Annotated in this window: 58 protein-coding genes and 2 pseudogenes (2 of these 60 running past the window's edge); 18 read left to right on the plus strand and 42 right to left on the minus strand. The window is 51.7% G+C overall.

The features are described from left to right. On the minus strand, nt 1-917 hold the 5' portion of the coding sequence (pntB, locus tag ABA45_RS14370; RefSeq protein ID WP_048387203.1) for a Re/Si-specific NAD(P)(+) transhydrogenase subunit beta. Its footprint begins 478 nt before the window's first position; only the first 917 of its 1395 coding nucleotides appear in the window; its start codon is at nt 915-917; the stop codon falls past the left edge of the window. 12 nt (nt 918-929) lie between these two features. Then, entirely contained in the window at nt 930-2507 is a 1578-nt protein-coding gene (locus ABA45_RS14375) for a Re/Si-specific NAD(P)(+) transhydrogenase subunit alpha (RefSeq protein WP_048387204.1), read from the minus strand. Nucleotides 2508-2823: 316 nt separating this feature from the next. On the opposite strand from ABA45_RS14375, the gene ABA45_RS14380 reads away from it, so the two are divergent. Then, the gene (locus ABA45_RS14380) at nt 2824-3600 is read left to right on the plus strand and encodes an SDR family NAD(P)-dependent oxidoreductase (RefSeq protein ID WP_048387206.1); all 777 of its coding nucleotides are present in this window, start codon (nt 2824-2826) and stop codon (nt 3598-3600) included. 118 nt (nt 3601-3718) lie between these two features. Here the strand turns inward: ABA45_RS14380 and ABA45_RS14385 are convergent, their stop codons facing one another. Then, nucleotides 3719-5599 carry a methyl-accepting chemotaxis protein gene (locus ABA45_RS14385; protein ID WP_048387208.1) on the minus strand — a complete coding sequence of 627 codons (1881 nt, stop codon included), beginning with the start codon at nt 5597-5599 and terminating at the stop codon, nt 3719-3721. 496 nt (nt 5600-6095) lie between these two features. Between ABA45_RS14385 and ABA45_RS14390 the strand changes: the two genes are divergently transcribed. Genes ABA45_RS14390 through ABA45_RS14400 form a run of 3 tightly spaced genes read left to right on the plus strand, consistent with a single transcriptional unit; the run spans nt 6096 to nt 8863 of the window. Next, complete coding sequence (locus ABA45_RS14390; protein WP_048387209.1) at nt 6096-7466, plus strand: NAD(P)-binding domain-containing protein; 1371 nt, start codon at nt 6096-6098, stop codon at nt 7464-7466. After that, a complete protein-coding gene (locus tag ABA45_RS14395) occupies nt 7463-8554 on the plus strand; it encodes a DMT family transporter (RefSeq protein ID WP_048387211.1) in 1092 nt (363 codons plus the stop codon). The genes ABA45_RS14390 and ABA45_RS14395 overlap by 4 nt, the downstream gene beginning before the upstream one ends. A 15-nt stretch (nt 8555-8569) precedes the next feature. After that, a complete protein-coding gene (locus tag ABA45_RS14400) occupies nt 8570-8863 on the plus strand; it encodes a hypothetical protein (protein WP_048387213.1) in 294 nt (97 codons plus the stop codon). Between the two features lie 195 nt (nt 8864-9058). Here ABA45_RS14400 and ABA45_RS14405 read toward each other — a convergent pair whose 3' ends face one another. From ABA45_RS14405 to ABA45_RS14415, 3 genes are all read right to left on the minus strand, one after another. Further along, entirely contained in the window at nt 9059-9298 is a 240-nt protein-coding gene (locus ABA45_RS14405; RefSeq protein ID WP_048387215.1) for a VF530 family protein, read from the minus strand. 55 nt (nt 9299-9353) lie between these two features. Continuing rightward, a complete protein-coding gene (locus tag ABA45_RS14410) occupies nt 9354-9860 on the minus strand; it encodes a C40 family peptidase (RefSeq protein WP_048387217.1) in 507 nt (168 codons plus the stop codon). 124 nt (nt 9861-9984) lie between these two features. Continuing rightward, on the minus strand, nt 9985-10878 hold the full coding sequence (locus ABA45_RS14415) for a DMT family transporter (RefSeq protein ID WP_048387219.1): 894 nt from the start codon (nt 10876-10878) through the stop codon (nt 9985-9987). Between the two features lie 203 nt (nt 10879-11081). On the opposite strand from ABA45_RS14415, the pseudogene ABA45_RS18675 reads away from it, so the two are divergent. Both ABA45_RS18675 and ABA45_RS14420 read left to right on the plus strand, forming a co-directional pair. Further along, nucleotides 11082-11264, plus strand: a pseudogene (locus ABA45_RS18675) (Glu/Leu/Phe/Val dehydrogenase dimerization domain-containing protein); the annotation flags it as partial. 118 nt (nt 11265-11382) lie between these two features. After that, entirely contained in the window at nt 11383-12792 is a 1410-nt protein-coding gene (locus ABA45_RS14420; RefSeq protein ID WP_048387221.1) for a sodium-dependent transporter, read from the plus strand. 64 nt (nt 12793-12856) lie between these two features. Here ABA45_RS14420 and ABA45_RS14425 read toward each other — a convergent pair whose 3' ends face one another. The 9 genes from ABA45_RS14425 to ABA45_RS14465 all read right to left on the minus strand — a co-directional run bounded on the left by ABA45_RS14425 (nt 12857) and on the right by ABA45_RS14465 (nt 21232). Then, a complete protein-coding gene (locus ABA45_RS14425) occupies nt 12857-13279 on the minus strand; it encodes a tetratricopeptide repeat protein (protein ID WP_048387223.1) in 423 nt (140 codons plus the stop codon). A 213-nt stretch (nt 13280-13492) separates the two neighbouring features. After that, nucleotides 13493-15178 (minus strand): choline dehydrogenase, encoded by a 1686-nt coding sequence (gene betA, locus ABA45_RS14430; protein ID WP_048387225.1) that lies wholly within the window; start codon nt 15176-15178, stop codon nt 13493-13495. A 26-nt stretch (nt 15179-15204) separates the two neighbouring features. After that, nucleotides 15205-16674, minus strand: a complete 1470-nt coding sequence (gene betB, locus ABA45_RS14435; protein WP_048387226.1) for a betaine-aldehyde dehydrogenase — start codon at nt 16672-16674, stop codon at nt 15205-15207. Nucleotides 16675-16688: 14 nt separating this feature from the next. Beyond that, nucleotides 16689-17342 (minus strand): transcriptional regulator BetI, encoded by a 654-nt coding sequence (gene betI, locus ABA45_RS14440; RefSeq protein WP_048387228.1) that lies wholly within the window; start codon nt 17340-17342, stop codon nt 16689-16691. A 207-nt stretch (nt 17343-17549) separates the two neighbouring features. Then, nucleotides 17550-17855 carry a hypothetical protein gene (locus tag ABA45_RS14445; RefSeq protein ID WP_048387230.1) on the minus strand — a complete coding sequence of 102 codons (306 nt, stop codon included), beginning with the start codon at nt 17853-17855 and terminating at the stop codon, nt 17550-17552. 112 nt (nt 17856-17967) lie between these two features. After that, nucleotides 17968-19005 carry a proline racemase family protein gene (locus tag ABA45_RS14450; protein ID WP_048387231.1) on the minus strand — a complete coding sequence of 346 codons (1038 nt, stop codon included), beginning with the start codon at nt 19003-19005 and terminating at the stop codon, nt 17968-17970. Further along, on the minus strand, nt 19005-20147 hold the full coding sequence (locus ABA45_RS14455) for a zinc-binding dehydrogenase (protein ID WP_048387233.1): 1143 nt from the start codon (nt 20145-20147) through the stop codon (nt 19005-19007). The genes ABA45_RS14450 and ABA45_RS14455 overlap by 1 nt, the downstream gene beginning before the upstream one ends. 67 nt (nt 20148-20214) lie before the next feature. Further along, on the minus strand, nt 20215-20658 hold the full coding sequence (locus ABA45_RS14460; protein ID WP_048387235.1) for a YHS domain-containing (seleno)protein: 444 nt from the start codon (nt 20656-20658) through the stop codon (nt 20215-20217). A gap of 184 nt (nt 20659-20842) precedes the next feature. Continuing rightward, nucleotides 20843-21232 (minus strand): PAS domain-containing protein, encoded by a 390-nt coding sequence (locus tag ABA45_RS14465; protein WP_048387237.1) that lies wholly within the window; start codon nt 21230-21232, stop codon nt 20843-20845. A gap of 599 nt (nt 21233-21831) precedes the next feature. Here ABA45_RS14465 and ABA45_RS14470 point away from each other — a divergent pair. The 4 genes from ABA45_RS14470 (at nt 21832) to ABA45_RS14485 (ending at nt 28019) form a co-directional block, all read left to right on the plus strand. After that, the gene (locus ABA45_RS14470; RefSeq protein ID WP_048387239.1) at nt 21832-22761 is read left to right on the plus strand and encodes an ABC transporter substrate-binding protein; all 930 of its coding nucleotides are present in this window, start codon (nt 21832-21834) and stop codon (nt 22759-22761) included. 204 nt (nt 22762-22965) lie between these two features. Further along, nucleotides 22966-24018 (plus strand): quaternary amine ABC transporter ATP-binding protein, encoded by a 1053-nt coding sequence (locus ABA45_RS14475; protein WP_048387240.1) that lies wholly within the window; start codon nt 22966-22968, stop codon nt 24016-24018. Nucleotides 24019-24035: 17 nt separating this feature from the next. Next, on the plus strand, nt 24036-26096 hold the full coding sequence (locus tag ABA45_RS14480) for an ABC transporter permease (RefSeq protein ID WP_048387243.1): 2061 nt from the start codon (nt 24036-24038) through the stop codon (nt 26094-26096). Between the two features lie 312 nt (nt 26097-26408). Continuing rightward, complete coding sequence (locus tag ABA45_RS14485) at nt 26409-28019, plus strand: putative bifunctional diguanylate cyclase/phosphodiesterase (protein WP_048387245.1); 1611 nt, start codon at nt 26409-26411, stop codon at nt 28017-28019. A 102-nt stretch (nt 28020-28121) separates the two neighbouring features. On the opposite strand, the gene ABA45_RS19105 is transcribed toward ABA45_RS14485, so the two are convergent. The 3 genes from ABA45_RS19105 to ABA45_RS14500 all read right to left on the minus strand — a co-directional run bounded on the left by ABA45_RS19105 (nt 28122) and on the right by ABA45_RS14500 (nt 30808). Further along, nucleotides 28122-28376 (minus strand): hypothetical protein, encoded by a 255-nt coding sequence (locus ABA45_RS19105; RefSeq protein ID WP_198146991.1) that lies wholly within the window; start codon nt 28374-28376, stop codon nt 28122-28124. A gap of 34 nt (nt 28377-28410) precedes the next feature. After that, nucleotides 28411-29625 carry a serine hydrolase domain-containing protein gene (locus tag ABA45_RS14495; RefSeq protein ID WP_048387249.1) on the minus strand — a complete coding sequence of 405 codons (1215 nt, stop codon included), beginning with the start codon at nt 29623-29625 and terminating at the stop codon, nt 28411-28413. 112 nt (nt 29626-29737) lie between these two features. Continuing rightward, the gene (locus tag ABA45_RS14500; protein ID WP_048387251.1) at nt 29738-30808 is read right to left on the minus strand and encodes a mechanosensitive ion channel family protein; all 1071 of its coding nucleotides are present in this window, start codon (nt 30806-30808) and stop codon (nt 29738-29740) included. A 149-nt stretch (nt 30809-30957) separates the two neighbouring features. Here ABA45_RS14500 and ABA45_RS14505 point away from each other — a divergent pair, with 149 nt between their 5' ends. Continuing rightward, nucleotides 30958-32391: an aldehyde dehydrogenase family protein gene (locus ABA45_RS14505; protein WP_048389123.1), complete on the plus strand. Its 1434-nt coding sequence runs from the start codon at nt 30958-30960 to the stop codon at nt 32389-32391. Here ABA45_RS14505 and ABA45_RS14510 read toward each other — a convergent pair whose 3' ends face one another. Together ABA45_RS14510 and ABA45_RS19490 are read right to left on the minus strand one after the other, a co-directional pair. Beyond that, nucleotides 32392-32703, minus strand: a complete 312-nt coding sequence (locus tag ABA45_RS14510; RefSeq protein WP_048387253.1) for an antibiotic biosynthesis monooxygenase family protein — start codon at nt 32701-32703, stop codon at nt 32392-32394. Nucleotides 32704-32993: 290 nt separating this feature from the next. Next, nucleotides 32994-33239, minus strand: coding sequence for a hypothetical protein (locus tag ABA45_RS19490; protein WP_048387256.1), 246 nt, complete (start codon nt 33237-33239; stop codon nt 32994-32996). Between the two features lie 132 nt (nt 33240-33371). Here ABA45_RS19490 and ABA45_RS19495 point away from each other — a divergent pair, with 132 nt between their 5' ends. Both ABA45_RS19495 and ABA45_RS14525 read left to right on the plus strand, forming a co-directional pair. Further along, nucleotides 33372-33890, plus strand: coding sequence for a molybdopterin dinucleotide binding domain-containing protein (locus tag ABA45_RS19495; protein ID WP_048387258.1), 519 nt, complete (start codon nt 33372-33374; stop codon nt 33888-33890). Nucleotides 33891-34011: 121 nt separating this feature from the next. Beyond that, nucleotides 34012-34680: a glutathione S-transferase family protein gene (locus ABA45_RS14525; RefSeq protein WP_048387260.1), complete on the plus strand. Its 669-nt coding sequence runs from the start codon at nt 34012-34014 to the stop codon at nt 34678-34680. A gap of 42 nt (nt 34681-34722) precedes the next feature. Here the strand turns inward: ABA45_RS14525 and ABA45_RS14530 are convergent, their stop codons facing one another. Then, nucleotides 34723-35103: a DUF2237 family protein gene (locus tag ABA45_RS14530; protein ID WP_048387262.1), complete on the minus strand. Its 381-nt coding sequence runs from the start codon at nt 35101-35103 to the stop codon at nt 34723-34725. 233 nt (nt 35104-35336) lie between these two features. On the opposite strand from ABA45_RS14530, the gene ABA45_RS14535 reads away from it, so the two are divergent. From ABA45_RS14535 to ABA45_RS14550, 4 genes are all read left to right on the plus strand, one after another. After that, on the plus strand, nt 35337-36557 hold the full coding sequence (locus tag ABA45_RS14535) for a dicarboxylate/amino acid:cation symporter (RefSeq protein WP_053076200.1): 1221 nt from the start codon (nt 35337-35339) through the stop codon (nt 36555-36557). A gap of 303 nt (nt 36558-36860) precedes the next feature. Beyond that, nucleotides 36861-37829 carry an ABC transporter substrate-binding protein gene (locus ABA45_RS14540; RefSeq protein WP_048387264.1) on the plus strand — a complete coding sequence of 323 codons (969 nt, stop codon included), beginning with the start codon at nt 36861-36863 and terminating at the stop codon, nt 37827-37829. A gap of 101 nt (nt 37830-37930) precedes the next feature. Beyond that, nucleotides 37931-38962, plus strand: a complete 1032-nt coding sequence (locus ABA45_RS14545) for an ABC transporter permease (protein WP_014872367.1) — start codon at nt 37931-37933, stop codon at nt 38960-38962. Between the two features lie 11 nt (nt 38963-38973). Next, complete coding sequence (locus tag ABA45_RS14550) at nt 38974-40032, plus strand: betaine/proline/choline family ABC transporter ATP-binding protein (protein WP_048387267.1); 1059 nt, start codon at nt 38974-38976, stop codon at nt 40030-40032. 95 nt (nt 40033-40127) lie between these two features. Here ABA45_RS14550 and ABA45_RS14555 read toward each other — a convergent pair whose 3' ends face one another. The 3 genes from ABA45_RS14555 to ABA45_RS14565 all read right to left on the minus strand — a co-directional run bounded on the left by ABA45_RS14555 (nt 40128) and on the right by ABA45_RS14565 (nt 42099). Then, entirely contained in the window at nt 40128-41204 is a 1077-nt protein-coding gene (locus ABA45_RS14555) for an alcohol dehydrogenase family protein (protein ID WP_048387270.1), read from the minus strand. A 100-nt stretch (nt 41205-41304) separates the two neighbouring features. After that, nucleotides 41305-41790 carry an acyl-CoA thioesterase gene (locus ABA45_RS14560; RefSeq protein WP_048387273.1) on the minus strand — a complete coding sequence of 162 codons (486 nt, stop codon included), beginning with the start codon at nt 41788-41790 and terminating at the stop codon, nt 41305-41307. A gap of 60 nt (nt 41791-41850) precedes the next feature. Next, complete coding sequence (locus ABA45_RS14565) at nt 41851-42099, minus strand: DUF3297 family protein (protein WP_048387276.1); 249 nt, start codon at nt 42097-42099, stop codon at nt 41851-41853. Between the two features lie 309 nt (nt 42100-42408). Between ABA45_RS14565 and ABA45_RS14570 the strand changes: the two genes are divergently transcribed. After that, complete coding sequence (locus tag ABA45_RS14570) at nt 42409-44286, plus strand: Gfo/Idh/MocA family oxidoreductase (RefSeq protein WP_048387278.1); 1878 nt, start codon at nt 42409-42411, stop codon at nt 44284-44286. Between the two features lie 93 nt (nt 44287-44379). Here the strand turns inward: ABA45_RS14570 and ABA45_RS14575 are convergent, their stop codons facing one another. The 18 genes and pseudogenes from ABA45_RS14575 to ABA45_RS14645 all read right to left on the minus strand — a co-directional run. Beyond that, nucleotides 44380-44568: a FeoB-associated Cys-rich membrane protein gene (locus tag ABA45_RS14575; protein WP_048387280.1), complete on the minus strand. Its 189-nt coding sequence runs from the start codon at nt 44566-44568 to the stop codon at nt 44380-44382. A gap of 21 nt (nt 44569-44589) precedes the next feature. Then, the gene (gene feoB, locus ABA45_RS14580; protein ID WP_198146993.1) at nt 44590-46464 is read right to left on the minus strand and encodes a ferrous iron transporter B; all 1875 of its coding nucleotides are present in this window, start codon (nt 46462-46464) and stop codon (nt 44590-44592) included. A gap of 4 nt (nt 46465-46468) precedes the next feature. After that, the gene (locus ABA45_RS14585) at nt 46469-46774 is read right to left on the minus strand and encodes a FeoA family protein (protein WP_048387281.1); all 306 of its coding nucleotides are present in this window, start codon (nt 46772-46774) and stop codon (nt 46469-46471) included. Between the two features lie 201 nt (nt 46775-46975). Then, nucleotides 46976-48076 (minus strand): mandelate racemase/muconate lactonizing enzyme family protein, encoded by a 1101-nt coding sequence (locus ABA45_RS14590; protein ID WP_048387283.1) that lies wholly within the window; start codon nt 48074-48076, stop codon nt 46976-46978. 308 nt (nt 48077-48384) lie between these two features. Then, nucleotides 48385-48666: a type II toxin-antitoxin system RelE/ParE family toxin gene (locus tag ABA45_RS14595; RefSeq protein ID WP_048387286.1), complete on the minus strand. Its 282-nt coding sequence runs from the start codon at nt 48664-48666 to the stop codon at nt 48385-48387. Then, nucleotides 48663-48935: a CopG family ribbon-helix-helix protein gene (locus tag ABA45_RS14600; protein ID WP_048387288.1), complete on the minus strand. Its 273-nt coding sequence runs from the start codon at nt 48933-48935 to the stop codon at nt 48663-48665. The genes ABA45_RS14595 and ABA45_RS14600 overlap by 4 nt, the downstream gene beginning before the upstream one ends. Nucleotides 48936-49178: 243 nt before the next feature. After that, nucleotides 49179-49712 (minus strand): hypothetical protein, encoded by a 534-nt coding sequence (locus ABA45_RS14605; protein WP_048387291.1) that lies wholly within the window; start codon nt 49710-49712, stop codon nt 49179-49181. 45 nt (nt 49713-49757) lie between these two features. Beyond that, entirely contained in the window at nt 49758-50078 is a 321-nt protein-coding gene (locus ABA45_RS14610; protein WP_157035558.1) for a DUF3703 domain-containing protein, read from the minus strand. A gap of 69 nt (nt 50079-50147) precedes the next feature. Then, entirely contained in the window at nt 50148-50561 is a 414-nt protein-coding gene (locus tag ABA45_RS19715) for an excalibur calcium-binding domain-containing protein (RefSeq protein ID WP_084708362.1), read from the minus strand. Between the two features lie 248 nt (nt 50562-50809). Next, on the minus strand, nt 50810-52375 hold the full coding sequence (locus ABA45_RS14615; RefSeq protein ID WP_048387294.1) for a methyl-accepting chemotaxis protein: 1566 nt from the start codon (nt 52373-52375) through the stop codon (nt 50810-50812). Nucleotides 52376-52399: 24 nt separating this feature from the next. Further along, complete coding sequence (locus ABA45_RS14620; protein ID WP_053076201.1) at nt 52400-53173, minus strand: phosphate ABC transporter substrate-binding protein; 774 nt, start codon at nt 53171-53173, stop codon at nt 52400-52402. Nucleotides 53174-53219: 46 nt separating this feature from the next. Then, complete coding sequence (locus ABA45_RS14625) at nt 53220-53597, minus strand: hypothetical protein (protein WP_053076202.1); 378 nt, start codon at nt 53595-53597, stop codon at nt 53220-53222. 426 nt (nt 53598-54023) lie between these two features. Further along, nucleotides 54024-54170: pseudogene (locus ABA45_RS19820) on the minus strand (DUF3703 domain-containing protein); the annotation flags it as partial. A 90-nt stretch (nt 54171-54260) separates the two neighbouring features. Next, nucleotides 54261-54674 carry an excalibur calcium-binding domain-containing protein gene (locus tag ABA45_RS19720; RefSeq protein ID WP_157035559.1) on the minus strand — a complete coding sequence of 138 codons (414 nt, stop codon included), beginning with the start codon at nt 54672-54674 and terminating at the stop codon, nt 54261-54263. A gap of 226 nt (nt 54675-54900) precedes the next feature. Next, nucleotides 54901-55161, minus strand: coding sequence for a hypothetical protein (locus tag ABA45_RS14630; RefSeq protein WP_048389130.1), 261 nt, complete (start codon nt 55159-55161; stop codon nt 54901-54903). Nucleotides 55162-55178: 17 nt separating this feature from the next. After that, nucleotides 55179-55868 carry a RusA family crossover junction endodeoxyribonuclease gene (locus ABA45_RS14635; RefSeq protein WP_048387296.1) on the minus strand — a complete coding sequence of 230 codons (690 nt, stop codon included), beginning with the start codon at nt 55866-55868 and terminating at the stop codon, nt 55179-55181. Between the two features lie 110 nt (nt 55869-55978). Next, a complete protein-coding gene (locus tag ABA45_RS14640) occupies nt 55979-56563 on the minus strand; it encodes a Swt1 family HEPN domain-containing protein (RefSeq protein ID WP_198146995.1) in 585 nt (194 codons plus the stop codon). Nucleotides 56564-56566: 3 nt separating this feature from the next. Next, a protein-coding gene (locus ABA45_RS14645; RefSeq protein WP_227506046.1) for a DUF5343 domain-containing protein crosses the window boundary here: on the minus strand, nt 56567-57181 show its 3' portion. Its footprint extends 24 nt past the window's final position; 615 of the gene's 639 nt are visible here — the last part of the coding sequence; its start codon lies beyond the right edge, outside the window — the gene reads right to left on this strand; it ends in the stop codon at nt 56567-56569.

A 57181-nucleotide genomic window follows, 5' to 3' on the forward strand; every position in this document is an offset into this window, starting at 1 on the left:
GCGTTACGCAGCTCCTCACACACCTCGTCAATGTTGGTTTCCAAAGCGGTTTGATCAGATCCGGCAGCGGCAGAACTGCTGCTGGTTTGACCGAAGCCACCCAAAATAACGCTGACAAACGACCGGTTCATGGCTTTGCACATAATATAACTTAGGATCGCGCCGCTGCTGCCAACCAGCGCACCGGTTACGATCAGCAAGTCATTGCCCAGCATGAAACCAATAGACGCGGCGGCCCAGCCGGAATAGCTGTTGAGCATCGATACCACTACTGGCATGTCAGCACCGCCAATGGCCATGATTAAATGCCCACCCAAAGCGGCGGCAATCAGCGTCATCAGTACCAGTGCAATCACGCCCACGGACATGCTGTCGGTGCCAAGGAACCAGGCGCCCAACAGTACCGTCGCCAATAGCGCTGCCAGGTTTATCAGGTGCCTACCTGGCAATGTAAGAGCTTTGCTGTCGATACGGCCATTCAGTTTGCCGCAGGCAATCAGTGAGCCGGTGAAGGTGACAGCACCAATGAATACTCCTAGAAGCACTTCCACCAGCTTAATGGTTTGCTCGGCACCGGTTGTTTGTTTCAGCGGCTCGATGTAACCAGAAAAGCCCACCAGCACCGCAGCCAAGCCGACAAAGCTGTGCAGCAGCGCCACCAACTGTGGCATTTGGGTCATTTCCACCTTATTGGCGATAACAATGCCAATGCTGGCCCCCGCCAGCACTGCAATCACAATAACAACCAACCCGCTGTCGCTAACGCTGGCCACCGTAGCCACTAGCGCAATGAGAATGCCGGCAACCCCGTAAAGGTTGCCGCGGCGCGATGATTCCTGGTGGCTTAAGCCTCCAAGGCTGAGGATAAACAATACGCTGGCGACCACATAGGCCACACTCACAAGTCCTGAACTCATAGCGGGTGCCTCCTAGCGGCGGAACATTTTAAGCATGCGATGGGTAACCCGAAAGCCACCCCCTACGTTGATGCTGGCAATCAGCACCGCCACAAACGCCATGATTCCGACCGCAAGACTCTCCGCCTGAGCCAGGTGCAATATAGCGCCAATCACGATAATGCCGCTGATGGCGTTGGTCACACTCATCAACGGTGTGTGCAAAGAAGGCGTTACATTCCAGACAACCTGATAGCCAATAAAACACGCCAGCACGAACACAGTAAAGTGCCTCAGAAAGCTATCCGGTGCATGGGCGCCAATGCCATAGAGCGCGGCAACGGTGACAATCAACAGTACGCCCTTACCGATTAAACTGCGGCGGTCAGACTTCTTGCGCGCCGCTGCCTTCTGTTCCGCTGAGGGCTCTTCCGTGCCGGGCGCAGCCTTGGGACTGACCGGCGTTTGCGGTTGCGGCGGTGGCCAGGTTATTTCTGATTCCAGCACCACGGTCAGACCACGGATAACATCGTCTTCCATGTTTACCTTTGGCTGGCCGTTTTTCTCTGGGGTCAGTTCGGTAACAAGGTGAAACAGGTTGGTGGAGTAAAGGTCACTGGCCACTTTGGCCATACGGCTTGGCAGATCTGTGTAGCCGATCAGCGTAACGTCGTGCTTCTCGACAATTTTGCCAGGCTCGGTGAGTTCGCAGTTACCACCACGCTCGGACGCCAAATCGACAATCACGCTGCCAGGTTTCATGGATTTCACCATGTCCGCGGTAATAAGCTTGGGTGCGGGCCTGCCTGGAATAAGAGCGGTGGTAATAATAATGTCGACTTCTTTAGCCTGTTCCGCGAACAGCGCCATCTCGGCCTTAATGAACTCGTCGCTCATCTGCTTGGCGTAACCGCCAGTGCCACTGCCTTCTTCATCACCAAAATCCAGTTGCAGGAATTCGGCGCCCATACTTTCAATCTGTTCTTTGACTTCCAGCCGGGTGTCGAACGCTCGCACAATCGCGCCCAAGCTGTTGGCAGCGCCTACAGCCGCAAGCCCGGCTACGCCGGCACCTATGACCATCACTTTGGCTGGCGGTACCTTTCCCGCGGCTGTCATCTGGCCAGTAAAGAAGCGCCCGAAATGACTCGCCGCCTCCACCACCGCGCGGTATCCGGCAATATTCGCCATGGCGCTTAGCGCATCCATTTTCTGGGCCCGGCTGATTCGCGGCAGGCTGTCGATAGCGAAAGTAGTCACCTTACGGGTGGAAAGCTTTTCCAGAAGCTCAGGGTTCTGCCCCGGCCAGATATAACTGACCAGAAATCCACCTTCCTTCATTAGATCGGCTTCGTGCTGTCCCAGCGCCGGATTTTCCATGGGTGCACGAACCTTCAGAATAAAGTCCGAGTCACTCCACAAAGCGCCGGCGTCCGCTGCAATGTTCGCGCCCACAGCCTCATAGGCCAAATCGTGATAGTGCGCTGCCTCACCTGCACCCGTCTCTACCGTAACCTGATAGCCCAGCCCAATCAGCTTATGCACCGAGGGTGGCGTTGCCGCAACCCGTCGCTCGTCTAGGTAAATTTCCTTTGGAATACCGATCTTCATGTGTAGATATCCTTCAGCTGAACCGATGAACCGGATGAATGCTATCTATATCCTAGTGCAACTTTAGGACAATGTCCGTCTTACGCTTTATTGCGAACAACAGATTATTGTGCACAACAGAAATCTCGATGAATCGAAAACAGATCGGTGCCAAATCACGCCCAACTTATCCCCGCGCGGTGGCGCGCAACGTCTTTGCCAGCTAGGTTGAAATAGTGCTGCCGCTTTGTGCGTTGATTTTTAGCGTCATATTTATGGCCGCGCATGTTCATCAACGGGCAAAACCAAGCGCCCCAGGCGAAATAAAGGAAAAGGTATGATTCTGGAAGGAAAAACAGCGTTAATCACCGGTGCCGGACGAGGTATTGGACAGGGTATCGCCATGTCACTGGCGGAGGCTGGGGCCAATATTGTAGCGGCAGATCTGGACATTAACATTGCCCGGCAAACCGCAGAAAAAGTCCAACAACTGGGGCGTAAAAGCTTAGCACTGGAAGTGGACGTTACAGACCCGGACTCCATTCATAAAATGATGCAACAGGCCGAGGAGCAGATGGGGCCTATCGACATTGCCGTAAACAACGCGGGCATTCTGAGCATACACCCTATCGCCGAACTGTCTGCGAACGCTTGGGACCAAGTGATGAACGTCAACGCTCGCGGCGTGTTTCTGTGTACCCAGGCCGAACTGGCGGTTATGCGGCCGCGCAAATTCGGGCGCATCATTAATATCGCGTCTATCGCGGGTAAAGTCGGCTTTCCGAATCTGTCCCATTATTCCGCCTCGAAATTCGCAGTTATTGGCTTTACCAACGCTGTCGCCAAGGAAGTCGCAGCGGAAGGCGTGACGGTCAACGCATTATGCCCTGGCATTGTCGGAACTGGCATGTGGCGCGGGCCAGATGGCTTGTCAGCGGCCTGGGCTCAAGACGGCGAATCGGAGGAAGAGTCGTGGGAGCGTCACCAAAAAACACTGCTTCCCCAGGGCGAAGCCCAAACGCCGGAAGACATGGGACAACTTGCGGTGTATTTGGCCAGCGCCGCCCACGTGACCGGGCAAGCTATTGCGGTGGATGGCGGATTTTCGCTTTGACGAAAAAACGCTTTCAGACTTACTCTCTCTGAACACTCGCAAAAAACTGGCTTTTTACCGAATCACAAAACATCAAAAATCAAACCAGTTGGGCCTCGCTGCACCAGACCCCAACTGGCTAGACGCTGAAGCGCCGTGTGCTTTCGGAAATCACGTTAGCCTGCTCGGACAAACGCTGATTCTGCCTGCCAAGCTCAGCGCCAATGGCTTGCGTTTCGACACTCTGCCCGCGGATTTCTTCCATTTTTTGCGCAATGTCCTCAGTGGTGACGGAAATTTCCTCCACGGCAACCACCACCTGATCCATTTCTGAGTTCAGGGTAACAATCGATTGAGCCACCCCACCCATAGCGCCTGCAATCTGCGACGCATGGTGTTCACCTTCTTTCGCGATTTTGAGCCCGTTGCTAGCGAGGGTGTCCATGCTGGCGGTCTGCAAGTTGAGCTCGTCAATAATGCCAACAATGTTGGTGGTGGCGGCAACGGTTTTTTGTGCCAGGGTGCGAACTTCATCAGCCACCACTGAAAAGCCGCGCCCTGCGTCACCCGCCCGAGCAGCTTCAATTGCAGCGTTGAGCGCCAGCAGATTGGTTTGGTCCGCCAAACTGTTGATAACGCCTATAATGCCGGTGACTTTGGCACTGGCCTGAGTGAGCAGTTTGACATGGCCATGGGTATCTTGAATCACGCCTGACAACAGGCGCACTGAGGCCACGCTGTCTTCAACCACGCGAGCCCCTGACTGCGCCGACTCGTTGGCGGCTTGAGTTGCAATACCCACCTGCGATGTGCGTTCGGCAACATCGTTCAGGGTGACGGATATTTGCTGACTGGCAGTGGCTGCCAGAATGGTTTGGGATTCAACTATTTCGTTGTTCTGCGTCAGTCGAACCATGGTTTTTTCAAGCTCATGATGAACCTCGATCAAATCCCGTGTGCCCGCAATAGACTCTCGCATCAGCACGCCGATTTTGTCGATCATCTGATTGGTAGCACTGCCCAGAACGTTGAATTCATCGTTATCATTGTCGCCAAGTGACAGTTTCTTGGTGAGGTCGCCCTCTGACACCCGCGACAAGAGCTCAACCACCAGGTTGAGCTGGCTAACCAGAGCTCGCGAGGTAAGGAACAGCACCAGAACTAACAAAGGTGCAAACAGTAAAATAGAGCCAATGCTGACCATTTTGGCCGACACTTTGGCGTTTTCGGCGCTCAAAAGAGTGCTCGCTATCAGACCGGATTGCAGAGTCTCAGCTTGCGCTATAACTTGTTGCTGAAGGTTACCGCCGGCTTGTTCCGCATTGTTGGAAGTGGTGGCAATTTGCTGCAGAACGGCATCAGCCCGGTCAAACACGGCACGGTACTGGCTCGTGTTCTTGCCAATATCGATGTCTCGCCAATCGTACTCTTCAACAATGTCTTCCATAACCTTAATGGCTCGGCTTGAAGCTTCCGCCAGCGCGGGATTGCGAGTGCTAATGTAATTACCGGATGTGCTCTCGATTTCATTAATAGCCTCATCAGTCAGGCTAAGGGACAGCGTCTGGAGCTCTGCCATAACGACAGCGAGCTCTTGGCGAATTCCGGCCGAATCAGAAAAACCGAGCACATTCATCTGCTGCAGCCATTCCCGACGCAGCGTCACATAACGTTTGGCTTCCGTATGAATGGATTCTGCAAAGCGGATACTTCCTGGATCGTTCAGCTGATTTGCTTGGCGTTGCAGTGCCTTGGCGTCTGATGTGAGCTCATCAAAATCTGCCAGCAACTCACTCTGGTCATCCCCGGAGAGCGTGGTGAGCTGTTTTTCAACAGCGTTCCATTTACTGGCAAGATTACTCGCACTGGTTTGGTAGCGTGATATCTGATAAACGGACTCATAGGAAGATGAAACGGTCTCTAATCCCCAGAGAATGGCCCCGGCAATAATAGTCATACCAGTCAGTGTTGCGATGATGAGCATCTGGAACTTCTGACGCCAGGACAAATTGAACTTCAAAATGTAGTCTCCATTGGTGTTGTCGGGCACTTACGTATAAAAGTAAGACATATAATCGAGTTGCTTGATTTGAGTCAATACAAAATTTCTTTTTCTGTTAGTGATATATCGGCATTGTAAGGAGTAACTTTAGCTTCTCGATCGTGAACTGGCACCCAGCAAAACGTCGCAGCCCCAGATGTGCTAAGGTGCGGCTCTGACGTGCGAGCTACAAAGCATTTTCAATATGCTTTAGCCATCCGAGCGCTTCCCTCCAGCGTTTTCTCGACATCTTGCATGCAGATCTGTGGTCTTCCCACGCCTGACGCCCTGTCTCTTCGGACAGTTGCCGTCTATGTCCTATTCCGCCATCGGTCAATCCGAATTTGGTGTGTCTCACTGCGAAACCTCGTGGCTTGATCGTTACCGTTCAAAGCTGAGCCCTTTTTCGCTTCCAAGTTGTCGCCCTGGCCGCTCTCGCCCGGTGCTCGATACAACGCCCTAAACAGGAAACATTATGAGTTTTAAAATTGCCATTTTAGGTGCAGGCCCAAGCGGCTTGGCCCAATTACGTGCTTTTGAAGCAGCCCGCGACGCCGGTGCAGATATCCCCGAAATCGTATGCTACGAAAAACAGAATGACTGGGGCGGTCTTTGGAACTACACCTGGCGCACGGGCCTGGACGCCTATGGCGAGCCCGTTCACAGCAGCATGTACCGCTATTTATGGTCAAACGGCCCCAAGGAATGTCTGGAGTTCGCGGACTACAGCTTCGAGGAACATTTTGGGCGCCCCATCCCGTCTTACCCGCCCCGCGCCGTGCTGCGCGACTACATTATGGGCCGTGTGGCCAAGAGCAATGTGCGACAGTACATTCGCTTTAATACCGCGGTGCACTGGGTTGACTACAACGAAACCAGCGGCAAGTTCGCGGTGACCGTGCGAGACCTAAAACAGGACAAACTGAACACCGAAGAGTTCGACCATGTCATCGTTGCTACCGGGCACTTTTCGACCCCCAACGTGCCCTATTTTGAAGGTCTGGAGCAGTTTCCCGGCCGTGTGCTGCACGCCCACGATTTCCGCGACGCTTGCGAGTTCAAAGGTAAGGATCTTTTGCTGATCGGCAGCAGCTATTCCGCAGAAGACATAGGCACACAGTGCCACAAGTACGGCGCCAAATCGGTCACCTTCAGCTATCGCTCACAGCCCATGGGCTTCGATTGGCCAGAATCCTTCACCGAACTGCCGTTGTTAACGGAAGTGATCGGCAAGACGGCCCATTTTAAGGATGGCACCAGCAAAAAAGTTGACGCGATCATTCTTTGTACCGGGTACCAGCATCACTTCCCGTTTCTGCCCAACGAACTGACGCTGACCACGCACAACCGGATGTACCCGGAAGGCCTGTACAAGGGCATCGTTTCCCTGGCCAATCCCAAGCTGATATTCCTTGGCATGCAGGATCAATACTACACTTTCAACATGTTCGATGCCCAGGCCTGGTATGCCCGTGATGTCATGCTCGGCCGCATCACACTGCCGGCAGACGACGCCATGGCGGCCGATAGCCGTGAATGGGTCGCCCGTGAACTGAAGCTCGTCGATCCCGTCGACGAGATAGATTTTCAGGCCGCGTACATACAGGATCTGCTTGAATCTACCGACTACCCAGCGTTCGATGTAACCGCCGTTGCCGGTATTTTCAAGCAATGGGAACACGATAAGGAAGCGGACATTCTTGGCTACCGCAACAAGAGCTACCGCTCCACGCTGACGGGCACCCTGGCGCCGGCACACCATACGCCCTGGATGGATGCGATGGACGATTCGCTGGAAGCCTTCCTCAAGGTGAAGCAAGAGCAGCCAGCAAAGGAGACTGTATGAATCAACCAAGCCTGAGCCAGGCTCGGTCGCGGTTCACCTCCAGCAGCATACGCTGGGGCTTTATGTGGGCTATGTGGGCCGCCGTGCTCTGGGGTGCCTGGTATGTGCCAGGCTCCGCGGTGTGGTTTGAAGCGCCCTATATTAACTTGAGTTTCGATACCAACGCCCAGTTTCTGCTGGCTGCGGCGGTGCTGACCACCTTCAACGCCATTGCCGTGTTGTTTTTTCTGTTTGTCTGGAACGGGGTATTGGGCAAACTGGGGGAATATGTTCGCACCATCAGACAGATGCGTTTTATATCCAAGTGGTTCTTTATCGGCGCCATATTCGGCGGCCCGATGGCCATCTTTGGCTCGTATCTGGCGATAGGCTACATTGGCGGGGCCTTCGCGGCCATTTCAGCGCTGATGTATCCCATCATCGGCGCCACCCTGGCCAGGCTCTGGTATCAGGAGAAGATCACCAAACGCGCAGCGGTCGGTATTTTTATCATCCTGGCAGGTGGCGTGACAGTCTATGCACCCGGCATTATTGCTGAAATCACAGGCACCGGCGACGCCGGCTGGCTTGGCTATCTGGGCGGCGCAATGGCTGCCATTGGCTGGGGTGTAGAGGGCGCAATCGCAGGCCGCGGTCTAGATGTGGCCGATCCGGATGTGGGTATTACGGTGAGGTTCACGGCCGAAGTCCTGTATTGGGTTGTGCTGATTTTACCAGCGATCTACCTCTTCACTGACCAACCGGTTGTTGAACTGGTCATCGCCACATTTAACTGGGCGGTCATCGGCTGGCTGATGCTGGCGGGCGTGAGCTTCGCGTTCTGCTATGTCTCCTGGTACAAATCTTTCCCACTGATAGGCGTTGGGCGAGGGCAAGCGATTGCGGCGTTGTACGGGCTTTTTGCCGTTATCTTCCTCGCCGCATTCACCCTCGAATTTCCGGATTGGAACTTCCTTGCAGGCTTGGCTCTGTTCGTAATAGGCGGGTTTGTCATGTTCACGGAAAGCGACGAAGTGCTTGAGGTAGTCCGTGCCGTGTCGAGCGACACCAAAACGTCCACCGCCACCGCGAGTGCGGCCAGCTCATGATCACTGGAGCAAACCATGAATAAATTACACATGAAAGGCCGCATTCTACAGCTGATACATGACCGGCAGCATGGCGGCATCTGGGACTGGCAAATCGCCGATGCGGTGATGAGTGAATACGGCCTCAGTGGTCCCTACTGGCGCGGCAATACCCGCGTCACACTGACTGACCTGTTCTCCAGCGGCATTATCGAAAGCGTTGAGGAAGAGCTCGATCATCAAGCCTATTTTGGCGCTGGCCGCGTGTTGTTCAAATTCAGGCTCAACGACTTCGGTCGTCAACGGATGCGCGACACCGCACTGGCCTGATAGCCGGTGCCACCTAAAATTTTGACCAAGGAGACACCATGTCTGATTTCTGGGGTTATCCGGGGGCTGACATGCTCGCCGTTGCCGTTATTATTGTGCTCAGTGGCCTGGCCCTGTACCAGGCACGCACCTTTGTAACCAAGCTTTAGACGCAAACGCTGGCCGCCCTTTCGGGCGCGCCAGCACCCATTGTAGTCACACCTTCCCCGTATGATTTCCTTCAAATGTTGATAGATACAGGTCTTCAACCTTATCTCTGGCCCACTGGGTTCTGCGTAAAAACTTCAACGACGATTTGATGGACGGATCGCTCTTAAAACAATTTATGTTGATTCTTTGAGCCAACCCCTCCCAGCCGTAATGCTGTTCCAGCCTGGTCACAATCTTCTCAAGCGTCACTCCGTGCAACGGGCTATTCGGTTGTTCTTCACTCATGCTTTAAATACACCATTATTTATTGAAGGGGAGCCGGTGGCATCCAGACCGAAGACTAATAAAATCTTCGAGCCTGACTGATCCGGCCGCGCCAGTAGAAGCCATTAAGGGATGAACGCATAACGCCAGACGATGTCGATGCGTGAATAAAACTGTCATCGCCCATGTAGATGCCTGCATGCTGATCCTTTCCCTTTATCGTAAAAAACACCAGATCGCCGGTGCGCAGGTCGTCCAGGGGAACTCTTTCTCCGGCAGCCAGCATCTGATGAGTGGTGCGGGGTAAACGGCGCCCTATGGCTTCGTGGTATGCAGTGGTGATGAAACCAGAGCAATCAAAACCACTGGCAGACGTACCTCCGTAGCGATAAGGCGTGCCTTCATAACGGTCGAACACCCGCCAAAGTTGCTGGGCTGTCGCCATTTCACTAACGGTAGCGGGCGATTCTGACGGCTGCCAGCGATTGTTGTCTGATGTACCAAGATTCTGAGTGCTGGCACAGCCGCCAAGGCCAAACAGTATCGCGATAGTCAACAGCGTTAACAGCGATCGCCATGTCATTGGAATTGCCCTCGAAACGTTCAGCATTAACCTACTGTAAAAGCCCGTGTGCTCCGTGTCAGGTTAAACATTGCATTTAAGTGTGTCTTGTCCGCCGACTGAAAAAAGCTGGCGCACGATAGGGTCACTGCGCCGGTTGTTTGCGCCCCGTAACCGCAAGTGCCACACCGGTGATAGACACCACACCACCGGCTATGGCCAAGGCGCCCAGGCGCTCATCGAACAACCAAAAGGCTTGCAGCGCGGTGACCGGCGGCACCAAATAAAACAGACTGGCCACCTGCGACGCCGCACCCCGACGAATCAGCAACATGAGCAATAGAATGGCACCGATCGATACCCCGAACACCAGCCACGCCATAGACAACTGTAATTGGATATTCCAGACTACCTCACGGGTTTCAAGCGCGAACGCACCGATCGCGAAAAACACTGCGGCGGCACTGTATTGAATAAAGGTTCCCGCTACCAGGTTAACGCTCTCACCATGGCGCTTCTGGTAAACCGTGCCTACCGAAATACCGAACAATGACAGCATCGCCCACCCCAGAGTCCACAGGGGAAAGCCCTCTATTCCGGGCCCGCCACCCAGCTTTTCCGTCAGCACCAGGCTTACGCCCAGCAATCCCAGCGACAAACCCACCCACTGCCGCAGCGTAACCGACTCACGCAATATCACCACCGCCGCCAACGCCGTGACCAGCGGCTGCAGCCCAACAATCAGTGAAATAATCCCGGACGGCATGCCACCCTGAATAGCGTAATAGACACCGCCCAGGTAACAGCCATGCACCAGCAAACCGGTAACCGCAGTGTGTCCCGCCCCGCGCCAAGACGGCCAGGTAACCTTTAGCACTAGAGCCAGCACGCCCAACAGCACCAGCGTGAACAGCATCCGGTAAAGCAACAACGTGAAAGGTTCGGCGTAGGGTAAGCCGTACTTGGCACCAATAAACCCGGTGCTCCAGAGCCATACAAACACGGCGGGCACAACATAAATCTGGAACGCAGAACGCATGCAAATAGCCTTATAAACGTGGAGTAGTGACTGACATCCGGAACGCGCCTATTTTCCAGCCATAGAGCGGGTAAAGCAAAAGGTTCCAAAATGAACTTGGGTTTGGAGGAGATTTTCCGGTTAACGATTGACCCCCGAGCTCACAGCGATTAGCTTACAGTCAACCCGACCCCACAAGGGCAATCCCCTTTGGGAGATCCAGGCTCAAAGCTATTGTAGCCGCACACAACACCTCTCGTGGTCCCGTTCTGGGCGGTTGCAGAATGTTCCCCTATCCCAGCGATGAAGAAGCCCTGCGCGATGTGCTGCGCCTTTCGAATGGCATGACTTACAAATTCGCGCTGGCCAATCTTGACCTCTGCGGCGGCAAATCGGTGATCATCGGCGGCGTCGCCCGAGCGGCTTGTTAACGTTGGATAATGAACGGCATTTGCTTTACAGGGCGGTGATCCATTCACGACGTCTGCTCTTTGAAACAAAAACAACGATCTAACAGGAAAAAATATGTCTGAATCACAAGCGCCCACGGTGGAAGCAAAAGAAGGCTCCAACGCCAAAAGGGGGCTATGGTCCTCACGCTTTGCTTTTATTCTTGCGGCCACGGGCTCTGCCGTGGGCTTGGGTAATATCTGGAAATTCCCCTACATCACCGGTGAAAATGGCGGTGGCGCCTTTGTACTGGTTTATCTTCTGTGCATCGCCGCGATTGGCCTACCGATCATGATGGCCGAAGTGTTGATTGGTCGCCGCGGCGGTCGCAGCCCGGTTAACAGCCTCAAAGCGATTGCCGGTCACGACAGGTTGAACCCGGCCTGGCGCATGGTCGGTGTCATCGGAGTGATCGCCGGCTTCCTGATTTTGTCGTTCTACTCGGTGATTGGTGGCTGGGCGGTATCCTATGTGGGCACAGCAGCCAGCGGGCAACTCACAGGCCAATCTGCGGATGCCATTGGCGCCATCTTCTCTGACCTACTGGCAGACCCCTTAACGCTGCTGATGTGGCACACCCTGTTTATGGCGCTGGTTATGTTTGTGGTCGCAAAGGGCGTTCGTGCAGGGCTTGAGCGTGCAGTCACCCTTCTGATGCCGGCCTTGTTCCTGCTGTTGCTCACGGTTGTAGGCTACGCCATGACCACCGGTGAGTTCGGCCGAGCTGTGACATTCCTGTTCCAACCGGATTTCTCCAAACTTACCACCTCGGGCATTCTGGTGGCGCTGGGCCACGCATTCTTCACTCTAAGCCTTGGCATGGCGGTGATGATGGCTTATGGCTCTTATCTGCCGAAAGGCATATCCATCGCCAAAACCTCCATTGCCGTCTGCGTCATCGATACCGGGGTGGCGCTGCTTGCCGGCCTGGCCATCTTCCCGATTGTGTTTGCGAACGGCCTTGAGCCCGGTGCCGGCCCTGGGCTGATCTTTCAGACCCTGCCGCTGGCATTCGGCCAGATGCCCATGGGCAGCTTGTTCGGAACCCTGTTCTTTGTATTGCTGATATTCGCCGCTTGGACGTCGGGCATTTCCCTGCTGGAGCCCATCGTTGAATGGCTGGAAGAACAAAAAGGCATGAACCGCACCCGCAGCACGCTGGCCGCAGGCTTCGTGTGCTGGCTACTTGGCATTGCGTCGATTCTTTCCCTGAACCTTTGGTCCGATTTTGCGCCACTGGGCTGGATCGGCATGCTTGAGGGCAAAACGATCTTTGATCTTCTCGACTTCTTCACCGCCAACATTCTGCTGCCCCTGGGCGGACTGCTGGTTGCCGTGTTCGCCGGCTGGGTGATGTCGCGGGAGGCGATGGAAAAGGAGCTGGCGCTGTCAAAGCCTATGTTCCGCCTGTGGTACATCACCGTGCGCTACATTACGCCAGTGGCTGTGGGCGCCGTATTTATCTACAACCTGTTCGGATCGTAAGCAGCGCCGGGTAATTAGATTTTCTATAACGGAATGGGGAGGCCTGCAAGGCCTTCCCATTGGTTTAGCTCCCCACCTCGGCGCGTTGTTCCCAATACCGGGCCCGCTCCGTATCCACTTGCACGCCCGTGCCTGTCCGGTAAGCCTTTGCTGTTTCCTCTATACCGAACCGGTCGCCTGACTCTGCCAGTTTGAGATACCATTGAAAGGCATTTGTATCACTTTGCTCTACCCCTTTTCCTGCCGCGTACATGTTGGCGACGTTCAGTATGCCCTGGCGGTTGCCATCTTTAGCCAGGGTCATATAGCGTTCAAACGCCAGATCATACTGGCCCATTTTATACACTGCGTAGGCTTCCAGCACCCGGATCATATCCCGGGCAACACGAGTCTGGTCGTCTGCCGGCTGTGCCTGTGTTGTGGTCGGCACCAGAGCAATCAGGACCACAAGCGCCATCGCCTTGAGTGCGTGCCTGATGGGTTGCATAAGAGCGTCCTTTGCGGGTGGCGTGAAGTTTGTTTGATCGATTCACGTTAGCAGCACAGGCGGGGAAGGTGAACGGTACTTAAGTACCTTATCGCTCGATTAAACACGCCTGAACGCTGGCTGGCAGCTTCAGTCCTGCGGAAAGATAGGAAAGTCCTGGTGGTTTGCGAAGCCCGCGAGCATTGCGCCGCGGGCCGGGATGGTGAAGCGGCGCTAGCTCTGTTGCCGCTTTGCCTCTCCTGAACGCTGACGTACCTGCCATTGCTCATCCATAACAACAGGTGCCTCTAAAGATTGGAGGGTTTCCTTGCCCCGGATCAGATCAGCGGCGCGTTCCGCAACCATGATGGTAGGCGCGTTCAGGTTGCCATTGGGTATCGTTGGAAAAATCGATGAATCCACAACACGCAGATTTTTGATGCCATGAACCCGAGTTTGTGGATCTACCACTGCATGCTCATCGATACCCATCTTGCAGGTGCAGGATGGGTGATAAGCGCTCTCTACCGTCTGCCGAACAAAAGCGTCAATTTTTTCGTCGCTGTCAACCGCGGTACCTGGCTGAATTTCCTCCCCGCGGTACTCATCCATTGCTGGCTGATTAATAATCTCTCGGGTCAGGCGAACGCACGCCCGAAAACCTTCCCGGTCGGCTTCGTGCTGTAAATAGTTGAACTGTATCCGTGGCGCTTCTTTTGGATCAGCAGAATGTACGTGCACAGTGCCGCGGCTTTTGGGTTTATTGTGGCCAACGTGCAGCTGAAATCCGTCGCCGTCAAACGCTTCTTTGCCGTCATAACGCATTGCCGCAGGCAGGAAATGGTATTGCATATCGGGCCATTCCACGCCCGCTTTGGAACGGATAAAACCACAAGATTCGAAGTGGTTGGTGGCACCAAGGCCATCTTTTTTCAGAATCCAGCGCACGCCTATTTTCAGTTTGTTCCACCAGTCGAGTTTGCCGTTTAACGACACCGGCTGTTCACATCGAAACTGAAAATAAAACTCCAGATGATCCTGCAGGTTTTCACCCACCCCCGGCAGCTCGTGCTTGACCTCAATGCCGGCCTTTTCCAGAACTTCGCGGTTACCAATGCCGGAAAGCTGCAACAGGTGCGGAGAACCGATGGACCCTGCCGATAAAATCACCTCTTCAGTGGCTTTTACCTCGTGGATCTTACCGCTCTGTTCGTAACGCACACCCGTAGCGGTATGACCGTCGAGAAGCACTTTGTGTACCAGAGCGTGGGTAACCACGGTCAGGTTGGGGCGACCCATAGCCGGCCGCAGATACGCATTCGCAGTAGACCAGCGACGACCATTTTTGACCGTCATGTGCATGCTGCCAAACCCTTCCTGCTGGGCGCCGTTATAGTCTTTTGTAGGCAAATAACCGGCGTCCTGACCTGCGTTAATAAAGGCCTTATACAGGGGGTTTTGCATATTGTTGCCGTTGTTTACGCCCAACGGACCGTCACCGCCACGGTAGCGATCACCGCCGAATGCCCAGGTCTCCGCTTTTTTGAAATATGGCAGTACCTGTTGGTAATTCCAGCCTTCTGCGCCTTTCGATTCCCATTCATCAAAGTCGCGGGCGTGGCCACGCACATACACCATGCCATTGATGGACGACGATCCGCCCAGCACTTTGCCACGTGGGCAATGCATGCGACGGTTGTCCAGATAAGGCTCCGGTTCGGTTTCGAACTGCCAAGCGAACTTTTTGGTGTTCATAGGGATGGATAAGGCGGTCGGCATTTGAATAAAGATGCTTTTGTCGCTACCACCGGTCTCCAGCAGCAAAACCTTACGCTGGGTATCTTCGGTCAGGCGGTTAGCCAGCACACAGCCAGCAGAGCCGGCGCCCACAATGATGAAGTCATATTGGTTTCCTTTCACACACGTTCTCCTTTATATCTCCGAAATTAAAATGGTGCGTCGATGTCTTCCATACCTACATACACAGCTTTGAGCTGGGTGTAGTGAGAGATCGTCTCGCGGCCATTTTCGCGGCCAATACCAGAGAGTTTGTAGCCGCCCACGGGCATTTCAGCCGGCGAAGCTCCGTAGCTGTTAATCCAGCAAATACCTGCCTGCAGCCGATGAACAACCCGATGAGCACGGCGAATATCATTGGTAAACACGCCTGCCGCCAGTCCGGTTTCAGTCGAATTCGCGCGATCAATCACTTCATTTTCGGTGCTGAACGTGAGCACCGACATCACCGGCCCGAAAATTTCTTCCCGCACGATGGCCATATCGTCAGTGCAATCAGTGAAGATGGTCGGTTCAACAAAGTAGCCGCCCTTGGAATCTTCCGGCTCAAACGCGTGACCTCCATGACGGAGCGTTGCGCCTTCTGCCACACCTTTAGCGATAAAGCTCAATACCAGCTCGCGATGCTTTTCAGAAATAAGCGCACCAAAGTTGGTTTGCGGATTCATCGGATCGCCCGGCAGGATGTTATTGCGAGTGCGCTCCAACAAGCGCTCCATGAATTTCGAGTAGATATCCTCGTGCACGAACACTCGGGTGCCGTTGGTGCAGACTTCGCCCTGGGTATAAAAATTGCCTACCATGGCGGCCGAGATGGCATTCTCAAGATCAGCGTCGTCAAAAATGATGAGCGGGGATTTGCCACCTAGCTCCATAGTGACACTTTTCAACGTAGTCGCCGCAGCGGCCATGACCTTTTTGCCGGTACCTACTTCGCCAGTAAACGACACTTTGGCGATTTCAGGATGGTGGGTCAGCCAGGAGCCGACTTCCGCCGCGCCCTGTACGACGTTAAATACACCGGCGGGAACACCTGCTTCAATATAAATCTCAGCCAGTTTGGTGGCGCCCATTGGGGTTTCTTCAGACGGTTTGAAGATCATCGCGTTGCCACACGCCAGGGCCGGGGCAGACTTCCAACAAGCGATCTGTAGCGGGTAGTTCCAGGCGCCGATACCGGCGCATATTCCTAGCGGCTCTCGGCGGGTGTAATAGAAGTCACCGCCAAGATCCTGTTGGTTACCCTCGATCGACGGCGCCAAACCAGCAAAAAACTCAATAGTATCGGCCCCGGTTGCGATGTCCACCGCTTGCGCTTCCTGCAAGGGTTTGCCGGTGTCCCAAACCTCAATGGCAGCCAGCTCATCGTTACGCTCACGCAGTAATGCGACGGCTTTTAGAAGAATGCGGCTGCGCTGCACGGCGGGCATGGCAGCCCACTCTGTAAATCCAACCCGGGCGCTCTCAATGGCGGCCTGCTGCACAGATTCGTCCGCTATTTCTACTTCGTAGATCACTTTGCCCGTGGCCGGATTGACCACTGGAAACACCTCACCGGTATTGTTAGCAAAGAAGCGACCGTGAATGAAGTTCTGTAATCGAGGTATTGAATGGGACATAAAAACATACAACCTTAACGTGAATAATGGATTGTTCTCTCGGGCGGTTGTTCTCTCTCAGTGACGCTAACGGATGTTGTCCGGGGCTGAACCAGCGTGTCCTGTACAAAGCGCTTACACAGCCGCTTGCCCGCTTCGAAACTTTCCTGTGGGTCCAGACTCAACGCACTGCGCAGCCAGAAGCCGTCTATCATCGCAGCCGTTTGCCTCGCCGCCTCCGTCGCTGCTGTAGGCTCCATCACTTGAGCGAAGGCGTAGCGCAGGTTGGTATACAGACGCGCATTGTTGATCTGTTGCAAACGCTGCAGCCCGGGCTCATGCATGGACCGCGCCCAGAAGCTCAACCAGGTTTTTGCCGCCAGTTCTGAGCGCTGGAAATTGGAAAAGTTGGCATCAACGATGCTGTTAAGACGCTGTTCCGGCGACCCGTCGGTCTTCTCCATACTTTCAAGAAGCTCTTTTCCGAGCTGATCCAGCAAATATCGAAGCGCCGCTTCAATCAGACCCTGCTTACCACCGAAATAATGGCTGATGATGCCCGACGACATTCCCGCGCGTTTGCTGATGCTGATAATGGTGGTCTTCTGCATCCCCAGCTCGGCAATCGACTCCATCGTTGCTTGAATAAGCTGCTGTTTCCGGGTGTCTTTTACTCCAACTTTTGCCATGATTATCCGATGTTTTGTCGTTCTTAAATCATTAATTGAACGTTCAATTAGTTTTAAGGCTACAGAAACTAAGTGATAGCTGCAACCTGCAGGAGTACAAGAAATAACCGATCTAAGTCTGGTAAGGCGGTAGACGAGGATCAAAAAGATACCCCCTACCACCGGGGCGAGCATGTCACTTACGAAGAAGAAATGCAGCCTCCCCAGCTAATGGTCTCGCCGGATGAATGATCGGTCTTGCCATTGAATCTGATCCCGAGGGCAGTTCAGGCTCTCTACCTTTTTATCTTTAAGCCAAACTGTCTGCCCTTGATAATCATGTGCTTTCCAGTTTTCTGTCACTTTAATACAAAAGCCGGGGCGGTCAGGAAGAGACTTGATAACCATTTTTGGGTACCCATCCGGCTTTTCGCCAATGACAGCGGAGTCCACATCATTCAGGTTAATGACACCTTGTTGCGTTGAACAACCGCCGAGGAAAGCGGCAAGAGCAATAGTGATGATTTTTTTCAATGTTCTTCTTCTTTGTCGTCAGCACATCGACTATTGCTCCGCGTCGTCTGCGGAACAATGCCCCAAATTTCGCTGGCCATGTCAATCTTGGTCACAGTGGGCCTTTAGCGCCTTATTGTTGACCGGATAAAATGTGGTGCAAGCTGCCACACTCCACCATGGGATCGTCACAGTTGACGACGATATCGGAACGGGCAATCACATAACTCTTGCCGGTAATCTGGTTCTTAACCATCTGGACTTCGCCGCTCTGCTCCACAGCACTGAACTCGCCGATGAAGCTGGTTTCCCGCAAAGAAATCGTTTCCAGCCGGTCACCGGGTTTGATGCTGCCTTCGTAATTCATCAAGGCCAGCCGCGCCGACGTCCCGGTACCGGTGGTGCTGCGGCAGATAACGCCGGGATGCACATAAGTAGCTGAACGGGAGCGGTAATAGCCTTCACCCACATGCTCCACTGGTCCCATGAAGTGGAGGAATGGCAAGGGCCCCACATCGCCTAACGTGTGATGGGAGAAACGTCGTTCCGCCTGCACCGCTTCAACAATGGCATGAGCCGCTTCGGCAAGCCTGCGCTCTTCGTCCAGCGTCAGGTCAAACCCCAGCTCTTTCGCATCTACCAGCGCATAGAAACCGCCACTGTAAGCAACGCTGTAAGTCACCCTCCCCAAACTCGGCACCTCAACGGTAGCCCTGTAGGTGTGAATGTAGCTGGGCAGACCTTCACAGGTGATGGATTCCACCACCCCGTCGCGCACCGTTGCGTCTATTTGCACCAGCCCGGCTGGCGATTCCAGTAGAAACTGTTGCCTGCCTTCCTGCTTGGGCACAATGCCCGCTTCCAGAACAGCGGTGGCGGTGCAGATGGTGTTGGAACCGGAGTAAATCGGATAACCCATCACCTCCATGATGATGTACCCGGCCGCTGCAAGTGGATCTGTCGGCGGCACCAGCAGGTCTACCGACATCTCGGGAATACCGTAGGGCTCTTCCAGCAACAACCGGCGCAAGCCATCGGCATGGTCCCGCAGGTATTCCATCTGGGCGCGCACGGTGTCCCCCGGCAGCGAAGCAATACCGCCGGTGACAATCCGGCTGACATCGCCACCGGCATGGGTATCCATCAACTGAATGGTCAGTTCCGGTTTCATCACACGTTCCCCAGGGTAAAAAGCTTGCCATGCTCGTTCCACTGCGCGTCGGGAACAATCACGATCTTGCCGAGGTAATTGCTGCCCCGATTCTCAAAATAAACCTCGGCGTGATGCAGATCCGACAGTTTGAACGCGCCGTGAAGCACCGGCTTCAATTGCCCGCCTCGAATCCAGGCCATAAGTTGATCGGCTTCCTCCCGGGTACCGTGAGACACCCCAAAAATTTGTACCTGATAAAGGTAAATACGAGTCCAAAGAATCTCGCTGATGTTGCCACCACTGGCACCGGCAATGCTCAACCTCGGATAGGTACTGCGAGCATTCATATCAAAGATCATGGTGTCGATGAACGTGTCAGTCATCTCTCCACCCACCAAATCCATCACCGCGTCAAACGGTTTGCCGCCCGTTACCGCCTTTACCCGGTCAACAAAGCTGCTCATATCAGAGCGGTCCAATACGGCCTCGGCCCCAAGCTTAAGTAACGCATCGGCCTTGTCGTCTTTACTCAGAGCATAGGGGATAGCGCCCACAATGCGGCACAACTGGATCAACGCGGTACCCACGCCGCCACTGGCACCGGTAACCAGTACCCGCTCGCCTGCCTGAATATTGGCGGAGGTAACCATGTGGTAAGCGGTCTGATACGAGCACATACCCATGGCGGCCAGTTCGGCGTCAGCCAGTTCCGGGTTGGGAATGTGATGAAATTGGTCCGAGGGCAGTGCGACATACTCTGCATAGCCACCGTCTGCACCGTGGCCGAAGTAATCAGGGGTCAGGTTGATGTCCCTGCGGGCATCGGCGTAGATGTTAAAATCCAGTAACCCACGCTCGCCCAGGCAACTTTCACTAACGCCCTCACCCACCGCCACCACGCGACCCGCTATGTCGGCGCCCTGAATGCGGGGAAAAATCAACGTCGGCTTGCCACCCATCTGGAAAGACGTCATCTCTCCCTTTTTGGTGGGATAAAGCCCTTCGCGAGCTTTACGGTCGGTGTTGTTCTTGGCGGTTGCCGTTACCTGCACCAGCACCTGCCCAGGCGCCGGATGCGGTGTCGGTACGCTTTGGTATTTGAGCTTGTCGATCCCACCGTGACCGGTAAGAACCATCGCTTTCATAGTATTAGGAATCATAGGCGAACCCTCCGTGTCAGATTACAAATTGTACCTGAAATAGACTTGGTCCGGTTTGTAGTGACTCTTATTCCAGCACCCCGGGCCAATTTGCGTTGGCCTTGCGAATAAAACCTTCCGGGTCTGCAAGCCATTGGTCGTGAACTGATTTGTTGACGTTCAGATACAACCGCCCGTTTCTGATAGCCCAATGCTGCGGGTCGCCCTTGGCCAGATAGCCTTGGCTTACAGCCCAGGCACAATAACCTCCGTAGGAAGGCGCGTAGCGTTGTGGATCGTTTTTGAATCTGGCAAGATTTTCAGGGTTCGCGAAGCGCCAGGTGGCGCCGTTATACTCGGTTGCGTGCCCGGCGGAGCCCTTGGCTGGCTGCCCTGACTCAAAGTAGCTTACGCTGTCGTAGCCACCTAAAGCGGTGTTACTCAGCAAGCCGGTGTAAACGAGTGGTTCAGACGCCAGCGCGCTGCTGGTGAAAAGCAGAATTATGGTCATCAGAGAGAAGTGCCCGGTCATGTCATTTTTCCTTCAAATGGAGGGGGTAATGACTAGACACTATCGAACAAATTTTGTTACCAAAGGCTTTGAATATTTTGCTTCAAGCTGCACACCAAACACACGAGCCAAGCACAACCTGCCGTTGCGGCAGTCACGTCAGGCCAGCGTACTGGCCTGACACGGTCTGCTCAGAGACGCTTTTCTAAATCTTAACAACCGCTCTCTGTACCGCCACATAATGCGTGACCTTAGCCCCGTCCATCACCGGAGATACCTTCCATTCAATATTGAAAGGGCTACCGTCTTTGCGATAATTAACAGTGCTACCGTGGAAAGTCCGATTGTTCTTCAAATCATCAGACAAACGATCTGTCTCTGCTTTATCGGTTTTCGGCCCCTGTAGCAGACCAGGCGTTTTACCGAGTACTTCGTCAGCCGAATAGCCTGTCAGGTCAGTGAAGGCCTCGTTGACATAAATGATCACTGAATTCGTGTGGTCATCGGTAACGTCCGTTACCATTACCGACTCGAAAGCCAGACCCGCAACCGACTGAAAAAGTGGGGATTGCAGTAATTCTGTGGAATGGTTCATACATTTCCTTTTATATTTCGAAACTGATCCGGGTTTGCAGGATCACCCTTCAAGTATATGCACAGCGGCCAGTGCTGTATCAACTCCGGCAACACGGTGGGCGGGGCACATTCATTTTTCAGAACTGGCTTTAACCGGTTTTCCTCAAGCGAAAAAACGCTCGCAGCCAGGATGTGTTAGCCTAAGGATTCTGGTATACGAGTTATCAAGTAGTTTTCTGCTTGACCAGTTCGAGCGCTCTCTTCCGGCGTATTCTCGAGATCTCGCGTTTCATCGGCGGCCTGCCCGCCCTCGGCCCTCTGTTTCACCGACAGATAAAGCCTGCTCAAAGACAGATACAGCCTTCATAGAATTGCGCCATTAATACATTCGACCCTGGCGCGCACTACCAAAAAATCAAAGTCGTTATGGCTTTTAGAAGTACTTTTTGGGGCGCTGAATTACTAACGTGCTTTTTTAAGAAAGCTCGCGGCGCCGTCATTATCGTCAATTTTTTTGCCCAATATAATTTTGCGCCAAAAACAAGACAGGACTTTGCCTATAATCAAAGAAAGTACGAAATAATCCATTATGGATAACAATACTTTTCGGAGATGTGTATGAGATTTTTAAATAAACTTGCGACTGCCGCTGCAGTTAGCTCACTGGTGTTTGGCGCGACTGTAGCCCAAGCAGATTCAAAAGAGCCTATTGTAATTGCCACCCATAACTGGACCAGCCAAATTACTATGGCTTACGTTATTGGCGGTATTTTTGAAAGCATTGGCGATAACGTTTCTTACGTACCTGCTGATAGCCAAGCGGTTTACGAATCGGTTCGTAACGGCGACGTCACTATTGCTCACGAAGTATGGCAATCTACCTTTGGCAAGTCTTTTAACAACGCTTTAGACGCTGGCGGTATTATTGATGTGGGCACGCACGCCTCTGCGACTCAAGAAGAGTGGTGGTACCCTGCATACGTCGGCGATTTATGCCCGGGCCTACCCTCTTGGGAGGCACTTAACGATTGTGCCGAACTGTTTGCAACGCCAGGCAGTGGCGGAAAAGGGCGTTATCTGGACGGCCCTATGGATTGGCATGGCCAAGAGACCCTGGATCGCATTGAAGCACTGGACATGAACTTTACCGCCAAATTTGCCGGATCATCCGGTGCACTTTGGGCTGAACTGGAGTCTGCGGCTAAAGACAACCGTGCCGTGGTGGTCTTTAACTGGTCACCCAACTTTACCGATGCCGGTGACGGTGGCAGCTTCGTTAAATTCCCCGCTTATACAGATGGCTGCAAGAAATCAGACGGCGGTGATGGCAAGTGTGGCTCGCCCCCAGCCGGTTGGTTGAAGAAAGCTGCGTATTATCAAATGCCCGCAAAATGGCCAACTGCTTATAAAATCTTTAACAACGTATCCTTTACCAAAAGCGATATAGGCAACATGGCAGCATTGGTAGACATCGATGGTATGACCCACGAAGCAGCCGCTACTAAATGGCTGGCTGATAACGAAGCAATCTGGAAAGCCTGGTTGTAAGGCAAATACGCTAACCTGAGCGCACTGCGTTCAGGTTAGCTCTTATATTCAGAATCTCTATTTTTTTATTCTGTTTTTTCAGTAACAGCAGAGCTATTGACGCGGTGCAACAATAATCTATTGCGCTTATTCGTCCGATATATCCACTGAACTACTGCCATCAACCTTATCTCTTAGCACCACTTTTTATACGGGAATTTGATTATGTCAACGTCAGCTCAGCCGGTCATCAAGTGCGAGTCTGTCTATAAAATTTTTGGCGCTAACGCTGTAAAAATTCTGGAACAATCAGGCGGAAAAGTAGATACAGCATCGTTACTTAAAGCAGGATGTGTCATTGGCGTTAACAACGCTTCTTTTGAAGTACACAAAGGTGAAATGCTCGTCATTATGGGCCTGTCAGGCTCTGGCAAATCCACACTTCTGCGTTGTATTTCACGGCTGATCGACACCACTGCGGGCGATATTTTTATTGATGGTGAAGACCTGCTTGCGATGAATGCAAAGGAACTCATCAACATCCGGCGTAATAAAATGGGCATGGTATTCCAAAGTTTTGCCCTTCTGCCTCACAAAACCGTTCTCGAAAACATTGCCCTACCATTACAAGCAAAAGGCATAAGCACTCGCGACAGCATGGCCCGTGCGATGGACATGGTGAACCTGGTAGAGCTCACAAATTGCGAAAACGACTTTCCCCGCCAACTCTCCGGTGGACAACAACAGCGTGTCGGCATTGCCCGCTCATTGGCCGTAGAACCTGAAATCTGGTTTCTCGATGAGCCCTTCTCAGCTCTGGACCCACTGATTCGCAGGGAAATGCAAGACGAGTTCCTGCGCTTACAAAGTGTCTTGCACAAGACCATCTTATTCGTTACCCACGACTTCGATGAGGCACTACGCCTTGCCGACCGCATCGCCATTATGAAAAACGGCGTTATCGAGCAAATTGATACCCCAGCCAACATCGTACTCAAGCCAGCCACGGAGTACGTCGCCAAATTTACCCGTGGCGTGCCCCGTGAGCGCGTACTTTCTTGCAGAGCCATCATGGAAGAATACGACGCCACCGCCAAGATGAGCGACGTCACTGTTTCTGACCACGCCATCATCGAAACCGTAGCCGGGTCTGTGCTAACCGAGCAAAACCCGGTGGCTGTCATTGATGCCGAGGGCAACATTGTTGGCGCTCTAAACCGCCGCATTATGATAGACGTCTTATTTGGTGAGACTAACAGCATGCCAGTTAATAACTAAGTTATGAGCAAAGCCTAATGCAATATTTTACCGAACATAAATGGATGCAGTTTGTCGCCTTATTGGTGGTGTTCTTTGCGCTTGTAATGGCGATAGATCCCGCCACAGGTGGCAACCTCTGGCGCCTGCAAGAAACCCGGTTCTGGTTGCTGCCTGACGTTGTTAACGATGGCCTCAAGTTCCTCATCAATGACTTTTGGGTGGTCGAAACTTACGATGCCGAGTTAGACATCATCGAACAATCAACCATGATGAAAGAGTTTACCCGCGACCTGTCTGGTGTGGTTCTGTTCAGCATCAATTTGATTCGTGAGATCCTGTTAGGGGGCGTCAAAACCGTTGTGGCCTTCACCAGCTGGGACTTTATCAGCGAAAACGAGTGGGCTCGAATCCCCGCACTGCCGTGGCCTACTGTTGCTGCGGGTGCATTTTTAACAGGGCAGTATCTTGGTGGCCGCAACCTGTCACTTTTAGCCGGCATCAGCACTATTTACATTGCCGTGTTTGGTCAGTGGACCCCCGCCATGCAAACCCTATCGTTTGTGTTGGTGGCCGTACCTTTATCGGTTTTTCTGGGGTTAACCCTTGGCATCATCGCCTTCAGGAACAAAACCTTCGAGTCTGTCCTCGCACCACTGCTGAACGTGGCTCAAACCATGCCCCACTTCTCGTACCTGATCCCGGTCGTAGTGTTCTTCGGCATTGGTGACCAGGCGGGTGCTATTTCAACGGTTATTTTTGCCACTCCACCAATGATTCGTCTTACCATTCTAGGCCTGAAGAAGGTCTCTCCAGAAGTGGTGGAAGCCGGCATGATGAGTGGCTGCAACTCACGCCAACTTATGTTTAAAGTACTCATCCCTACGGCACGCCATGACATTTTAATCGGTGTTAACCAGGTCATCATGCAGTGTTTGGCCATGGCCGTTATCGCATCGTTTATTGGCGCAAAAGGCTTAGGCTACGACTTACTGGTGTCTTTGAATATGCTCAAGATAGGCCAGGCTCTCGAACTTGGTATATCCATTGTCTTAATTGCAGTGGTTCTGGATAGGTTATCCCTGGCCTGGGCCAAAAAGCAGGTTGATTACTTTGCAAACGTACCGTTTTATGTGCGTCACAAGTACTCACTCGCTTTCGTGGGGATTTTCATCTTCACCTCCATTATTGCCTATGTCGCGTCTGTGATTTTTCCAGACAAGGCCAACTACTTTTATTTTATTCATGAATCACAGGGGCTTACTACCGAAAAGTTCTGGGATTCTATTGTAGACTGGATCATCACCAACACTTACGACAGCGTGCAAAGCTTCAACTTCTTCATGATTACCTCGATTTTGATGCCCATGAAAGAAGCCTATTTATCGATGCCCGTCGCGGCAACTCTGTTCCTGGTGGCAGGTACCGGTTACATCGTTGGCGGCCTTCGCTCTGCGATTGTTGCGACGGCTCTTATTGCCTTTATTGCCCTAACACCCTGGTGGGACCGCGCCCTGATTACGGCCTATATGACCACCTTTGCCGTCATCATTTCCGTAACGATTGGCTGTAGCGTCGGCATTTTGTGCTCGCGCAACCCCAAAGCAACCAAGTTTATGTTGCTGGTGTGTGACACGTTTCAGACATTTCCGTCGTTCGTCTACTTAATCCCGGTCATCATGCTGTTTGGTGTCAGCGATTTATCAGTGCTTATTGCAGTGATCGTGTACGCCACCATCCCTGCCACACGTTACACCGTAGAAGGATTGTGTAACGTGCCGAAAAGCTTGCAGGAAGCCGGCTCCATGTCAGGAGTTAACCGCACGCAGCGTTTACTGAAAATTGAACTGCCCCTGGCGTTCCCTCACATCATGCTAGGCATCAACCAAACCGTCATATTCTCATTGTTTATGATCATCATCGGCGCCTTTATCGGTACCGACGATTTAGGTCAGCTGATCATGCAGTCTTTGTCTCAAGCCAACGGCATGGGCCAAGGCATCGTGCTCGGCTTGTGCGTCGCCTTTATTGGCCTGGCCGTAGACCACTTGATTCACACCTGGGCAGAGCAGCGTAAGAAAGTGCTTGGGCTTAGTTAACCGATAAACCGGGGAGTCGGAAAGAAGCAAAACGAGACTTGAAATTGTCGATAAAACTTGCCCAATGACCGCAAGTCCCGATAAATAAGTCCTAACGGTCGAAGCCTGATGTAAGAATCGGGCCTAGTCAGTTTCGCCGACTGAACCAGCGCCATCATCGCGGCAGAATACGTAATTGGTGCGGGTTTCAAAAAATTGTTACAGTTAATCCGATAGTAAATATGTCGATATAGCGACGTTTACACAATCGCAGGGATGAGTGTCATGCTGCGTGTACGTACGCATTGATGCTGTAGATAAGGAATCAGATACATGGCGAATGGCACATGGAATTGGGATCCGCACAGCTTCCTCGATGATTTTCCAGTCGAAGATACCCCCGGTATAAAGCTTTTGCTTAACGGTGCTGGTGTTCTTGTAGCCGGCAGTGGCGAAAGTATCGACAAGATTCTTAATACAGATCAACATTCGCTCGGGGAATACATCGACACCTTATTCCCCGAAACGGCGGGAAACCGGGGCTTACGAGAAGCCCACTCCAAGGCTATGGGAGGCGACCTACAGAATTGTCGCCAGCGAGTTGGCGGCATGGATGTAGCCTGGGAACTCATTCCTGTGGATACAAAAAGAGGCCAGGAAGTGCTCGCGTTGGCCATTGTACTGACCGACAACCAACCTCTGGAGGATAACCCTCACGAACTCCAAAAGATGGACCCTACCACGGGCATTCCAACCCGGTGGGTGGTCATGGCACAAGCTGAAGAAGCATTCAACCGCAATCCCAACACTCAATGGGCCGTCTTTCGGCTTAAAATCGAAGGCTTCAGGCGCATCAATCAGGCCTTGGGCCAGGATCTGGGTGATCACGCGTTCCATCAAGCTGTCGGGCGTATCGTGCGATCGCTAGCCGAGGATGAGTGCGTTGGCCGGGTAGCCGGCAACGAGTTTATTCTGCTCATTCAGCATGAAAGTGACGACCATACCGTTGAACGTATTAAGGCTATAAACCTGTTGTTTGATGAACCACTGAAGGTTGGTCTGCTTCAGTTCATGCTTCGCATAAATGTGGGCATTGCCCGCTCTCCTCAGGACGGCTCAACTGCAAAGGATCTGGAACGGCGGGCCACCATCGCCCTTGAACGGACCCGGCATTCCGGCCTCAACCACGCATTTTTCAGCTTGGCTCTCGAGGACCACGTATTAGCCCACAGCTGGGTACCGGCTGAAGCCCAACGCGCCCTTCGTAAATCTGAATTTCAACTCTATTACCAGCCGGTGGTTGACACACGTACCGGGGAAACGGTTTCTATGGAGGCCCTGATCCGCTGGCAACACCCGTGGCGGGGACTGATCCTGCCCGGACACTTTATTCCAGTGATTGAAGAAATGCAGCTTATCGTTAATCTCGATCTTTGGGTCCTTGAGCGTGCGTGTCATGAAGCGATGTCCATGGGCAAGCCGGTAGCGGTCAACATTACAGCCAATACCATTACGGCCCCGGACTTTTTGAAAAGACTGGATCGAGCCCTGACCAAGAGCAAGCTGCCACCAAGCTGGTTGACCCTAGAGATCACAGAGAGGGTATTCAGTTCACCGAAGCTGGTGCTGGAGCCTTTAAAGGCAGTACACGAACGCGAGGTTCAGATTGCTGCCGACGACTTCGGTGTGGGCTACTCGTCGTTGTCTTACCTTTGGCAGTATCCGCTGGATAAGCTCAAGCTCGATGGTTCTTTTGTCCGCGCGGCGGTGCTGGATCAGCGTGCCCAGGATCTGGTAACCGGTCTTGTACCACTCATAGATACCCTTGGAATGACGCTGATTGCGGAATGCGTTGAGACGGAAGAGGACCGGGCCTGGCTGCACGAAGCAGGCGTGTTTTTCCAGCAGGGATACTACTTCGCACACCCCGCTCCTTTCTCATAACTTGCAGAACAGCTGGCGCGGCCCAGTTCTATGGCGAGTGCCAAGCCTGTTCTGGGAACTACCGATATGACGGCTGCGGCACTGAGCTCAAGATGGGATTAGCTACCACCGGGCCGGCAAAAGAAAGTCGAGCGTGGCCAGCCACTGCCGCCGGGCTGGCAGAAAAAGTTGAATTATCGGAAAGGTAATCATTTCGACTAAGAGCTGTTGCGCTTCGGCAATATCCGCGACGTCGATCGCAACCGTCTGCGGGTAAAGATCGAGGATCGAGTTTATACGATTATCAAAGATACCCGAGAAATCATCGATATTCTCAACCAGTAACATCAAATAAGCCGGGACAGATTTATTTTCCAATCCCGGACTCCCTGAAGTTATAGAACCTTGTGGGTCACACTAAAGCGCCATTCACTATGCCCCGCAGTTCCTGGCGGATGGGGTAAGACGACGAGGGGATCAGTTGCGTCATGAAAATCATGACCAGTTCCTCAACCGGATCGATAAAGAAGTTGGTGCTCGCCAGACCGCCCCACCCGTACTCGCCGGCCGATCCGTTAGTCTGGGATTTGACAACGTCTGTCTTAACCGAGAAACCCAGGCCAAAGCCGGTTCCGGCATAAGGTGTTTCGCTGAAGGCTCCAACCGCAAAGCCTGGCAGATCCTGATTATCCGGCAAGTGGTTGCGACGCATGAATTCCAGAGTTTTTCGACCAATAATCCGCCGCCCCCTAAACTCTCCGCCCTGGCAAAGTGTCTGGGCAAAATGGAAATAATCGTCAATGGTGGAAACCAGCCCGCCGCCGCCTGACACAAACTTGTTTTTTTGCCGAAAAGGAGACGTCTCCGGATCGTCTTGCAACGCAAGCTGATCGCCCGACTGGTGCTGATAGCAGGCAGCGAAGCGGTCGAGCTGATCATCACGAACCTGGAAGCCGGTGTCTGGCATGTCCAGGGGGTCAAATATATTGTCGCGCAGATACTCGTCTAACGGCTGATCCGCCAGCAACTGCACTAAATACCCCAGCACATCCGTGCTGACGGAATAGTTCCAGGCCGTACCCGGTGAAAACTCGAGCGGCAGCTCCCCAAGTTGGTTCACCAGTGCTTCCAGCGTCAGGTTCCGGCTGCCATCAAGCCTTAACTCGCGGTAGGCCGCGTCAACGTTGGTGCGATTCATGAATCCGTAAGTCAGGCCCGACATGTGGGTGAACAGGTCGCGAATGGTCATGGTGCTGGTGGCCGGCGTGGTCAGAAAATTAGGATAAACACCGCTTTTATAAACCTGCAGGTTTTTCCACCCCGGAATGTACTTTTGTACCGGATCATCCAGCAAAAACCGCCCCTGCTCGTAAAGCTGCATCATAGCGATCGATGTGATCGGCTTAGTCATCGAGTAAATGCGGAAAACCGTATCCCGGCAGACAGGTTTGTTGCGTTCCACATCCATCAATCCCTGGGCTTTCACGTAGGCAATTTCCCCCCTCCGGGCTACCAGTGTCAACGCGCCAGGCAACTTTCCAGGCTGGATATAGCGACGATCAAGATGACGTTCAATGTTGCGAAGCTGGTCTGCTGAAAGGCCAGCAACCTGTTTGAATTCCGTCATAGAGAAAGCACCTTGTCGTGTGATTTTTTTAAATTGTTGCGTAGTTTTGAAATCATTGCGTCACAATAAACCCATGACCCCTAAAACTCGCGAAAAGCCGCAATAATACAATTTACTGATCAAGGGCCGCATCTGGATCATCCACCAGCCGCGCCCGAACCTTCGGCAAATATTCCGGATAGTTGGCTTGAACAAAAGTCACCAACCCCTCCCGCACCGCGCAACGTAAATCCCAGGCCTTGCTGGAATTCGAGGCACTCATCAGGAAGCGTATCTGTAACACACGCTCATTCGAGTCGGTCACCTGCACTGTCTCCGTTTTTCCGTCCCACAGGGAAGAGTGTCTGAGCAGCCGCGCGAATTCCTCGCGCAACGGCGGCACCGGCATGGCGTAATCAACTGAGAGCAAAACCGTCACCATCAGATCGGTCGTATTGCGCGACCAGTTCTCAAACGGGTTCTCGATAAACCACTGCAACGGCACGATCATGCGGCGCAAATCCCAGACCCGCAACACCACGTAAGTCGCTGTCACTTCTTCGACCCAGCACCACTCGCCCTGAACATGGAGTACATCGTCTATACGAAACGGCTGGGTCAGCACAATCTGCATACCCGCCAGCAGATTGCCCAGCACCGGGCGAGCCGCGAAACCCAAAACAATACCGCCAATGCCGGCGGAAGCCAGCAGGCTGCCACCAACGTGGCGCACGCCGTCAAAGGTCATCAGGGCGCCCCCTAACCCTATGATCACAATCAGAACATTGAGGCCACGAACCAAAAAACGGGTCTGTGTTTCAACTTTTCGAGCACGTTTCCATTGGTGCTCAAGCGCTGGGTTGAGTATAACAACCACATCCCCGATGGCCGAGGTGCAGCGCACCGCCGACCAGGTCATCGACAAGATCAGCAGCAGCGTGGCGAAATGCTGCAGCTCCGCCAGCAGGGGAAGACCTTCAGGTGCGGTTTCCAGAACCCCGTTCAGCACCAGCAAACATGAGAAGACACCCAGGGCGCGGGCGGCAGCGTCTAGAAAGATGCGGGGAACGGCCTTGGAGCGGGTAACCCGACGTGTCACTCCCAACGCAACGCGGAAGGTAGCGTAGGTTGCTACCAGCGCCAGTAACGCGGATGCGCCCGGCAGTAGCCACGCGGTTAGACCGGCCTCGATCGACTCCAACATCCCGTACCCCTGCAACAATAATTATTTGGAAGTCGTCAAACTAGCGCATGCCGCGGGTGCTAGCAAAAGAAAGTGGGAAAAGAGGTAATAGGAAAGTCAAAGTGCGCGAGTCTGCTACCATGAACCAACTTCCACGCAAGAGCAGACGCATAATGGATACAACCAAGTTCTACATTAACGGAAAATGGGTAACGCCTGAGGGCACCCAAACCATAGACGTTATCAACCCTTCTGATGAAACCGGATTTGCCAAGATTACTCTGGGTTCTGAGGCTGATACGAATATGGCCGTCAGCGCCGCAAAAGGTGCGTTCCCGGCCTGGTCGATGTCGACCAGAGAACAACGTATTGACCTGCTTGAGCGCTTGCTGGAGACCTACAGCGCGCGTGCTGAAGAGATGGCACAAACCATCAGTAAAGAAATGGGAGCGCCCATCAATTTGGCAAGAACGGCCCAAGTCGGCGCCGGCGCTACGCATCTGAAAAACACCATTCGTGCGCTAAAAACCTTCAACTTTGAGCACGCCCTGGGTGACCACGCGCCAGAGAACAGAATTATGCACGAACCGGTGGGCGTTTGCGCTCTGATAACCCCCTGGAACTGGCCGATGAACCAGATCATGCTGAAAGTGCCGGCGGCAATTGCGGCCGGCTGCACGGTGGTTCTCAAGCCGTCAGAGATTTCACCGTTGTCGGCAATGCTGCTGGCAGAAATGATCGACAGTACGGGCTTTCCAGACGGCGTGTTCAACCTGGTTAACGGCGATGGAGAAGGCGTTGGTTCGCAACTTTCAAAGCACCCGGATATTGATCTGGTCAGCTTTACCGGTTCAACCCGTGCCGGCAAAGCCATCACCATTGCCGCAGCAGACACCGTGAAGCGAGTTGGCCTGGAACTGGGTGGCAAAGGCGCTAACATCATCTTTGCGGACGCCGATGAAAAAGCCATAACGCGTGGCGTGCGCCATTGCTTTGCGAACTCAGGCCAATCCTGCAACGCGCCCACACGGATGCTTGTCGAGAAGTCACTTTACAAGCAGGCTGTTGAAACCGCCGCATTGATTGCCAGTCAGACAGATGTTGGCCCCGCCGACGTAGACGGCCGCCAAATCGGCCCCGTGGTTTCTGAACAACAGTTCCAGAAAATTCAGGCACTGATCAAAAAGGGTATTGCAGAAGGCGCGACGCTGGTATCCGGCGGCGAGGGCCGGCCAGAAGGGCTGAACAAGGGCTATTTTGTAAGGCCAACTGTTTTCGCAGACGTCACGCGCGAAATGACCATCTGGAGCGAAGAAATTTTCGGCCCGGTTCTGGCCATTACAGCGTTTGAAACAGAAGAAGAAGCGGTGAAGATGGCAAACGATACCCACTATGGGCTGACCAACTACATCCAGACCTCCGATAAAGAAAAAGCCCACCGATTGGCGCGGCAATTGCGGTCGGGCATGATCGAAATTAACGGCAAATCCGGATCGTCAGGTTTCCCGTTCGGCGGCATGAAACAGTCAGGCAACGGCAGCCGGGAAGGCGGCGTGTGGGGGCTTGAAGAGTTTCTGGAAGTGAAATCCGTCACTGACTGGTAACTAGTCGGTCGGGTTAACCACCCACTCCGGATCTTCAAACTCGCCAAGGGGCCGGATTTCACAGAAAGGCGCCGCTCTGCGGATAATGTCAGCCACGTCGGGATTGTGTTGTGACTCCATCGCATCCCGGCTGGCTTTTTTGTCCCAGTGGGCAATGGCTATAAGCGTATTCGGTTCACCGATCTTGCGATGCAATTCCGTTCCCCGCGCGCCCGGTGCGCGCTGAATCAACTCGCTTGCACGCATCCAGGAATCCGCGTAATCCTCGGCGGTATAGCCCTCTCTGATCTGCACTTCGAAAATGTATTTCATACCAGCCCGTCCTTCCTGATAAACAGATCCGACATTCGCGTAGGTCGGTCAATTGTCACTTTCCTGCAAAAGAAAGTAGATTCTTCTGTCGGCCATTGAGTCTAGCCCAAAACTCTCACAGAAAATAAAGAGGTTAGTGATTGGGGTTAAGATTGGGGAAGCACATGAGTAATAAGGATGACATCGTCGCCGGATGAACAAGCCTGGTGGCCTTATGTGCCCTTCCTGCGCCTGGCCCAAACCCAAGAACTACAGCGCGTTTGAATTCTGCGAAAGCGGCGCAAAAGCGGTCATGTGGGAGTTAACAAAAGACCGCTGCACACCCGCTGCGTTATAACCCACAAAGCGACCGCTACGAAGAAATCGACTGGGAATCGGCGTTCAAAGACATCGCGGATAACCTCAACGTACTCGATCCCGAAAGCGCGGTGTTCTATGCCTCCGGCCATGCCGGGCTTGAGGCCGCCTATCTTTACGCACTGATGGCGCGACTGCACGGCAATAACAATCTGCCGCAAAGCTCGAACATGTGCCACAAAACCACCTCTGTTGGCCTTAGCAAGGTAATTGGCTCTCCCGTCGGCACCAACACTGCCAGAGAACCCGAAGGTAAAATGGGAAGAGTGGACCGCAGACTATTCGCTGGTGCGGGATCTGATTGAGCAGACATGCCCAACGACTTTGGCGATTTCAACGCAAGGATGTTCGAGCCCGGTGGTTTCTATCGCGGCATTGCTGCCCACGAACGAATCTGGAAGACGTCAGAGAAGAAAGCACTGTTCACCACGCCAGAGCGGCTGACATCCTTGGGATTTGGCACCAAACCCGGCCGTTACAGCTTGCTGACCATGCGCTCCAACGATCAATTCAACACCACCATTTATGGCTATTCGGATCGTTTTCATGGCATTGAAGGAACGCGGGATGTGCTGCTGATGAACCCGGATGATATTAAACGTGCCGGGCTATCGGGTGGAGACCGTGTCCAGATGATCACAGACTTGGACGATGGTGTGGATCGCCGCCTTGGCGGCCTGGTGCTAACGCCCTACCAGATTCCGGCAGGCACCGTGGCCTGTTACTACCCGGAGTGCAATGTGCTGGTGCCGGTCAGCCATCATGATCAGCTATCGAAAACGCTCGGTTCAAAGTCAGTTCCGGTGCGGATTGAGCGGGAACAGGCGTAAGTCAGCCCTACCCTGCGGCTTTCGCGAAAGCGACTCAAAGCGCGATGGTGGTGAACCAAAACGTCATTTCCAGCCTACTTTACTGATGTACACTCTTTTTCGACGCGAACAGGATTTCAGCATGATTACGGTTCATCACCTCAATAACTCCCGCTCACAACGCATTCTTTGGCTGCTTGAAGAGCTGGGAGTGCCCTACGAGATCCAGCACTACGAGCGTGATGCCAAATCCATGCTGGCGCCTGACAGCCTCAAAAAAATACACCCGCTGGGTAAGTCGCCGGTAATCACCGACGGCGATTTGGTTATCGCGGAGTCCGGCGCCATTATCGAATACCTTGCCCACACTTATGGCAAAGACACCATGCTGCCGAAGAGCGGCGGCCAGGCTTGGCTTGATTACACATACTGGCTGCATTACGCCGAAGGCTCTTTGATGCCGCCGCTACTGATGCGTTTGGTGTTTGAAAAGGTAAAAACCAGCCCGATGCCGTTTTTTGTCAAGCCGGTGGCAAGAGGTATTGCGAACAAAACCAACGAGGTTTTCATCGGCCCGATGATCAAAACGCACCTCGATTTTATCGAATCTCACCTAGCAAAGAATACCTGGTTTCTTGGCGATAACCTGAGCGCTGCGGATATTCAGATGAGCTTTCCGCTGGAAGCCTCAGTGGCCCGGGGCATCACCGGCAAGAACCGACCTAGTATAGTAACCTGGGTGAAGCGTGTGCACGCCAGACCGGCTTACCAAAACGCTCTTGAAAAAGGCGGGGAATACGATTTTGCCTGAGTAGACGGTGGAGAGCTCGGGCCTCCCCCCCGCTTTGTGCCACTAACTCAGATCCACAGAATGCTTCTTCAGGTCCGCAAGGTCACAAACTTCCAACGCGGCTAGATGCGTCGCCTTCAGCCGAACCCTGGGTGCGCAGCCCGCATCCAGCGCTTCACGCCAGCGTCCCGCGCATAGGCACCAGCCGTCTCCCGCTTTTAAACCCGGAAAGCCAAACTCTGGGCGGGCTTCGGTCAGATCGTTACCCCTGCTGCGGGAGAACGCCAGAAAATCGTCAGTTACCACCGCACATACCGTATGGTTGCCCATGTCCTCGGGCCCCGTATTGCAGCAACCATCCCGGAAAAAGCCGGTCACTGGATCTTTGCCGCAGACTTCCAATGGCTCACCAATAACGTTGGTGGGTTCTTTCTTTGCCAGCATGCTGGGTTGCTCCTTATATATGTGGACAATATGATAACCAATATACGCTATAGACGGGCACTACATCACCCATTGACCGTCAGCAAGCGTAAACCGACGTCAGTTTTACGTCCCACTGCTGTATTCAGGTAATCTGCCGCTCCCGGCACGTTGCACTGATAATTGAGACAGCTTGAATCATAATAATTCCCGCCCACGGTGAATACCTAATTCTACAAGGCAAAACGAAACACATGAGTATATGGAAAACGTACAAAGAAACGTCGCTGGTGATTAAAATGTCAGCGGGGTTCTTTCTGGGCATTACTATCGCCATCATCTTCCGCGAACAAGCCGCTATTCTCAGCCCCTTGGGCACTATTTTTATCCGCCTACTCAGCTTAATTGCGACACCCGTGATTTTTTTGACGGTCACGCTGGCAATTGGCAAGATGAATATCAGGCAGATGGGTAGATTAAGCGGCAAGCTCATACTCTTTTACGCTGTCACTACGGCTATGGCCGTGTGCATTGGCGTTTCCCTGGCTCTACTTTTTAATCCGGGAAATAATTTAAGTTTGCCCGAGGTGGCTGTCCAACAACCTGAGATACCGGGCGCGTCTGCCATGCTGTTGAAAATCGTACCCGATAACCTGTTAGGGGCCTTTGCAGCGGGCGATTTAATGGCCATTCTGTTCATTGCCATTATTATAGGCATTGCTATTTCAACCATGACCTTTTCACCCGATGGTCAGACAAAAGAGCAGGGTTTGCTGCTGGAGCGTTTTTTCAACGCTTTTAACGAGTTATTTTATAAAATACTGGGCGGCATTTTACTTTATGCTCCCATTGGCGTAATGGCGATCAGTGCCACCACTTTCGGTACTCAAGGATGGGCCACCCTCAAGTCATTGTTGGTGTTTACTGCCACGTTTTACCTGGGTCTGGTTGTTTTATGGTCGTTGGTATACACCGGATTTTTAAAATTCTACGGCTACGCTGCCCTGCGCTTTTTTGGCGACATTAAAGAGGCTTTTGCCACTGCATTTTTTACCTCAAGCAGCCTAGCGACATTACCTGTCGCTATCTCTGCTGCAAAAAAAGCAGGCGTATCGGCCAAAACTGCCAATTTCGCCCTGCCGCTAGGTGCCATTTTTAACTCCGACGGTGGCGCACTGCGCATGGGCGTATCTTTGGTTTTCGCCGCTAACATCATAGGGCTGGATTTGGCATTGGTTGATTTGGTGACCATCGTGGTGATCGGAACTGTGCTGTCTATTGGTACAGCCGGAGTGCCCGCCGCCGGCCTGGTTACGTTATCAGCAGTTCTAAGCATGTTTGGCTTACCGTTGGAAATAGTCGCCCTGATTGCCGGCGTAGATGCTCTGATTGGCATGGGCGGTACCGCTTCCAACGTAGTCGGCGACATCATTGGCGCCGCCGTAATTGATGAGAAAGAAGCCGTTACTCCTTAAGCGGTGGTGGGAAGCCAGCTAAAAAACCAAGGGCAGATTTCAAATCTGTCCTTGGTTTTTCATCGACGATCCGACTGGAAAAATACAACCGTAACGTCGAATTTTCAGCGGTCCCGAAAATTAATCACTTGTAACTCTTCCCCAAATCATTACTCTGGTAGCTAAGTATTAACCGAGGTCTATACGTTTGCACTGCCTTTCAAATACGCTTTCAGAGCGCGAAATCATATCCCGAGAAGTCTTCAGGACTCCCTCAGCGGCCCCTGTGCCGTGTACTTTTAATTCCAAAATGGAGTACCCATCATGCGTAAACTAACGCCTGTGGCGCTTTTATGCGCCCTGTCTGCACCCTCGCTCGCTGTCGCCGAATGCGGTGAAGTATCCATTACCCAGATGAGCTGGGCCTCGAACGCCGTAGTCACCGGCGTCGCCACTTTTATTATGGAACAAGGCTACGGCTGTGACGTAACCGTGATTCCCTCGGACACCGTTCCTGCCGTCACATCGGTCGCTGAAAATGGCGAACCGGACATCGTGACCGAGCTTTGGCTGAACTCTGCCGGCGAGGCCTACCTGCGCCTGGAAGAGCAAGGCAAAATCAAGCGCGTAGCCGAAGTACTGGACCCAGGTGGTATTGAAGGCTGGTGGATTCCCACGTATCTGGCCGAGAAACACCCGGAACTGAAGACCATCGAAGGCATCATGGCGAATCCGGAACTGGTGGACAGCCGCTTTAACAACTGCCCGAGTGGATGGGGCTGCCGTGTTGTCAGTGACAACCTGGTCCGCGCTCTTGATCTCAAAGCATCAGGTATCACGGTATTCGATCACGGATCCGGTGAAACCCTGGCGACGTCTATGGCCTCCGCGGTTCAGAGCGAAGAGCCCTGGTTCGGTTACTACTGGGGCCCAACTGTACCACTCGGCAAGTACGACATGACTCGGGTTAAAATTGGCGATTACAAGCCAGACGTTCATACCCGTAACCAGACCCAAATGGCCGAAAATCCCGGTGTTTCCGAGTTCCCTGCTGCCACCATTCTGACCGCAGTCACCACCAGTTTCGGTGAGCGCGAGCCTGAAGTGGTTGAGATGCTAGGCAACATGACCTTCAAAACCAGCACCATGAGTGCCCTGCTGGCTTGGATGGATGAAAACAACGCCTCCGCCGAAGAGGCTGCCGTTTACTTCCTGAGTAACAATACCGACGAGTGGTCTAGCTGGCTGAATGCTTCAGCCACCGAGAAACTCGCCAACGTGCTTGGCCAGTAGATGTTATTAAGAAGAGCCGGTTCGCCGGCTCTTCTTTTATAGATCCAATAAAAATCACACCGAATACCCCATTCTGAATGCGCAAGGAATATCGAACGCTCATGGCAACCTATGACTTCCTATTTTCATCGCTTGGACTCACGGAGTGGTGCGCTGAAGGCAAGAGCGACGCGCCCATGTCGATGGCCGCACTACTCAACAAATCCAAAGGTACGGAAGCCGAGCAATCCCTTTGGGACGTGCCGTTTCCATCCATGGATGCACTCAATGACTCCTGCGCAGCCTTCCCTCAGTCCCGGGAATTAACCCAGGGGCTGGAGCAAGGTTTTCTTGCCGTCAAAGACAATCTCAGTATTGTGCTGGACCCCATTACCCAGCCTTTGAGTTGGGCCCTTGATGGCACTCTTTACGGCATGATCACGACGCCCTGGTGGATCGTTATTCCGATTCTGCTGGCGGTTGTTCTGCTTGTCACCAAATCCTGGAAGCTGGTCGGCTTCGTAGCTGGCAGCCTGTGCCTGCTTGCCTTCATCGACTACTACATATACGCCATGCAAACACTGGCGATTATATTTGTCTGCGCGTTCATCTGTGTGCTGCTGGGCGTGCCCATTGGTATCGCCATGTCCCGAAATAACATGATGCAGAGGCTGACGATCCCGGTACTCGACATGCTGCAGACCCTGCCGCCTTTTGTGTATCTAATCCCGCTGATTTTTCTGTTCAGCGTGACCGAGTCCAAACTGTACGGCATCGCCATCATTCTTTACGCCATTGTGCCCGTTATACGCATGACCAACCTGGGTATCCGGCTGGTGGACCCAGACGTGATTGAAGCGGCGAATGCCTTCGGCATGACCAGCCGGCAAAAGCTGTACAAGGTACAGATTCCGCTGGCGCTGCCTAACATCATGGCAGGGGTAAACCAGACCATCATGATGAGCCTCGCCATGGTTGTTATTGCCTCCTTGGTGTCGGCGCCCGGCCTTGGCGTGCTGGTACTCCAGGGCATACGCAATCTAGAACTCGGTGTTGGCCTGGTAGCGGGTCTTGGCATTGTTATTCTGGCGGTCATTCTGGACCGGGTAACCAAAGCATCGCTGGCGCGTATTAACGCCTCGCAAAAACAGTAAGGAAGCGCATTGTGGATCGGGACATTAAAATTTCAATCCGGAACCTATACAAGATTTTCGGCCCTACTCCCGACGTTGCCCTTGAGTACGTAAAACAAGGCATGGGAAAGGCCGAACTGCTCGAAAAGCATCAGCACGTGCTGGGCCTTCAGGATATCAACGTGGATATGCGCGAGGGCCATGTAACCGTCATCATGGGGCTGTCGGGATCTGGCAAGTCCACGCTCATTCGGCATCTCAACCGGTTGATTGAACCCACCGGCGGTGAAATCGCAGTCGATGGCGAGAACGTACTGGCGTTTGACGAAGACCAGTTGCGCAACCTGCGCAGGGAACGCATGTCGATGGTGTTCCAGAAATTCGCGCTGCTGCCGCACAAAACCGTTCTTGAAAACGCCGGGATGGCGCTTTCCGTGCGCGGCCATAAAATTGAGGAATTTGAAGCAGAAGCCAAAAAATGGATCGCCCGCGTGGGCCTGGAAGGCAACGAATACCAGTACCCGCACCAATTGTCTGGTGGTATGCAGCAGCGCGTTGGTATCGCCCGGGCACTGGCCTCTAACTCACCGATCATGCTGATGGACGAGGCCTTCTCGGCGCTGGATCCGCTGATACGGTCAGACATGCAAGACCTGCTGCTGGAGCTTCAAGACGAGCTGCATAAGACCATCGTTTTCATTACCCACGATCTGGATGAGTCACTGAAACTGGCAGACCACCTGGTCATACTCAAGGAAGGTTATATTGTTCAACAGGGTGAGCCGCAAGAAATACTGATGCACCCGAACGATCCTTACATCGTCAACTTTATCAGCGACATCAATCGTGCCCGGGTACTGCGGGTTCGGTCCATCATGAAGAAAACCACGGAAGCGCCTGACAACGTGGCCGGCGATATCGGTGAAAGAGACAACCTGGAATCAGTGATTGCGCTGTCTGGAGGCGACACCAGCCTCACCTATCGCGTGGTTCGCAAAGGTGAGCAGGTTGGAGTTCTGGAAGTCCAAGACCTGTTCAAGGCTCTGGTGCCTACCGAAAGCCCAGAATGCGACACCCGCTCGCATTATTGAAAGAACGAAAACCGGGGTAGGTCTGGTCTTCTGAATCAGGCCTACCCGGTTTTCAATCAAATGACCGGATTTACTCTGCCAAGACCCTCTTCAGCCTAAGGTATCAGGACGAATTTACCCACATGCTTCTTCATAAGAAACTCCGCTTGAGCTTCCGCAATGGCAGACAAGGGGAAGGTCTTCGCTAGAATCGGCTGAATCTCACCTTGCTCGATGTAGCGCACAATATTGGGAAAAACCACTTCGTCCCAAGCCGTTGTTCCCATTAGGGTAATGTCTTTTAAATACATATCACGCATATCAAGGTCAACAACTGGCCCGGCAATAGCACCTGATGAAACAAGCCGCCCGCCTCGTTTCAACAGCTTGAGCATGGTAGGAAATCCACTCCCGGCCACGTTATCCACAACAACATCTACAGATTGCTCCCCGAGCTCTGCGAGCAGATCAGCGGATCTTCCTAGCAGTCTGTCTGCACCGATCCGAGCCACTTTTTCATGCTTGTCATCACCCGCAATGGCGATAACTTTTACGCCCCTGCGCTTTGCAAGCTGCACAGCAGCAGAGCCCACGCCGCCTGACGCCCCCACCACCAAAATCGTTTCACCTGGCCTTAAATTGGCCCTATGAAGCATGTTCTCAGCCGTTCCGTAGGCACAGGGAATGGTTCCAAGTTCGGCATCCGTCCACTCACAGGTCACCGGAAACACGTCACTTGCCCGGATTTTTACATACTGGGCAAATGCACCATCAAAATCAGACCCCATCCAGATATTATCGAGGGAGCCAAAACCGTGTTCGCGAATACACGGGCGGATAAGAACACGCTTGTTGATGAGGCTTTTGTCGCCATCCTCGCCCACATTGACCACAAGGCCACAGCAATCTGTGCCCTGAATCAGCGGAAAAGGCGTCTGATTATTCCAGCCACCGTCACTCTTTGGCGCAGCCGGCGCGGCCTTTGCTTCCGATGCGTCATTCGTAGAATCGTTAACCGAAGAGGAATACCAACCCAGTCGCGTATTGATCTCTGTGTTATTAACGCCTGCGGCCAACACTTTCACCAGAACGTCGCCTGGCCCGATGTCAGGGACCGGCACGTCTTTGCATACCAGCTTTTCATAGCCACCATTACCGGTGGTGACGATGGCTTTCATTAACGTGTGGGTCATGGCTGTTAGCTTCCATTTACTGAATGCAATGGCATAGTGAATTTAGCCAAGTGATGGAAGCTGCACTCTTGTTGGCCAAAAATCTATCCAGCGAGTTCTGCTACGTGCCTGGACGATGAAGTGCCTTATAACGCTCTTCTAACTCAACACGAATCGCACGGCGCTCCTGGCCATTCGCAAATCGCCTGATTTGATCATCAGTGAGAGGCTTCAATGTGGGCACTTCGACGGATTTTCCATTTTCATCCACCGCCACCATCGTGAAAAAGCAGCTATTGGTATGTCTGACCAGCTTTTCACGGATGTTCTCCGTGATCACCTTAATACCCACCTCCATCGACGTGCGCCCGGTGTAATTAACGCTGGCCAGAAAAGTCACCAGCTCGCCCACATGAACGGGTTGAAGAAACATAACCTGGTCGACGGACAGAGTAACGACATAAGCACCTGCATACCGGCTGGCGCAGGCATAAGCCACTTCATCAAGATGCTTAAGCAAGGTACCACCGTGCACATTGCCGGAAAAGTTGGCCACATCCGGCGTCATCAAAACGGTCATGGTCAGTGTTGCAGATCCAGGTTCCATAGCTCGCTCTTTGTTATCGGGCCTTTCAGTGTATGCGTAGAACGCAGGTCTTGGAACTGGCTAGAGGTAGAAGGCTTCAACAGTGCCTTTTAACGTGATCATCAAAGGCTGGCCACGACGATCCAATGCTTTCGGCGACTGGACTTTTATCCAACCTTCGCTGACGCAGTATTCATCAACATCTTTACGCTCTTTGCCATTCAGCCGAATGCCGATGGGGTGCTCGAAAACCTCTTCCGAATGGTGCGGGCTACGAGGATTGCCCGCAAGACGATCTGGCAAGGTTGGTTTTGAGTTTGTGTCGCTCATATTCATGACCCGAAATATGTGAAAAGTGTGCCATTGTAGATAATGTAAGGCTTGCGCTCAAGAAGCGTAAAACCGGGGCAGATTTGTTCTCTGGTGCAAACTCGATACGTCGCCATCAACACTACACCTGGGCCAATACCGAAGAGTATTAAGCCTGGCGCAAGGTAGGTTCCGACTCTTCGAAGGCGGATTCGGTAGTGAGAGAGATGCAGATATCGAAATCTTGGGCTTATTTCTGAACAATGGTCGTGTTTTTTTGCTACTTTCTACCTGTAAATCATAGCCATACACTGTGGAATATCTTATCCGATGGATCTGTTCACGAAAGTTAGCACCAAACCACATTACGAATCCTATACGTGGGGCAAGCACCGCAGTATTTTTGCATCGGTTATTTACTGGTTGATTTTCATTCTCAGGATTTTCTCGCCACTGCAGTGGATAAAGCTCAGCTTCCGGAAACCGCAGGCGGCGAATAACGACGAGAAAGAGAGAGTAGATTTTCACGCCATGCACTCAGAGCTCTATCTGCTGGTTGTGCTGTGCCTGTCGCTGGCCTTCTATTTTATTCCGTCCTTCATTCCGGCCCTTCCGGGTATCCCTGAGGCAATAATCTCCGGGCTGGATCTGCTCTCGTACCTCATTGTATCGCTGCTGCTGTTTGAATCGGTGATGTGGCTTATCTACTACATGCTGCTTCGGATTCTTATCGAAAAGCACCTGACCATATTTAACGAAGCGGAGTACTTTATTGCCTTGCCATTTGTACTGGCAACGCAGTTTTTCCTGCTGGCAGAGCTCCTTGGTGTAGGCGTGTCTGAGGTGTTGGCGCTAGCGCTGAACCTGGATTTCGAAGGTTATCAGGCAGCCCAAACGACGCAGCTGGCGATAGGCACGTTTGGATACATCTATACGGCACTCATTATTGCCAACATTATTAATCTGATACCAGCCATTCCCGTTGGTCGTCGGCCAAACATCACGATTATCGGCGCGGGCGATGTGGTCAGGCATCGCATGCTTCCCGCCTTACTTGGTAAAAAGCTGTATTTGCCCGGACAGGTTGCCATCATCAGCTCTGACATTGACCAGAGCTTTCAGGATCAGCTCAAGAAAGATGGCGTGGCGTTTCAGGTGCTGAAGAGCGGTGCGTCCAGTGAAGACAAAGTGCAGGAGGTCGTTAAATTTATAAAAAAACGATCGTCTTACGCGATTATTGCAACGCCTACAGAGAGCCATTTTGGATACGTTTCAGCTCTGGCCAAAGAAGGTATTGTTTTTGGCGTTGAAAAACCTCTGGTCGCCACTGCTGCCGAACTGGCGGTTCTCCGGCCGTGCCAGGATCAGCTGATGGCACGGGGTTTCCTGTTCAGTTACTACTGGCTGGAAAAAGCATTGCCCCTCAACTATTTCCTCACGTTGAATCCGCAGTACCACCGTTTCCTCGATATCAACGTAAACAGCAGTCCAGAAAACCGCCCAGTGGGGCCTGATGCGCTTGCCTATCTTCGTCTGCAACTCGGGAAGCTGACCAGCGTTGATATCACCTTTTTGGAAGGTGATGATCCCCGCGAATGGAGCCTGGCGAAGGAGACCGGAGGTCTGTTTTTTGAGACCCTAATACACCCCATAACGCTGCTAAACCATGTGCTGGACACACCGTTGCGACTGAAAGACTTGCGTGCTGAATGGTACGTTTTGAAAGATTTGCCGGAGGTGCTAAACAGCAACTCGCTTGTCTTAAACGATTATGGCGCCAGCTATGTTTCATTACGCTCACACCCGGATGCTACCTGTGCAATTAACATACGCACGGGTAAGTTTATGGCGGTTGAAGAGCGCTTGATGGTAATGGTGTTTGAAAACGGTGTTATCCGTATGGATCTGGATACCCGGAAATGTTCAATCAGCTGCCCCAAGGCGGGTTCACTGGCTAACGTCACAATTCAGGCGCGTCCAGAAATGGCCAATGGAGGAGGGGCTCCGAAATACGATATACAAATGACGCTCTTTGACAGCTTTGTTCATAACCAGGGGCACTGGAATGCGCAACGTTATGATGATTATCCCAGCCAGATAGACGTGCTGTCTGCGATGACAGATTGGCTGAAAGCTGACGAGGAGGAGTCGCACTTTTACCGGCCAACACCTCTAAGTAAAGCGGATTACAGAAAACTCGGATTGTAGTGGTCAAAAATCAGGCGAAATGGCCCGACTTTTAAGGTGAGCTTTGCAACCAGCTACGAGCTGATAGAGCATATCAGTTGATGGTTACCGAGCTTAATGCGGACCTTTTTCGGCGGAGTTGCCACAGCCATCAGCACTGCTACTGCCGCTACTGCCGCTACTACTGCAACCGTTACAGCTGCCACAACCTGAAGACTTCTTACCCAAACCGGGTATCCACCGGCGCGCCACGAAAACCACCGCTGCCAATACGCAAAGCCCGACAATAATGTTCTGCCACATAGTACCTCCTCAACAAGATTCTCAGTAAGTCAGTAACGCCGAGATTTGGTACGTTGCCCAAGCTGCAAAATAAGCCAGACCGAATAGGTAGAACGTAAACAGCGCGGTTGATTTCACCGAGTTGGTTTCTCTTCTGACAACCGCAATGGTGGCAATACACTGGGGCGCGTAAACAAACCAGGCGAGATAGGCAAAAGCCACGGGTAAACTCCAGCTGCTGTACAACGCACTGCCCAATGCGTGATCTCCGCCAGCCACGGCGTAGACTGTCGCTAATGCACTTACAGCCACCTCTCGTGCGGCCATAGAAGGAATCAGTGCAATACACATCTGCCAGTTAAAACCAAGAGGGGCAAAGAAGGGCTGCATCCAGTTACCCAACATGCCAGCAAAGCTGTACTCAATCGCTGATCGAGTGGCGTCCACAGGAGCGCCGGGGTAACTGGCCAGAAACCACAAGATGACCGAAAGCGACAAAATGATCGTGCCGACACGGCGCATGAAAATCCACACTCGCTCCCGCAAACCGATGAAGACGTGATACGCCATAGGCCATCGGTAACTGGGCAATTCCAGTAATAGCGGGAACTCTTCACGGGCCTGACGGCGCCGCATTATCCAGGCGACCAATGAAGCGCTTGCAACCCCGGCAAAATAAAGCCCGAAGAGGGTTAAACCCTGCAAATTGAATACGCCTGCTATCGTCTTGCGAGGAATAAAAGCCCCGATAATCAAGGCATAAACCGGTAAGCGCGCCGAGCAAGTCATCAACGGCGCCACCATAATCGTAATAAAACGCTCGCGCGGATCCGATATCGTTCGGGTAGCCATAATGCCCGGCACTGCGCAGGCGAAGCTGGACAATAAGGGGATAAAAGACCTTCCTGAAAGCCCGAGCCCGCGCATGGGGCGATCTAGCAAAAATGCAGCACGTGTAAGGTAGCCACTGTCTTCCAGTAGCAAGATAAACAGAAACAGAAGGATAATCTGGGGAAGAAAAACGATAACGCCGCCAACACCGGCGATAATACCGTTTACCAAAAAGTCGCGCAGAATACCGACAGGTAGAATATAGGTCAATAAATCACCCAGCATACCAAAGCCCGCATCTATGGCATCCACAGCGGGTGTGGCCCAGGCAAAAACAGCCTGAAAAACCACCAGCAGTATCGTAAAAAGAACCACCAGACCCAAAACAGGGTGCATCGCCACCTGATCCAAACGATCCTGCCAGCGCGGCGTTTGAGCAGGTTGAATGACGTGAGAACGTATTAGACTTGCGATCTTATCGTACAGTGCCTCAACCGATTCCTGGCGGTCGCTCAGTGCCAGTGCCTGGGCATCCCCAGTCTGCTCGTGGGCATATTGGTTCAGCTGATGTTTGAGTGCATCCACACCGTGGCTGTTTACGGCGATCGTCTCAATCACTGGAATGCCAATGTCTTTAGACAAGCTGGCCGTATCGATGCTTATCCCCCGACTGCGGGCCGTATCCATCTGATTCAGAGCAAGAATCAGGGGCCGATTCAAACTGCGCAGTTCCATTACCAAGCGCAACCCCAGGCGCAGGTTGGTGGCGTCTACGACCGCAATAAGCACATCAGGCCTGGCTTCGCCCCGAATATTCCCCAGAATAAAATCACGTGCAACCTGCTCGTCAGGAGAGGTTACAAAAAGACTGTAGGTGCCGGGAAGGTCGAGGAGTTCCGCTTTTTTACTGAGGCCGTTAATCATGCCCGAACGCCGTTCAACGGTAACGCCGGGGTAATTGGCCACCTTGGCTCGTGCACCGGTTAAACGGTTAAAGAGAGACGTTTTTCCGCCGTTAGGGTTTCCTATCAGTGCAAAACTTAGCGGTGCCTTGTCAGCGTCGATATTTGCTTTAATTTGGCTCAATTTTCTATCTACCACCCACTTGGGTGACCTCTTCAACACAAATTTTAGCCGCTTCGGCACGGCGTAAGGCGAACTTGGTTCCATTGACCTGAACCGCCATGGGGTCGCCACCAAACAGACCAAAACCTATCACCTTAAGATGAGCACCCGGAAGGAACCCAAGCTCTTTAAGCCTTAGGCCAACTTGCTCGTCATGGGAGCCAAATAGAGATTGCGGGAGTAAGCCGGTGACCCTCAAAGTCGCGCCCTTTCGGCACTGATCGAGGCGGGTTTGGGTCTGCAGTGCACTGGGAAATACAGCCGAATTCATAGGGGTAATACTCACTAGTCGCAAATGAGATTGATTTTCAAGTAGAGTAGCGCACTTACAATGCTCCCGCAATCAGTAGGAGGCTCCTCTTTATTGACTCAGAGCAAGGTTTCGCGGGGTTTTTATTCGGGGTGTACAGCTGGGCAGCAGATTACTCAAACGCCCCAGCCGTATCGTAAAAACTAATGGAAATCGACCAACTTACTCGTACACATCCAGCAGAGTCAGCTTCTCAAAATCTGGAACCACACCCAACCCCGGGCGATCACTGAGGATCATCCGGCCGGAACACACCTCAGGCGCTCCCGTTGCCAACTGGGAGGTATTGTAATTGTGAAGATCGGTTGTCGTCAGCAACGCTTTTGCCGGAGTGCTGGCCGCCAGATGCGCAAAAGCAGCTGTGGCTATACCGCTGCCCCAGGCATCTTCAATGGTCATTGCTGTGCCAGCATCTACGCACACGTCCCGAATGACCCGTGATGGCGTCAAACCGCCAACCCGACTGATTTTCAGGGCCATGGCGTCCATCGCATCGTCACGCAAGGCCCGCTGCACATCGGCCAGGCAGTTCAGGCTTTCGTCCAGTTTAACCGGGTGGCGGATTCGACGGCGAACCGACAGGCACTCCTCATAGCTGTAACAGGGCTGTTCGAGATAGATCTCCAAATCTTCAAGCGCCCGCGAGAATCGCACGGCTTCATCCTGGCGCCAGGCGCGGTTGATGTCGCACATCCAAAGCTCGTCTGCATGTTTGCCCTTGCTCAGAGTGCGCACCAGATCGATATCTTCCTCAACACTATGCCCCAGCTTGATCTGAAACCGGCGAAAGCCTTCTGATCGAAACTGACGCAAAGATTCTTCCATCTGATCCGATTCCGCCAAAGGGACATTTCGGTGCAGCGGCATAGACGGCGAGAGCAGCCCGCCGAGCAAGGCGTAGACTGGCAGCCCAGCATGCTTGCCCAACAAATCCCAGCAGGCAATATCAATGGCCGCCTTGGCAACCGCATGCCCGGTCAGCGCCTGGTTCATGCACTCGTGAATACGCGTGGTGTGCGTGGGATCCTCACCTATCACACTGGGCGCCAGCAGCGACAGGCAAGAGGGAATCCCCTCCGAAAACGCCGCCATATAGTTAGGGCCGCAGGGGCAGGCTTCGCCGTAGCCATGCAGCCCCGTATCAGTGGTCACCACCACCACTGTACTGGTAAACACCTGATGCGATCTTCCTCCCGCAAAGGCATACGCCTTACCCGTGTAGGTTAAATCGGCCGTATACACCGCAATACTCTCAATACGCATGTCGCGCCTCCTCGTCCGGCAGCATTCAATTTGTCTTCAGCATAGTAGTCAAAGGCTTATGGCGCCGAGATTTCCTTACACGAATCCGCGACCTCGCATAGCCCTTAAGGGAAGGGTCGTTGCCTGAGCAGGCAAAAGCGTAAGTTTAAGGTAGAAAAATCGAGGTAAATTGTGAAGAGCAGACTCACTGTGGAATTACCGGACGCTTACCGAAAACTGACAAAAAGGCGCAGCGGCAAAACGCAAGATTTGGCCTCGGTACAGCCCTATAGCAAAGAGTACAGAGGGTGCCGCACCTGGTTAGATTGCTATCGTTCACCCTCCAGGCTGTGCCATACCCGCAGAATGATGATGACACTGGCGTGAACTGAATATCGAACGATGTACTTTCCGAAAATCATATCTCGAATGGAATTAGGCACTGGTGCCATTTCCACTTGAGTGCCCATTTTGGGGAAATCTGGAAGCAACTCGATTTTACCAACCAATTCGATGGCGATCCTGGCCGCCGCCGACGGGTTGTTAACCGCGATGAACGCCCTGAGGCGCTTTAAATCTTCAATGGCTTCATCCGTGTAAACCAGTTTCACTTGCCTGACCTAGGCGCATCCTGCTCGTTCTCGGTTCCCCAACTATTAAGCCAACGGTGTACTTCACTGGCATCAACCAACTTGCCTTGTGCGGCAGATTCCATTGCTTCCAGCGTTTGCGTCCATCGCTCCTGCTCTAGCTGCTGCTTTTCTATGTATTCCGACAATGCCTGGTTGATTACCCAGCTCTTACTCCGATGAAGCCTACCGGCGATGGCTTCCAGATGCTGCTCAACTTCTGCTTGAAGACGAACTGTAGTGACACTCATGACGAAACCCTCAGACCCAATAACTACACTGTATTACATTATAGTCGGTAAAGGTGCGGCGGTCATCGTCAGATTCAAAAATCATCTCACGCCGATTTCGGCGAAACCTCGAACGGCAGAACTTACCGACAAATTCCAGTCGCCGCTGCCTGGTCATTCCCTGGCTCCTTCCACGGTTCTAATCGATGCCGGATAAAGTGAAAGATTACAGCGAAAAGGCAAGACCTGACCCCGGCACTTTACTTAAATCTCGTCACATCGATTTGTAAATACACGAACAACTTTTTCACGTAGTGTTTTATAGTTCAAGTAGTAATCAGGCGACCTATAAATAATACCATTTTCATCATCGCTATCTGGCTTACCATTAATCCGCAAAATATCTTTCTTAAAGTCTCCAATGAAAACACCACCAGCTGTTCCTTGAAATGGGCTGTCAAACCTAAGGGTAGTTAATTCACCAGACATACTAAAGAACACCCATATACCATACTTTTTGAAACGATAATATTTTTTATTAATCCTTAGTAAAAGCTGGTCAGTGATGTGCTTAGGGCGATTATTATCGGTGATCATTAGTTCAGGCTCTTCAGCAACAAAATATCTACTTTTAAACTCCTCAATTGTCATTCCTGAGCTAATATCACACCTATATTTAGACATCCCCGAAGCCTGACATGTTAATGACAGTGCCATCAAAAACATTATAAAAAGTAATTTACTTAAATTACTCATATCTCCCCCATAATCTTTAAAGCTGAGCGCACCGGTTGACATTGACGTAGCCGAGCGGAGTCAAGGGTCTCAGTGTGGCGCGAATGGCTATACACCCGACTTGGGCTCGTGAATCAGGGTCACCAAGTCCGGCGCGATTGGCATTTTCCTGAACGGGCTAACATTAGCGCCACCCGTATTACCCTGGGATACCAGACTAAATACCGTTTTAGTCGCAGCGTCAACGATCCAAAAAAGCTGACCTACAGCTTCTTTGGCTGAGCGACTGCGAAAGGCCCATACCAGCATCAACACATGAACTTCAACGTGCCAAAAAGTCGATTCATGGCCAATCACATGGGCTCGTTCCAGATGGGCAAACTCCTGCTGAGCGTCCTCAACTGACTCTGCCCAACAAGCATTCGCCAGTTCGGCTTAAACGAAGGAGGCAATCCGCTGTGAATAAGTGCGTTTCATCAACACCTCCATCCAATCACACTAAAATCGGGAATCATTTTCACACGGGACCCCATCGTGATCCCCATCCATTTTAGTGTTTGGACAATTTTTGACAAAATACTCAGCTTCAGCTTTTGAGTTCATTTGACTGCAGTGTTGTCTGCCATCACATTTGAAACTTGATTTTTTTTGGTTACTGCTCTGGTTAGCGCTTACGGCTTCACTAGAAACGATTGTTAATGAGCCTTTAACGGACTCTCGCCTTTCACATACAGTTCCTTGGGGCACGCTGCCGTATAAAACTCTACCGTCTTTTGTGATGCACTTTAATTGTTCACCAGATCCAGAGTAAGTCTCCGAGTTTTGCATGAACGGCAAATCATTTTGTTGGTATAAAGAGTTTCCGTACCACCCAGCAACCAAAACTATGGCAAGTATGAAGATTTTGTTCATTGCGGAGGTGTTTTTCCCTTTTCAGTTGATCCTAACGAGGCTGCAAAATAACTATAGAGCCTTGTTACAATGATGCTCCTACGCAGAATCTAGACGTTTTTTCGATGACAAGTGCTCCAGATTTTTAAAATCGGCGCTATTTTTGGATTACTTATTGACCAATTCTAGATCCAATAAAGCCTCCGACCTTTTTCTACTGCCTTAAATAAATCTGTCCCGGTTTTCGCGTTCACGTTGACATTCGACACTTAGACCTTAAATTCAGCGATGCTACTATTTAAGTCAAGAGCCGTTTTCACCAAAGATTCGGCAGAACTCGCCATTCCTTTTGCTTCCTCTGCACCTTGCGAAACTCGTCCGCTAATCTCAGTCAGATTTTTGTTAATCTCTTCTACTGTGCAAGATTGCTCAACAATAGCCGCTGCAACTTGGGTGCTCATATCGCTAATCGATTCCACTTGGCGACTGATAGCTTCGAGTACCTGGTTACTCTCCAAGACTGCAACCACACTGGATTGTACTTGCTCTTGCCCTGTTTTCATGACTTTGCTGGCATGCGCCGATTCTTGCTGCAATGTCGAGATAATAGATTGAATATCTTCGATCGATCCTTGCGTTTTTTGTGCCAGCATCCTGACTTCATCAGCAACAACGGCAAAACCTCTGCCTTGCTCGCCGGCTCTTGCTGCTTCTATCGCTGCGTTAAGGGCGAGAAGGTTAGTTTGATCTGCGATACTCCTTATGACATCCAGTATCGAACCTACATTACCTGCTTGAATGGCTAAATCAGCGACGACATCTGTTGCCTGGCTAATCACTGACGATGTTTTTTCCATACTATCGCCAACATTTTTGGCATAATCCAATCCTTTCACCGTTTCAGCTCGTGCATCAAGCGCCGCATCGGCAACGAACTGAGTGTTCTGGGCCACTTCCTGAATAGTTGCCCCCATCTCCGTTGTGGCAGTAGCGGCTAAAGACAGCTCTAAACTTTGTTTTTCGGCATCGCTATCAAGTCGATTGCTTGATTTACTCATGGTTTCAGAAGCCATCTTCACTTCACTTGCCTGAGTCATACCCTGAATTAAGTGCCGACGGAACTTTGCTAACAGCCTATTAATATTAGCCGATGCATGGCCGATTTCATCCTTTCCGGAGTGCTCGACCTGCAAGCTAAGATCGGAGTTTGATTCAATAGAATGAAGGCGTTCAGATAATTTTCTAAGCGGGGATGTAATCCAGTGATGGCTAAGAAAAATAGCGAGTCCCGCAACGATTAGACCCGCAGCGGCTAATAGCCCTTGCATACTGGCTAACTTATTGACTTTCTGAGTCGCACTTTGTTCGTACAATGCCGACAATATTTTTGCTTTTTCTTCAAGCGGTTGCCACACCTGATTTATTTCACTCGTAATATTGTAAAACTCATCAGACGCCACAACGACGTTATCTGCCAGCAACACGTTAAGCTGACTGATTATAGCTTTCCATTGATTGACCATTGACTCAATGTCAGGGCTATTTGGGGACTCGCTTTTTAGCAAAGCCATGTCTGTTTGATAGCTGTCAATCAAACTGAGAAGGTCTTGCCCAAGCTTATCTGTACTTAATTCGCTTTCAATCGCTCTTATCAATAATCCGGTGCCATTTTGAATATTCAGAACGGTCGTTTGGAGTCTGTTTGCAGCGCCGATCAAAGCAGCATCATTTTTTTGAGAATGAGCCACCCAATATGTTGATGCTGTTGAAATGAGAATAAATAGGGTCAACACCCCAAATAGTAAAATTAATCTTGCTCTGATCGACGTAAACATACTCAATTATCCTTACCTTGTGGCTTATCTAACGCCAACAAAGCGTTGCTTTAGAACTTTCTGGCCCTGTGCAGATCGGACCCAGTCTATAAAAGCCTTGGTTTCACCTGCGGGTGCACCGTTTGTCGTGAGATACAATGGTCGAGTAATCGGGTAATTGGAATTTTCAACTGTGGCTTCCTGGCCGTCTACCGAGACCGGTACAACCCCGGCATCACCTTCCAGAAAGGCAAAGCTGATTTGACCAATACCTGCTGGATCACGCGATATTGTGGATACGATTTTGGCATCGGGAGTTATGACCTCAGCCGTTTGTCCATAATCAATGCCGCTTAGCGCATGCTTAGCGAACACCTTACGGGTCGCCGACCCTTGCTTAACGATATAGACGTTAATAGCCTGATCATTACCGCCTATTTCCGACCAGTTTGTGATTTTTTGAGAAAAGATACCTCTTAGTTGCTCGGTGGATAACGCCTTAACAGGATTCGCTGAGTTAACCACTGCGGCGATGGCATCTTTACCAATTAATGTCGCTGTTACTCCCTTATCAAGATACTTCTGGTTAACCTCACGGGCGACTCCGCCGAAATCGCATTTGTTAAACGCCGCACAACGTTCACCACCGGCGCTTTCCGTTTTAGTTTTCAGTACCAGTTGGGATGCTGTGTAGGCTTTACTGGCATCAGCAATGAATTTGCCCACCGTAGAGGAACCTTCATAGTCAAGATTTCCAGCAGATGCTAGCGATGCAGACAGAACCATAGATCCAATCAATGCTTGCTTAATTAACTTCATGTTCATGTATCCTTGTAAGTATCGAACGGCGCCAAGAGTATCCCTTTCAGATAAGTGCATTATTGACATGAAACAATTCTCCGAAGTTAAGAGAGACTTCGTGTGGCGTTCGATTAGCGGTGATTTGCAACCCAGTTTTCCAAATCGCTGAGCTTAAACAGCCTGTTTTTTTGCGTTCAATTTCCTGCAATTTTTCAGGGCTGAAAGACACGGCTCCGGCAACTTCCCTATGTCGAATGTCACCAGACCAGCGCTTGGGATTCAGGTTCTTTGCTCGTTGATAAACCGCTTCGTATTTGGCGATCAACTCTGTATCAAGACCCTGGTGCTGTGGTGCTGGCGTAACCAAATTAATGCCGTCGTGCAGGTGCTCGTCGTTATAGGCTTGCTCGAACAGCCGAATCCATTGACGCCCCGCCACCATTGACGACGAGCTTTTAGCGGGTCACTTCGGGCGGTACTTCAGCGGTCTTGAACAACGACGCTGAATACGGGTTATCGTTGCTCACCCTGGGTCGGCTTTAACACATCAACATACCCCGTTCTACCGGCTGAGCTTTCAGCGTGCAGGACGTCATCGGACGCGCCATTATCTGAGTGCAACTGCGGTGGGTTTTGCCAACATCTCGCGCGCAACAAAGAGCGATCAATGAACTTTTTAGCAAGCTCGCCGGATCTCTGTATCGTGGATTTTCCAGGCCTTGATCTGGCGGATGTAGATGCCCATGCTTAGGTACAGATACTGATGCTGACCGAGCACCTCTGAAGGGCAGTAGCGGATGGCCCCTGCACCGTCTCTACTATTGGGCCATTACCACAGGAGGGTTAGACATTGGCCAACTTCCGGATCCTACTCGGCTTTGCTGTATTTGCGAGAACCCGGGACAGATCTATTTCTGATTGCATGAACCTTAACGTGCCAAAAGGTCGATTCCTGGCCAATCACATGGGCTCGTTCCAGATGGGCAAACTCCTGCTGAGCGTCCTCAACTGACTCTGCCCGACCAGCATTCGCCGGTTCAGCTTAAACGAAGGGGCCAATTCGCTGTGAATAAGTACGTTTCATCAAGACTTCCATTCACTCACACTAAAATCGGGAATCATTTTTACACGGGACCCCATCGTGGTCCCCGTCCATTTTAGTGTTTGGACAATTTTTGACAAAATACTCAGCTTCAACTCTTGAGTTCATTTGACTGCAGTGTTGCCTGCCATCACATTTGAAACTTGAATTTTTTTGGTTACTGCCTTGGTTAGCGCTTACGGCTTCACTAGAAACAATTGTTAATGAGCCTTTAACGGACTCTCGCCTTTCACATACAGTTCCTTGAGGCACGCTGCCGTATAAAACTCTACCGTCTTTCGTGATGCACTTTAGTTGTTCACCAGATCCAGAGTAAGTCTCCGAGTTTTGCATGAACGGAAAATCATTTTGTTGGTATAAAGAGTTTGCGTACCACCCAGCAACCAAAACTATGGCAAGTATGAAGATTTTGTTCATTGCGGAGGTGTTTTTCCCTTTTCAGTTGATCCTAACGAGGCTGTAGAAAAACTATAGAGCCTTGTTACAATGATGCTCCTATGTAAAATCTAGACGTTTTTTCGATGATAAGTGCTCCAGGTTTTTAAAATAGGCGCGATTTTTAGATTACTTATTGACCAATTCCAGATCTAAAAAAGCCTCCGACCTTTTTCTGCTGCATTAAATAAATCTGTCCTGGTTTTCGTTATGACTCAAAGGGTGCCTCTTTTGGCGAAGCCGATATTCCACAACCACCTAGGAGCTGTATGACGTATTTAGTCTCCGACAAAGGGGGTGTGTCTGCGGCATAAACACCCAAATTACTAGCTTTTTTCTTGGCCTCAGCATAGCTGAGACCGGCAAGCGCAGCAGTAGCGGCAATGCCGCAGCCAGTTATCTCTCCTTGGATGACTACTTGGATGTCTTTGTCTATTAACGCCCAAAGCAGGCGCGGCGCTTTTGCCATCGCCCTGCCTTTGCTTGTTATACCTTTTCACTAGTTGCACCCAAACATGCAAATTCACTTAGTGACAATAGTTTAAAATTATTGACTCTCGTTCGATGGAACGGTTGCCCTCCACCTAAAAAACCTGCAACTTCCGGGTAGCTTACTCCTAACTTTTCTAGGATATTTTTGCTCGTCTGATTTGTCTTGAGCATGCCAGCCCATAAAATTTTGGCAGCTGATGGCCAATTCAAATTTACAGGAGTACAAAGTGCTCCATCTAGCTGAATGAAAGCAAGCTCCTCCTTTAAAGAATATTGATCAGCTTGGAATTCAAATTCAAAATGAAGCCGCTCATTGTCTGACTCAATATTACGCCAGCATATATATAACCCACGTAGTTGGCAGTCATCTATAAAGAAACCATCCGGCCCAGTAAATGCGTCAATTATAGGTTTCAAGCAATTATCAATATCGACTTTTGCATCAGTTTCATATCGATTTTTGGCCGGAAGCAGCCAAGTTACATTAAGTATCAAATCACCTGTTAATAAGTATTTTTTCTCCTTGAGCTGCTCTCTTATTGCATTGATATACTCCTCCCGAACAGCCTTTTTAGATTGCACTGAAGCAGGTGATCCAAGTACCTCAAACTCCGCCTTACCAAACGGCGAAGGTACGGTTCCAGAATTTGCCAACGCTAATTCTTCTATTAATTCATCACTCATATATTGTTCGGTCTACTTTAGGTATAACGCCGCCATAAACAGAACGAGCTTGCGAGTGTCCAGCGACCAGAGGGAGCGTATTTAATGGCTTTGTTAAAAATGAATATTCATCAACTAGTAATCCTGAACCAATCTCTAAGTGCCAGCTCCAACCTAAGAACTTCATCTTCTGCCAACAGTGAACAGTGCGCAATTGGATTCCTTAAAGAGTTTAGAGCGAACATCACTTTTTCCATTGCTTTTTGATCGTTAAACACCACCCCACCGAACAAACTCCAATTGGCTTTAATTATCTCGCCGAGTTCTCCGAATGTAGTGTAATCAATAGGGTCTGAGGACCTTGGTGTTACCGCAGCCTCTTTTTCTCTTTTTATGCTTTTTTTTGCGTTTATCCTTACAACTTCTGGGACAAGATTTTCCCACCAATTGGGGTCTTCTGTTCCTTCAAATACATCTACAATTAGCTGCCTTATCGATTTTTCGAGGCAATAAAATACTTCGTAATGTTTTGCCATGCTGTGAGCTTCAATCCGTAAAGCTGCATCGAACTGAGGATAATAAGCATCTTCTATCTGGCTGGCTTTATCAGTTCCGCGGCCTAAATCTACCTGATATTTTTTCTCAATTAGATCAAGATCAGCTTCTAAAAGCATATTGGTCATAGCGAAGCTTTTAATTGCGGCTGCTCGATTCACAAATTACTCCTGGATTAAGTGTTGTTTTAAACTTTTAAAGATAGCATTAAACACTTCAATATCTGTAGTGGTAGGTAAGTTTAAATTTATCGTATATGACAAATTAATGCCTTCGCCTCCATTGTTGCCTGACCGCTGACTATGTATTTGAGGCATGGCGTATGTGGATGCTGAATCTGCGGCCTCTGCTGAAACCTCAATTTCCTCTTCTGAAAAAAAATCAAAGTCTGCAATTTTTCTTAATGCTTGAAACGTTGAAAGAGTCTTGCTTACGACCGTAGAGTTTTGCTCTGCGCCAGTTGCCTCTACAATTAACCCCTTAAGAAGGTTTAGATTCGTATCATGTATATACTCATTCATCTCGAACAGCTGCTCGTATAATTCACGCATAGCAGATGCGATCGCAGTTCCGGATTTAGCTGGATTACGGAATTCCTTGTACCTCTCGGTCGGAGTACCGTCGGTAGCAACAAGCCCCATTTTTTTTATAAATGGGATGATCGATCTAGGAGTGCCACCCTTCATAAGGAGTTTTTCAGCTACAAAATCTTGTGAGAACTTCTCTGGAACTGATGCTGTCTTGATTTTATCGAGCATCGTTATCAGCGTTGCCGTACG

Source organism: Marinobacter psychrophilus, assembly GCF_001043175.1.
Lineage (GTDB): Bacteria > Pseudomonadota > Gammaproteobacteria > Pseudomonadales > Oleiphilaceae > Marinobacter > Marinobacter psychrophilus.

Excerpts from the sequence above, each read along its gene's own strand:
- ABA45_RS14510 (WP_048387253.1), bottom strand. The coding sequence starts at position 32,703 with ATGAAATACATTTTCGAAGTGCAGATCAGAGAGGGCTATACCGCCGAG.
- ABA45_RS14380 (WP_048387206.1), top strand. The coding sequence starts at position 2,824 with ATGATTCTGGAAGGAAAAACAGCGTTAATCACCGGTGCCGGACGAGGT.
- ABA45_RS14525 (WP_048387260.1), top strand. The coding sequence starts at position 34,012 with ATGATTACGGTTCATCACCTCAATAACTCCCGCTCACAACGCATTCTT.
- ABA45_RS19715 (WP_084708362.1), bottom strand. The coding sequence starts at position 50,561 with ATGAACAAAATCTTCATACTTGCCATAGTTTTGGTTGCTGGGTGGTAC.
- ABA45_RS14540 (WP_048387264.1), top strand. The coding sequence starts at position 36,861 with ATGCGTAAACTAACGCCTGTGGCGCTTTTATGCGCCCTGTCTGCACCC.
- ABA45_RS14535 (WP_053076200.1), top strand. The coding sequence starts at position 35,337 with ATGAGTATATGGAAAACGTACAAAGAAACGTCGCTGGTGATTAAAATG.
- ABA45_RS14410 (WP_048387217.1), bottom strand. The coding sequence starts at position 9,860 with ATGACATGGCGATCGCTGTTAACGCTGTTGACTATCGCGATACTGTTT.
- ABA45_RS14415 (WP_048387219.1), bottom strand. The coding sequence starts at position 10,878 with ATGCGTTCTGCGTTCCAGATTTATGTTGTGCCCGCCGTGTTTGTATGG.
- ABA45_RS14585 (WP_048387281.1), bottom strand. The coding sequence starts at position 46,774 with ATGAATTCGGCTGTATTTCCCAGTGCACTGCAGACCCAAACCCGCCTC.
- ABA45_RS14590 (WP_048387283.1), bottom strand. The coding sequence starts at position 48,076 with ATGCGTATTGAGAGTATTGCGGTGTATACGGCCGATTTAACCTACACG.
- ABA45_RS14625 (WP_053076202.1), bottom strand. The coding sequence starts at position 53,597 with ATGGTGGCGGGGCGTCAATGGATTCGGCTGTTCGAGCAAGCCTATAAC.
- ABA45_RS14545 (WP_014872367.1), top strand. The coding sequence starts at position 37,931 with ATGGCAACCTATGACTTCCTATTTTCATCGCTTGGACTCACGGAGTGG.
- ABA45_RS14400 (WP_048387213.1), top strand. The coding sequence starts at position 8,570 with ATGAATAAATTACACATGAAAGGCCGCATTCTACAGCTGATACATGAC.
- ABA45_RS14600 (WP_048387288.1), bottom strand. The coding sequence starts at position 48,935 with ATGAGTGTCACTACAGTTCGTCTTCAAGCAGAAGTTGAGCAGCATCTG.
- ABA45_RS14465 (WP_048387237.1), bottom strand. The coding sequence starts at position 21,232 with ATGAACCATTCCACAGAATTACTGCAATCCCCACTTTTTCAGTCGGTT.
- ABA45_RS19495 (WP_048387258.1), top strand. The coding sequence starts at position 33,372 with ATGCCCAACGACTTTGGCGATTTCAACGCAAGGATGTTCGAGCCCGGT.
- ABA45_RS14485 (WP_048387245.1), top strand. The coding sequence starts at position 26,409 with ATGGCGAATGGCACATGGAATTGGGATCCGCACAGCTTCCTCGATGAT.
- ABA45_RS14480 (WP_048387243.1), top strand. The coding sequence starts at position 24,036 with ATGCAATATTTTACCGAACATAAATGGATGCAGTTTGTCGCCTTATTG.
- ABA45_RS14390 (WP_048387209.1), top strand. The coding sequence starts at position 6,096 with ATGAGTTTTAAAATTGCCATTTTAGGTGCAGGCCCAAGCGGCTTGGCC.
- ABA45_RS19720 (WP_157035559.1), bottom strand. The coding sequence starts at position 54,674 with ATGAACAAAATCTTCATACTTGCCATAGTTTTGGTTGCTGGGTGGTAC.
- ABA45_RS14530 (WP_048387262.1), bottom strand. The coding sequence starts at position 35,103 with ATGCTGGCAAAGAAAGAACCCACCAACGTTATTGGTGAGCCATTGGAA.
- betB (WP_048387226.1), bottom strand. The coding sequence starts at position 16,674 with ATGTCCCATTCAATACCTCGATTACAGAACTTCATTCACGGTCGCTTC.
- ABA45_RS14555 (WP_048387270.1), bottom strand. The coding sequence starts at position 41,204 with ATGACCCACACGTTAATGAAAGCCATCGTCACCACCGGTAATGGTGGC.
- ABA45_RS14495 (WP_048387249.1), bottom strand. The coding sequence starts at position 29,625 with ATGACGGAATTCAAACAGGTTGCTGGCCTTTCAGCAGACCAGCTTCGC.
- ABA45_RS14450 (WP_048387231.1), bottom strand. The coding sequence starts at position 19,005 with ATGAAACCGGAACTGACCATTCAGTTGATGGATACCCATGCCGGTGGC.
- betI (WP_048387228.1), bottom strand. The coding sequence starts at position 17,342 with ATGGCAAAAGTTGGAGTAAAAGACACCCGGAAACAGCAGCTTATTCAA.
- ABA45_RS14615 (WP_048387294.1), bottom strand. The coding sequence starts at position 52,375 with ATGTTTACGTCGATCAGAGCAAGATTAATTTTACTATTTGGGGTGTTG.
- ABA45_RS14420 (WP_048387221.1), top strand. The coding sequence starts at position 11,383 with ATGTCTGAATCACAAGCGCCCACGGTGGAAGCAAAAGAAGGCTCCAAC.
- ABA45_RS14635 (WP_048387296.1), bottom strand. The coding sequence starts at position 55,868 with ATGAGTGATGAATTAATAGAAGAATTAGCGTTGGCAAATTCTGGAACC.
- ABA45_RS14620 (WP_053076201.1), bottom strand. The coding sequence starts at position 53,173 with ATGAAGTTAATTAAGCAAGCATTGATTGGATCTATGGTTCTGTCTGCA.
- ABA45_RS14460 (WP_048387235.1), bottom strand. The coding sequence starts at position 20,658 with ATGACCGGGCACTTCTCTCTGATGACCATAATTCTGCTTTTCACCAGC.
- ABA45_RS14455 (WP_048387233.1), bottom strand. The coding sequence starts at position 20,147 with ATGATTCCTAATACTATGAAAGCGATGGTTCTTACCGGTCACGGTGGG.
- ABA45_RS14425 (WP_048387223.1), bottom strand. The coding sequence starts at position 13,279 with ATGCAACCCATCAGGCACGCACTCAAGGCGATGGCGCTTGTGGTCCTG.
- ABA45_RS14560 (WP_048387273.1), bottom strand. The coding sequence starts at position 41,790 with ATGGAACCTGGATCTGCAACACTGACCATGACCGTTTTGATGACGCCG.
- ABA45_RS14565 (WP_048387276.1), bottom strand. The coding sequence starts at position 42,099 with ATGAGCGACACAAACTCAAAACCAACCTTGCCAGATCGTCTTGCGGGC.
- ABA45_RS14405 (WP_048387215.1), bottom strand. The coding sequence starts at position 9,298 with ATGAGTGAAGAACAACCGAATAGCCCGTTGCACGGAGTGACGCTTGAG.
- ABA45_RS14470 (WP_048387239.1), top strand. The coding sequence starts at position 21,832 with ATGAGATTTTTAAATAAACTTGCGACTGCCGCTGCAGTTAGCTCACTG.
- ABA45_RS14570 (WP_048387278.1), top strand. The coding sequence starts at position 42,409 with ATGGATCTGTTCACGAAAGTTAGCACCAAACCACATTACGAATCCTAT.
- ABA45_RS14395 (WP_048387211.1), top strand. The coding sequence starts at position 7,463 with ATGAATCAACCAAGCCTGAGCCAGGCTCGGTCGCGGTTCACCTCCAGC.
- ABA45_RS14500 (WP_048387251.1), bottom strand. The coding sequence starts at position 30,808 with ATGTTGGAGTCGATCGAGGCCGGTCTAACCGCGTGGCTACTGCCGGGC.
- ABA45_RS14575 (WP_048387280.1), bottom strand. The coding sequence starts at position 44,568 with ATGTGGCAGAACATTATTGTCGGGCTTTGCGTATTGGCAGCGGTGGTT.
- ABA45_RS14375 (WP_048387204.1), bottom strand. The coding sequence starts at position 2,507 with ATGAAGATCGGTATTCCAAAGGAAATTTACCTAGACGAGCGACGGGTT.
- ABA45_RS14630 (WP_048389130.1), bottom strand. The coding sequence starts at position 55,161 with ATGGCAAAAGCGCCGCGCCTGCTTTGGGCGTTAATAGACAAAGACATC.
- ABA45_RS14475 (WP_048387240.1), top strand. The coding sequence starts at position 22,966 with ATGTCAACGTCAGCTCAGCCGGTCATCAAGTGCGAGTCTGTCTATAAA.
- ABA45_RS14605 (WP_048387291.1), bottom strand. The coding sequence starts at position 49,712 with ATGTCAACCGGTGCGCTCAGCTTTAAAGATTATGGGGGAGATATGAGT.